The organism is Sphingobium yanoikuyae (assembly GCF_013001025.1).
Taxonomy (GTDB): Bacteria; Pseudomonadota; Alphaproteobacteria; order Sphingomonadales; family Sphingomonadaceae; genus Sphingobium; species Sphingobium yanoikuyae_A.
Genome location: NZ_CP053021.1, coordinates 1,567,501 through 1,624,245, shown reverse-complemented (window position 1 = coordinate 1,624,245; position 56,745 = coordinate 1,567,501). Strand labels below are relative to the sequence as shown.

The window sequence follows — 56,745 nt, the reverse complement described above, 5'->3', positions numbered from 1 at the left end:
GGGCGATGATCTGCGGGCCGGTTTCGAAACCACACCGCTCTCGCAGGGGCCCTTCTACGGCGAGACGACGCGGCGATTTCATGGGCTTCTGCACCGTTCGCCGCGCACTGCCGGTTTCGTTCTCGATCCCCTGATCCATGGCGTTGCCGAGCGAATTCTCCGGCCCTGGTGCGATACGATCCAGCTCAACCTCACCCAGGCGATCGAGATCGAACCGGGCGGTCTCGCCCAGCCGCCACACCGGGACCAGGACATGTGGCCCATCCATGCGCCCGGCGTCGAATATCTTCTCAACGTCATGTGGCCGTTTTCCGCTTACACGGCCGAGAATGGCGCAACGCTGGTATGGCCTGGCAGTCACCGGCGCCAGGACGAAATATTCATCGGCATGGAGGAGGCGGTTCCTGCAGAAATGGAGCCGGGTGATGCCCTGCTGTTCCTCGGATCCACCCTACATGCAGGCGGGGCCAACGTGACTGCGATGCCGCGGCGTGGGATGATCATCAGTTACAGCCTCGGATGGCTCAAGCCTTATGAGTTGCCGTGGCTTGCCTATCCGCCACATGTTGCCCGGACACTGCCGCGCGATGTGATGGGCCTTGCGGGCTACCGCGCCCATCGGCCCAACCTCGGCACTTACGAGGGCCGCTGCCCCTCGCTACTGCTGGATGAAGCGGAGAACGGCCCAGTCGGCGCAATCGACATGCTACGCCCGGATCAGGAGGCGCTGATCGCCAATTATCGGTCGGGGCTCATGCCGGTCGACGATCCGCTCCGGGCCAGGGCTGGGTAAGCGCCATGGATCAGCGACAGCGCATCTGCGAAGCGCTCAAGCAGCAGCACCGCCTGGCTGAGCTCAAGCTCGGGCTCGAAAGGCGGCAATGGCCCGAATGGCTCATGGTGATCGATCTCTATCGCGCGAGGGAGCAGGGAATGAGGGAGGGGTTCAAGGCACTCGCCGCGACATCCGGGCTTTCAACCGCGACGGCCTTCCGCCGCACGGTGGAGATGATCGATGCGGGCATGTTGGACCGTAAGGCCGATCCAGACGACCGGAGGCGAAGCCTTGTTTCGCTATCGGACAGGACCCGGTGCCGGATGGATCACATTATGGATGAGCTGGGAGATATTTTGAAAAACTGACGAGCTTCCCGACACCGCATTCACGGCAGGATCAGTGAGAGCTCCACTGATTATCGTGTGTTCTCCTGGCATTCATTCCCACCGTTCTGCACTGCCGTATACCGACGCACATCGCTTGCTGAGGTCCGCTGCGCATGAACGTGCGAACGTGTGATCCTCGTTCACGGATAGATCGCCAACTGCCAGCCGGACGGGCGTTCGATCCCTGCGCAGGGCGTTGTTGATTGCACCTGGTGTCAATTCCCTCTTGCCACTCAACGGCTTCCATGTGCAAATGGCCTCGCTTCCGTGAAATCCGGAAGTGGGGCGTGGAAACCTCTTTATCTCGCAGACTCGGTCGATTTTTGGGCCGGGTGGCATGCGCGTATGTCCAGCCGGTTACGGTAAAGGCGCATGCGCCTGCCGCGAGACAGGTTTCCAACATCCGGCTTCGGCCGTCGCCCCGAGTGGACATAGGTGCGACGCATGGAGCCAAGACGACAGACGGGAAAACACAGCGGCGCGAGCGCCGCGCTGGCGACGTGCCCTTATTCGACCGGGAATCCGCGCGGCCTCTCGAACCGAAATGTCCGTCATGCCCGGTGAAGGCCACGCCGCTACCGATGCGGGTCAGGAATTCGAAGATCGCGGCGATGATGTGATCGTCCGGCTGTACCGCGAGGAGACCCGGTGGCTGGTCCGCTATTTCCACCGCAACTCGGTACCCCATGCAGAAGCGGACGAGCTCGCTCAGGAAACCTTCTTCCGTTTCCTCCGGAGCGGCACCGCAAAAATGCTTACGACACCGCAGGCCTACCTACGCCGGATCGCCACGAACTTGCTGCGCGACCGGGCCGATCTGTCGTCAACGCGCGTCGATAATCTGAAAAGCCCCTTGTCCGATGCTGAAGATCTCCCGACCCCGTTCGACCCGCTCCGCATCCTCACAGCGCGTGACGACATCGCCTTTTGCGAGCAATTGCTGGAAGCACTGGACCCCTTCGACTGCGAACTATTTCTGCTAAACCGTGTGGAAGGATATAGCTTTCGCGAAATCGGTCGGCTTAAGGGACTGAATGAGTGGGCGGTGAAGAGGAAGATATTCAAGGTGCTGGACCATCTGCTGGACAGGATGGAAAGCCGATGACCGACGAAGAGCCGGGCTCGCTCACTGTCAAGCAACAGGCACGGCGCTGGGCGATGGAGGTTCACACGGATCCCGCGCTGCGCTCTGCCGCAATGCATTGGTGCGCTCAGTCGCCCGAACACAAGGCGGAATTCGACATTGCCTATGCCGCGATCTCGGACGTCGTTGATCCCGCATCCGTGAATGTTCACGAGCGCCACGACAGAAGTCCACAAGAGAACCGCCCACGCGTGCCCTGGGCAAAGTTGGCGATCGCAGCTTCGCTGGCCGCCATCCTGCTGTTGGGAGCGCATTTCGTGCCGGGCCAGAATGTGCGTTCGCCCTCCACTCTGCCCCCAATTGCATCGTCAGGCGCGAAAACCGATGATGCGCCACAGATCTTTACCACCCGGAAAGGCGAGGTGAGAACGATCACGCTTGCCGATGGGTCGGTCGTAACGCTCGATACCGATAGCCGCTTGCTTGTCTGGTTGCATGAAGAGCGCCGGGACGTCACGCTCGATCACGGCCGCGCCATCTTCGCCGTTGCTCATGACGCTTCGCGCCCTTTCACCGTCACCGCTGATGGCGGCACCACCACAGCGCTCGGCACGCGGTTCGGTGTAGAACGGCGTGCACATTGCCAGATGAATGTGGTGTTGTACGAAGGACGGGTCGCAGTCACTCCACCGTGCGAGACACGCAAGCCATCGGCACCGGCAGCGAAGAGCTACCTTCAACCAGGCGAACGGATACGCTACTCTGGCACACCCACGGTATCCGGCAATGCTGTCACCGAACCGGCGCCGGCCAACGACGAGCAATGGACAACCGGCGTGAAGAGCTACGACGATGAGGCCGTTAGTGTGATCCTCGCTGAGGTGAACCTCTATTCCGACGTCAAGTTGGAGGCAGCTTCTCCAGAAATTGCCGCAATGCGGGTAAGTGCAGAACTGCATATCCGCAATCCCGAAAGTGTGGCGAAGCATCTTGCCCGCGCGCTCGGCCTTACCGTTGAAAACCAGGCCTCGAACAGGCTCGTACTGACAAAATAATCGGCGGAATGCTCGCCGCTGAATTTCTCCCGTCAAGCTTTGTATGCGCGTCACGCAACGCGCCATCCAGGCAATGGGGGATGAAATGCGAGTGGTTCGTAACGGCTTTTTCGTCGGTGTTTGCGCTTGCGCGTTAATCGGCGCCACACCTGCACTAGCGCAAGCCGACAAGGTATTGAATTTCAACTTACCGGCTCAGTCCCTTACGGACGCGTTACGAGCAATCGCACGGCAAAGCGGCCTAGAGTTCTCAGCTCCAGCTGATCCCCTGCGCGGTAAAACTTCAAAACCCCTCAAGGGTCACTTCTTACCCGCGGAAGCTGCCAAGCGATTGCTGAAAGGCACCGGTCTGATTGCCGAAGTTGTTGAAGGCGCATTGATCGTGAGGGCTGTCGAAGCGTCAGCCAGCGCGAGAACTGCGGGAAACGGTGACGACATCATTGTCACAGGATCACGCATCCAATCTGGGGAAACATCTTCCTCAACAATCAGGCTTAGCGCGGATTCCATTCAATTGGCTGGCCAAGCGGATCTTGGAGAGGCGCTGCGCGCCCTTCCTCAAAATTTTGGCAGCGGACAGAACCCGGGTGTATTAAGAGGGGTCACGAGCCGAGGCGGGATCAACGCCACCTCGGGCTCGTCGCCGAATCTCCGAGGTCTTGGCGGGGATGCGACACTCACACTGCTTAACGGCCATCGTCTTTCCTATGGGTCTACTGTGCAAGCGGTAGATATAGATGCTATCCCGCTGGCTGCCATAAACCGAATTGACGTTGTTCCCGATGGAGCCTCAGCAATTTACGGGTCCGATGCTGTCGGCGGCGTCATTAATGTAATCCTCAAGCGTGATTATGATGGCGCTTCATTGTCGGCGCGATTAGGCAGCGCAACTTCGGGTGGCGATTTTCAGCAACAGTACAGCCTGGTTGCGGGAAAAAAGTGGCAACGCGGCGGCATTTTGGCAGCGGTCAGTCACGATTACAATTCCGCAATTTATAGCGATCAGCGCGCCTATACCAAATACATGCCAGTCAACAACACGTTATATCCGAAGATAATTCAGACGAATGCAGTGCTTTCAGGCCAGCAATCTATCTCGGATTCCGCAGAGTTCGTAATCGACGCTACCTATAGCCATAGGAAATCTTTCCAGACAATGGGCCTCGTCTCCGGCTATGTCTACGAAAATCGCCCGAGAACGACGTCATACTCGATTTCCCCGTCTGTCAATATCGCGATAGCGCCTGAGTGGCGCTTTAATCTCATGGGGACATACGGACAGAGCGACACCAAGTTTGACCAGATTGGACTTTATAATAGCACCCAGACCAGCCACATCAGAGGATGCTATTGCAATAAACTGGCCAATGTAGAGACGTTTACCTCCGGAAAAATATTTGGACTACTGTCAAACCCCGTCGACCTCGTGTTCGGGGCCGGATATCGATATAATCATCTTACGTCGGTTCGGTATTCAGCCACAAGAGCCGACTCCCGGGGATCAGCCGAGAGTTACTACGGATTTTCCGAACTTTCATTGCCTTTTGTTGAACCTGGTCAAGGGAGCAACCTTATCTACCGCCTGTCGGCGAACGCTGCCGTGAGATACGAACGCTATCCAGGAATTGGTGCAGTTGCCGTGCCAAAATTTGGCTTCTTGTACGGAATTTCGCCATCTATCGACGTGAAAGGGACTTGGGGGAAATCTTTCAAGGTTCCCTCGCTCAACGAGTTGCGCTCGGCTACCTACGCTCAATTGTATCCGGCAGCGACTTTCGGGGGACAGCGCTTCCCGACCGGCTCGACCTTGCTCATCGCCTCTGGAGGTAATCCGGACCTCAAACCTGAGAAGGCAACTTCGTGGTCTGCCTCGCTGGTGTTCCATCCTGAGTTTATCAGCAACCTGGATATCCATGCGACGTATTTCAACGTCAAATATAAGGATCGAGTCGTCCAACCTCTAGCTGGAACGGCGGTTTATCAGGCACTATCGAATGCCGCGTACGCCCAATACGTCACGTACAGCCCCAGCGAGGAGCTTATCAATCAAACGGTGTCGGATGCCGACTTATACTATAATTATGCGGGCGCAGACGGACTTAATAACGTCGTCGCCATTCTAAATAACAGTTACATGAATGCTGCCAGACAGAAAATTGACGGCATAGATCTCACGGTCGATTACAAAATCTCGACCGGTGATGCCTCTTCTCTCCTACTTAACGCCAATGGCGCCTGGTTGTGGTCAAAGCAAAAGTTGTCATCAACCAGCGCATATGTCGACATGGCTGGTATCATCTTCAATCCGCCGCGCTTCAAAGCACGCGCAAGCATCGGCTGGACGGATGGAAGCCTCACCTCGATGTTCTATGTCAATCACGTCAGCAGGCTGGAAGATACCCGTTCGACCACCATAGCGAAGGTCGCGTCGCAGACGACGTTCGACACCTCTATCCGATACAGATTTCCGGAACAGTCCGGCGTCCTCACCCAGGCAAGTCTGCTGTTCAATATCCAAAACCTACTCAATCGACGTCCACCTTATGCCGCACCGACGAGCAATAGCCTCGACTATGTGAGTTACGATTCGACCAATTTCTCGCCGATCGGACGCTTCATTAGCCTGACGGTTTCCAAAGATTGGTGAAAATAGGGCGGCATCGAACCGCCCCTCTTTGCGAGTTTCTCGACATGAAGCTTTTCCGTCTGGCGGGCTATGTTGGCTGCGCGCTGCTGGTGCTCCCGTTTCCTGTTAGTGCCAAATCACAAGATACTGCCTGTCAATTACCACGCACCGCCGTTGAACCTGCGGCAAGAAAGCAGTCAGTTACACCGGATGACCTTCTGCGCCTCAGGGATTTTGGGGGGTTTGGTGTTGCCATCGCCTCTCAGCCTTTCAAGCTTGCGCCAGATGGCAAACTACTGGCACTTCAAATTCGTCAGGCCGATCCTGTTGCCAACAGCTATTGCACGGCGGTCGTTCTCGTTCCCACGGATGCACGCCGAAAACCGTTCGTAATCGATTCCGGTGGCGAGATCGTTGCCACCTATAGCACGGCTTATGGAGCGGCGGAGGTCCCCCAGGGCCTGCCGAAAAGCCCCCTATTCCGATGGTCGCCCGATGGGCAATCGCTGGCCTATACCAAGTCGTTCCCCGATCATTCGGAACTATGGCGGTTCGACCTGCAGGACCGTTCCATCAGGCGGCTCATGACAACCCCGGTCGATATTGAGGCTCTTGCCTGGTCATCTGATGGTTCGGCACTTCTTTATTCCAGTCGCCCCGGACGGATCGAAGCCTTGGAGAAGATCAAGAACGAGGGGCGGACCGGGTATCTGTACGACGAGCGATTTCGCCCCTTATACAGCGACCGTCCACTTATTGCCGCAGACGTTCCGCTCGTGGAGCGCGCCATAGATTCAGCGCATGGCAAAGCGATTCCATTTCCGTCCGATGAAGGACAGCGGCTTGCTTCGACGACAGAATGGCCCGAAAAGGCTGTTGCCTACGCATCTTACCACGACAAAGTTGCGTGGTCGGCACCGTTGGTGAATGCCCATGGTAGTAAACCGACACTGAATGTTCGCATGAATGGACGGGTGATCGGCTGCGACAATGCTGTATGCACGAATGTCCATGGCGTTTGGTGGTCGGGCAACGGTCGGACATTGGTTTTCGAGCGCCGCGCGGGCGTGGCCGATAGTCGTACCGAATTTTATACGTGGAAACCCGGCGAAACATCTCCGCGCGCATTGCTCAGTACGGCCGATGCGATTTTCGGCTGCGAACTGACTGGCAACAATCTGTTCTGCGCGGAAGAGACGGCCACCAAACCTCGGTCCGTCATCGCAATCTCAATTGGCGATGGGACGCGCCACCGAATATTCGATCCCAATCCGGAATTCTCTAGACGCCTTTTAGGAATTATTCAGCGTCTGGAATGGTCGAACGCCTTTGGGATCAGCACCTTCGGAGATCTCGTACTGCCGCCGGGTTATCGACATGATCACCGGCTTCCGCTTGTAATCGTGCAATATGAATCTAGGGGCTTCCTGCGCGGAGGAACCGGGGACGAATATCCTATTCAAGCACTTGCTGCACGCGGTTTCGCCGTATTGAGCTTCAATCGGCCCCCGTGGTTCGCGCTGAGCGGCGCACCGCGTACCGGGACGGAGTTTGACCAGTATAACAACAAGGGGTTCGCCGATCGCAGGAGTAACCTTTCTTCCATCGAAACAATCATCCACAGGCTGGTTGATGCCGGCATAGTTGATCCCGAACGCGTCGCGATCACGGGATTGAGCGACGGCGCGGTTACCGCCACGTTCGCGCTGGCAAATTCTCCGCTGTTTTCCGCAGCCATTCTAAGCACATGTTGCGAAGGGCCATTCGGATTTGAAATCGCAGGCGTGGCTCTCGATGATCACTACATCAAGGGCGGCTATCCCTCCACTCGGCGCGGAGATCGGGAATTCTGGGAACTCGATTCGTTGTCTGATGCGCCTCGTGCGAAAGCGGTCCCCCTCCTCATTCAAGCGTCATCTGCGGAGTACAGGATGGCCTTAGGTACATATCGCGAATTGCGTCACCAGGGTTGGCCAATCGAGATGTACGTTTATCCTGACGAAGGGCACATCAAGATATGGCCCGCGCATCGATTGACCATTTATCAAAGGAATATAGAATGGCTCACTCGGAAAATTGGCCTTCCAGAATGGTGAGCGATCTGCAATCAGTGCCAGTTTCGGCACCACATTTCGGTTTCGTGGATATACAGAACAGTGAATATCCTACTTGAATCGGCGCTTTGTGCCCCAACCTCGCCGACTGCGGCAATGTCGAGTAAGCCATGCTGCGCTAGAAGCCCTTCTTTAAGGTCGTCGTAAATCCGGTCCCAATTGTTGTGCAGAATCTCAGCCAATAGCCCAGTGAATGCACCTTTTCCTCTTCGGTCAAGGATCGACGCCGGAAGATATGCGCGCAAAGCGGCCCGTGCGAGTGCCCTGTCTCTTCCCCCTGACAACCAATACCAGGTAGGAAACGACAAGCATTGTTCGACTATCGGCTGAGATAGAAGCGGACAGATTGTCGGCAAGTCGCCTTCAATGTTGAGATGGTCGGTCAAGGCCGTGGCACGAGCAATATTCCGGACAAGTTGCCACTCGCCAGGCATGACATTTCGACAGCGAACTAGCCAAGGATGCGGTTCCTGGCTGATAGTCGCCTTGACTTTCGGGGTCAGCAAATCGGTCCGCACACTCCACGCTTCGGGAATTGAAGTAGGTTTCAGTCCACGTAGCGCCTGGCCCAATACTGCTGGCATTGAGGCTCCAGTGGTGTGACAAACATCAAGGGCGGTCGAAATCAGGTCTCTTCCAAATCCGTTCCTTCGATATCGATCCGCCAACGGATAGGCAGAGTGCAATTTTCCAAAGACATTGTCTCCACCGCCTCCGCTGAAATGAGCGCTGGCTCCGACCCTGGTCGCATAGCCGGCGGAGATCTCATCAAAGACCTGTGTGAATGCCCGTGCAGATGGCCGCGGGCGCCCGGAAGACAGATTCTTTTGGACCGTGACAGCGTCTGACTGGCATAAAGAGATACTCATCTCGCAGCCCAGATGCTCAGCAAGCATCGCGGCATACCGCCTTTCATCGCCCAGAGGTGATCTCGTGTAAAGGTGCAGGAGTTCCGTCGATCCGAATTTGTTTGCGAGGACAGCTACGGCCGAAGAGTCGAAACCGCCTGATACGGACACCAGCGGGTGGGCGTATCGATCGCACCACGTCTTCAGTGTTTGGATCATGGTGGCTTCGAGCAGTTCGGCGGCCTCCTCGAAAGTACATAGTCGGTTTCGCCCAATAAAATTGCCCGGATTCCATATCTGGTCACGGCAAGAGCGGTCACCATCTATGACGACCATCTCACCGGGAGCAACCTCGAAGATGCCTTTCAGGCATGTTTGATGGCGTCTCAAATTTGGCATTATGAGCGAATTTGCGATCTCGTCCCAATCAATGCGGTGCTGTCTGAGCCCGATGGCATCAAGTGAGCGAACATCGGTGCCGATGGCCACGGTTTCGCTGTTGAAGCTATAATAACAGGGGACCATGCCGGACGGATCACGATAGATGGTAACTGCACCTGTCAAATGGTTCCACGCTATAAAAATGAAGCGACCCCAATATGTTTCCGCCATTGAGCGTACAGTCTGGATCGGATCTTCACTAACGTCACCTCGCTCGCTTAGTGACGGGAAGCAGTCGCCTATCACCAGACATTGATCTTGGCGAAGCCATTGAACAGATAGATCTTCGCTCGCGGAAATCTCCCAAGTGTCAACTACTTGCTCATTTTTCGAGTTCGGATGCTCGCAGGCGCCTCTACGCAGAGCGACTGAAAACGCCGTGTTCATGCGACAGCCAATATTGGGCAGAAAGCCTGCACATTTTCAATGCCTTGCCCAAGGACGACGTCGTCCTGTTGTACCCAGCAGTGTGCTTGAAATGGAAGGCGGCGAACGCCAAAGGTGATCTGGACGGGATAGCCGCTCGCCGCAAGCAGGCTAAACAAAGCCAGCGCGTCCGGCAAGCAGCGATCTTTCCTTCGAAACAGAAGTGTCGCGAAGCCAAATGCTGTAAGAAGAGCTTCTTTATTACCATTTTTTATGCGCAATAGGGGATGGTTGGACAGAGATCGTGCCAAGTCGATCGAGTTCTTGAGCGATTTCCTCCTGGCGAAGCCATGGAACACGGCGAGCAATGATATCGCACGGGCCCAATGGACTATGAATTTAGAGGTCGCGCCCTTGGAGACGTCTGGCACCGTGATCGCCCGTGAAGGAGTGATCAGCTTCCTCGATGGCTGTGCGGCAAAGTTTTTTGGAATGGCCTCGAACAGGCCCGTTTGTAGCAGTAACAAAGCGAGATGTGGCTCGACACCCTCGCCTGAAGCGCAAATGCGCCGAAACGCCGCCTCCAAGTCGGGCGTGATCGAGACATAGCGATCGCGCATCACATCAAGAAAGATGAAGCTTCTGTTGAGCTCGCAATAGCCGACATCAGCCTTGAGGCGAACGATGGTCATCCTCGCACCTAACGAGAATGTCTGTCCCGGTGCAGCAGACCGGGACAGACAGTTGATTTCAGCCCTCAAGGATTCCCGGATTGGGCTGCTGGTCGGGATTGTCGGCACCCGAGCCGCCGAAGCCGTTCGTCACCTCGCTGGCGACACCCAGTTCGACCACACGGTCATCGGTGGTTTCATATTCGCGTTCCATATTTGCCTCCTTCTATTCGCCACACTGTTCGTGGCGACAGAAAGGCTATGCCGGAACCCTAATATATTCAGCCACTTTTGCTTTCATGGTGAAACTAATAAATGAACTATATTATGAAATAATCTTTCGCACGCATTGGCCGTCATTTAATGTAGTGATTTCAGCTTTATAACCGCGATTTTAGCGATTCAGAAAGCATATTCGCAGCCCGAATTCGGCGACGGTGGTAGTTCCAGATAGCCTCCAGTAGCCTGCTTCCGGGCTCAAATCTTGCCAATACATTGGCAGAGACAAGCTCGTCCGCGCAGTCCGACCAGCGCTCTGTTTCGACGAGTCGGATAGTGCGCAGACGCTCACCCGCGTTGGCGACAGCAGCCACGAGCTCATTGGAAGAGGACCTGTTCGCCAGCGTGAGAAACATACGCTCGGCGGTCGCGACGATGCGATCGGGATTACTGTAATCGGTCAGCCATCCCTCGGGCGCCACCGGTTCCCGAAGCGCCTTTGGTCCGATCGCCTTGATGGCCATGCGCATGAGATGACCGTGCCATGTGTAGCAGTCCCGCAGCGCGTCGGCATTCCAGCTGGGCACTCTAAATCCCCGATGCGGGCCCATCTGCAGGAGCCGCTCACCATAAAGACGATGCAAGCCGTCGCGGACCGGCGAGCCGCTGGTCCCGATATCGTCGGCGATAGCCGCAATCGACAGCTCCGTGTCGGACGCATAGCGCCCCGAGAGCACGGCTTCCTTAAGGTCCGCATAGACTTTCTCACCCTGGCGCGTTCCCGGCGACATCATCGTTCAGTCGTCGGGCGTTTGGTCGGCATCGCGTGCGAAGAGCTGGTGCGAGAGCGTGTCGAGGTTGTGCCGGGCAATGGCATCTATGCAGACGGTTTCGAGCTTTGAGAGGTCTCCTTCGAGTAGGCCGCGGGGAAAAACCCGCTGATGTTCCATGAACAGCAGCGGAATAACGAGATGCCCGGTGGAAAGCCCCAGGGCATGCGCGCAGCGGAAGTGATCGTCGAGCCGCGACTTTGGATTGCCGGCCTCGATCTCGCGCAGCCAGCGCGCGCCGATGCCGACGCGGGCCGCGAAGTCTTCCTGCGTAATCTTTTCGGTACGCCGTTGCATTTCTATCCGTCTCCCCGACATCAGCTTGATCGTCGCAAGCACCGAGGGATCGCGTGCAGTGGGTATCGCCTGAAGCGGCATGACAAGAACTCCCTGCCAATGGCTCAAAGCTCCCGTGCACAGCCCAGTTCGGGGAAAATGTTGTTCGTTACGCCAAACGTCAATCCAGTAACGCTTTCATGGTGAAAGCATTATTCAAATAAGCCCTACAGATAGTAGGGATCAGCGCGATCGCCGGACCGGAATGGTCTGGGCCGCTCTTCGGTAGGCGGCCTGTAGCTCCCCGTCCTCGGAACTCAGCAGCAGACTGAGCCCGGCATTATAAAGGCGCCATGTCGCTATGGATCGACCACAGTGGCCACTATCGGCAAGGCGCATGCCAACCTGTTCAACGAGATCGGCAAGGTGTGACGTCGTCCCCACGAAGCGGTTCGAGGAACCACCGAGCGCATTGCACATCGGGGATTCCAGTTCGGCGGCGATATCGGCCGGGTCGCTCGCTTCGAGTAGACTCATGGCGACATAGAGGGTCATGCCATAGGGGATGAATTCCTTCGCCAGGCGTGCAACCCGGCAATGGCAGGCGAGGAACTGGTCGATGCCCTGCCCTGAGAGCTGCAGCTTGTATGTTCTCGAAGTCCTCATGCCGAGGCTCCCTGGCTGATTCGCAATCGAAGCGAACCGTCGTGCGACAGCGCTCCCACAGACAAGACGGTAAAATCGACGTCGCAGGGCACGAAAAGCGGAACTGACGTGCCGATTCCGGCACTGTATTTCCGAACCGGCATCTCAGTACCCTGCCTATTGTGCGGGTTATTTCTTCGCTTCATCCTTCATCCATCCGATCACCACGGGGAAGGCGAGCGCAGCCCAAACCACGCTCCCAGCCAGAACCGCATGACGAAAGCCGGCGCGCGGAATCGCACGCGCCGGAAGAAGGAGGCGTGTGCCAATGTTCCACAATCCTCGTGAATTGGCGATGGCCGCCAGGTTAGCTCCTGTGCTCGAAACCGGGCACCCTACGGCGCAGCGGGAAGGCCTGCTCGCGAAATCAACATGGCCGAAGCGGCCGGGTTTATTTCCAAGCGTGGCTGGTGTCACAGCGCTGGCGCTCATGTCGGCTGCCCCCGCCCATGCCGGTGAGCCGGAGCATGTCGCGGCCCAGCCCCAAGACGCTGCGCGAGCGCAGGCTCACGGTGACCCGCTGGCCAACGCGCAGGCTGAAGCCGAGCAGCAGTTGCACCAGACCTTCACCAACCTGCGCTTCGAGGACTTTGGTCCCGCACCGGTCGAGGGACCGCTCTATCAGGCCACCGCAGGCGGCAAGATCATCTATTTCGCGCCGCAGACCGAGCATCTTCTGTTCGCCACGGTCTACGATCGTAATGGCGTGAACCTGACGGCGCTTGCCCAGGAACGGGGCGCAAGCCGGCGCCTGAAGGCGATCGATCCGGCCAAGGCCCTGGCGATCGGTCCGGTGGACGCGCCGACGGTGATCGAGTTCACCGATCCCGACTGCCCCTACTGCCAGGCGCTCGACCGCTACTGGAACGCCAAGGCAGCCGAAGGCAAGCCGGTCCGGCGGCTCATCTTCTTCGTGAGCGGCATCCACCCGACCGCAGCGGCCAAGGCAGAGCATATCCTGTGCTCGCCCAATCGCGAGGCTGCCTTCAAGGCCGCCTATTCGGGCCAAACCCCGCCGGTTCTGCGCCAATGCGCGGCCGGCCATGACAAGGTCGCCGCCGATGCCGAACTGGTCGCCAGGGTGGGTGTCTCGGGAACGCCGACCCTCATCGCGGACGGCAAGCTCATCTCGGGCTTCCAGCAGGCCGAACTCGAGGCGTTCCTCGACCGGCACGCGAAGCCCGCCCTGGCGAAGGCCGCAACCGATGCGCCGCGCTGAGTTCAGACGCACCGTCGCGCAAAGCGACGATCTCTTTCCGGAGGGCATCCAGCCTGCGCCGATCCCGGCGGGGCGGGTGAACCAGGATGCCGGCGGCGGCGGGCTCATGGAGCCGTCCACCGACGCCCCGGCCGACACCGATCCCAGTCGATGCCGGCAGGCGAATGTCCGGACGGCTCCTTCTTGGAGCAATGCCATGATGCGTACATTCGGTAACAAGGCTCTCGCGGCGGCGAATATCGGCCTCCCTTTGGGCGTGATGGCCCTGATCGCCGGCCCGGCCCATGCCTTCTCGGCGCCGGCCCAGGGCGATCTCGGCTACGACATCTACGATATCGTCGTGAACAAGGGCGTGAAGGGCCCGCTGGGCTTCGTAGGCGGCGTCGCCGCCTTCCTGTTCGGCGTCTCGCGCCTCTTCTCGAACATCATGATCGGCATCCCGACCATCGTCGCGGCCGTCTGCCTGATCAAGGCGGATTCCATCCTCCAGACTTTCGGGATGGTCGTCTGAGACGCCGGGCGCGGAGCGCACCTGGCTGATCCGCCAGGCCCGCCCCGCGCCGGCACCGTGCTGGGGGCCGATGGTCGGCCCCCGGAAACCGACACCTTCGCAAGGTGTCATGAAGCAGGAGGAGAAGGGCACATGGACGAGCGCCTTCCGCAATATCTGCATCGGCCGGTCCAGATCCTGTGGTTCGGATCAGACGAGTTCCTGCTCGCGACCTCGAGCGTGTTCGTGGCCGCGATCGTGGGCGGATTTGTCGGCTGGGCACTCATCGCCGCCCTTCTCCTTTTCATCCCGTGGAAGCGAAGCAAGCCCAGGGGCTACCTGTCCCACCTCGCCTGGCGCTGGGGCCTGGTTTCCTTCCCCCACTATCCGGGTCCGACCCAGACCCGTTTCTTCGAGTAGGCGCGATGGGTATCCTCTCACGCAAGCGGGCGGCCGAAGATCCGCTGCTGGGTAAACCGGCGAGCTTCGGCATCCATCGCTATCTGCAGGGTTCGGCCAACCTCTTCGAGGAGAACCGGCTGCTCAAGGTCGCGGTCGTCGGCATGTTTGGCGTCACGGTCGTGCTGGGAGCGGTCATCTACACGACCAACCAGAACGCGCGCACCGTGGTCGTTCCCTTTGGCGCGTCCGGTGACCTCTACGTCTCGGGCAGCAAACCGTCCGAAGCTTATCTCGTCGCGATGACGCGCAACATCGTCGCGCTATCGGGAACCTGGTCGGCCTATTCGGCCGACCGCCAGTTCCAGGAGCTTCTCGGGCTTGTCCATCCGTCCGCCTATGGCGCGATGCGCGACAGCCTGAACGGCGTGCTCGACGAACTGGCCGATAATCCGACCCTGTCGATCGCCACCTACATCCGGGGTGACCAGCCGGTGCGCTGGACGCCCCACGAGATCCTCGTGCCGGTGGAGAAAGTCCGCGTCATCGGCGGCGTGATCCGCAAATTCCGGGGCGTTCTGCGGATCGGCTACCGGATCGAGAACGGCCGCTTCTGGCTGACCCGTCTTTCCGAGGAGCAGTTCGATGCTGAAACACGCTGACCCCTGCGCGTCGCTGCGCCGCGCCCCGATGCTCTGCCTGCTGCTCCTGGCAGCGCCGGCATCGGCACAGGGTATCCAGGCTCTACCGGACCAGACCAGCCATATCCGCCTCTCCAACCGCGACATCAATCATGTCGTATGCGAGGGCGGCGAGATCGAGGACGTCAAGTTCTCGGCCGAGAAGGGTCTCGCCGTCGAGAAGGGCGGCGCGGACGCCTGGATAAAGTTCCTGACCCGCGAGGTCGACGACGCCGGCCAGGTCACGCGGACCTATGTGACCCAGCCTGCGGAATTCTTCGTCACCTGCAACGGCGCGACCTATCCGCTCTATGCCGAGCCCGCCGAGATCCCGGCGCAGACCGTGCTGCTTGTGCCGGGCGCCCGCCAGCGCGCGCAGGCGAACAGCGATCTGCTTGCCGCGCTCGCCGACGAGGACCGCGCGGTTTCGGTGACGATGGCGCTCCTCGACGATCATGTCCCGGCGACTTTCAGCGAGGTCGCGCCATCGGGCGTGGCGATACGGCTTGCGTCTCTGCCCGCCCTTTCGCTGACCGAGCAGCGCCGGATCGCCATCGAAGGCACCGGGCTCTCCGCCTCGGAATACCGGCTACAGGCCGCCGCGCCCATCGTTCTCGACGAGCGCCAGCTGGTCGATGCCGGTCTCGGCGAGCGTATCTTCGCGATCACCCTCGACCGGGTGCGCCTGGCGGCCGGAGAAACCGCCCGCCTCGTGGTCGTACGCCGGGGAGCGGTTCAATGAACGGGCCGGACGACAGGGCGGCGGGCGCGCCGGATCAGCACTCGGCCTACCAGGCGCACCTGGCCGAACAGGCCGCGCGCGAAGGCGAGGATGCGCTGGCTCGTGCCGGGATTGGCGCGGTCTTTGGTCTTCCTGACTGGAAAGCACAGTGGGACCGGCTGTCCGCGAAGCAGAAGCTGCGCGCGCGGCAGTTCGCGGTCGCCGCCGCCGTCGGTGCGCTCGGTTTCGCGCTCTACATGGCCTCGGGGCGTGAGGAAGAGGTGAAGAGCGCCGATCCCGCCGCTTCGCTTAACATGGGCGCGGGCCTACGCGGCGACAGCCTCGAGGTGAAGCTGCGCGGCGACCTCAAGAAAGTGCTCGACGGCCAGCAACTGCTCGGAGACCGCGTCAGCGCCATCGAGGAAGGCAAGGTGGTTCCCGGCAGCAAGGCGGCTGCGGGTAACCAGGGCAGCGATGGCGATCTGCCGCCTGCACTGCCGGATACCGTTCCGGCCCTGCCCTATCCTCCCGAGACGGGCGACATTTCCGCGGACGCCAACAGATTGCCCGCACCGCCGACGGCTCCCGTATCTGTAGCGCCGCCCGCACCGCCGGTCGAGAAGACGGTCGGCGCGATCGGCTCGGCCACGGGTGCGGTCATTCGCACGGGTGGGCCTCAGGGCACCGCCGATGCCTCGGCGTCGTCTAAAAAAAAGAATCGGACGATCTATTTACCGCCTGGTTTCATGAAGGCGCGGCTCCTGACCGGGATCGACGCGCTGGCGAGCCGGGACGCCACGAGCAATCCCGAGCCGATCATCGCGAGAGTCCAGGCGCCCGCAGTCCTGCCCAATGAGGTCAAGGCGAACCTTGCCGGCTGTTTCGTCATCGGCAACGCCACCGGCAGCCTCGCCAAGGAGCGGGTGGAAATCCAGCTCGTCTCGCTGTCCTGCGTCGATTTCGACGAGCATTCGGTGGTCGATCAGCCCGTCAAAGGCTTCTTCGTCGATACCGACGGCAAGAAGGGCCTGTCGGGCAAGGTGGTGACCCGCGCCGGTGCCACGCTCGCCCGCGCTTTCATCGCCGGCACCATCAGCGGCATTTCGCAATCGGTCGAAAGCACCTTCGGCAGCACGTCGACCTCGGCGCTGGGCTCGGTACGCACGCTCGATGCCGCGGACGCCGCCAAGACCGGCATCGCCGGGGGCCTTTCCAAGTCCTCGGACAAACTCACCGACTTCTACCTCGATCTCGCCCGGCAAGCGGGGCCCATCGTCGAAGTCGGCGCCGCCAAGGACGTTGTCGTGGTGATCCAGGAGGGCGTGACCCTCGAGATCAAGCCCGGCGCCGCCGCCAAATTCTGACACTCGCCAACCGGAGACAGGAACATGACCACGCTACGTCCCGCATTGCTGGCTCTCCCCCTCATCGGTCTGTCCCTGTCGAGCTGCGCTGCGGTCGGTTCGGTGATGTCGCCCTACAGCGAGAAGTTCTCCTGCAAGAACAGCGACCATGGCCAGTGCATCCATCCCGATCAGGCCTATGCCGACGCGCTGGCCGGACGATCTTCCAAGTCCGATCCGGCCGTTACCAACGACCGCAAGCTGCTCCAGACGGGAAAAGCGTCAGGGGCAGCAGAGCCCAAGCGCCGCGATGCAAAGACCCCTGCCCTTGCCGAACCCGCTGCCACCAACATCGGCGCAGTGGTCGAGAGCCCTTCCTCGCCGATGCTGCGGCCATCGCGAACGGTGCGCACGCTGATCCTTCCCTATGCGGACAAGCAGCGGCCGGGTCGCCTCTATATGCCGCGCTACATCTATTCGATCGTCGACAAGGCCATATGGGTCGTCGGCGACTATCTGGTCGAACCCGGCGGCCGGGTTCCCGCGCCGTCGGTGTTGCGCACCACGCGCGAGAGCGATCCTGCAGGAACCGCTGAGCTGGCCACCAGTGCACGCCGCGACGCCCTCGAACCGGAGAGCCGGCCATGAGCGCGCGAAATACACGGGGCGGCCTCAGCTACCAGCGCCTGCGCGCGACGGTGACGCGCGATGCCTATTCCGACTTCCTGCCGATGCTGGCCTGGGTCGAGGAGGAAGAGGCGTTCCTGTGCATCGACGATGGCTGGGGCCAGGCCTGGGAGCTCGTTCCCGCCGCCTACATGTTCGCCCATGTCCAGCAGGCGCTGCTCGGACTGCTCAACATCCATTTCCCCGAAGGGACGGTGCTGCAACTCATCACCTTCGCCGATCCGCTGATAGACCCCGCGCTCGACGCCTATCTCGACCTCAAGGTCCGGCCCGATCCGCTGGTGCAGGCCTCGGCGCGGCGGACCGCAGACTATCTGCGCGCCGGAACCCGCGGGCTCGCCTCCCTGCACGGTATCCCGGTGCGCGACTTTCGCCTGTTCCTCGCGGTGAAGACACGGGTGAAGCTGGGCGCCGACCTTCGTCGGCAGGTCGAGGAGCAACTGGCGAAGATGGGCATCCGCCGTCTGCCGCCATCGGAGCTTGTCAGCTTCTACCGGCGGATATTCAACGGCGTGTTCGCGTCTGCGCCCGGCGTTTTCCTACAGGATGGGGTCGGCGGCATGCCCGCACCCTCGGTGGCCCGCCAGATCATCGAGGCGGGGCCCGACCTCTTTTTCGAGGGGCCGGAAGTTTTCCTCGGCAACCAGGTCGCACGTTGCCTGACGCCCAAGGCGCCGGCGCGGCGCATCACCGCCGAGCGCGCCAACCGGCTGATGGGCGGCATGCGCGGGAGCGCCGAAGACAGCGACCAGATCGGCGGGCCATTCCTCTCCTGTCTCTCGGTGCTGTTCGACCATTCGCAGTTCGAGATTCACAAGCGCGCGCAGATCCTCTCCGCGCAGAAGGCAGCGGGCAGCTTCGCGGTCGAGGTCGGCAAGCAGATCGAGGAGATCGGCTGGATCCTCGACGAGGCCTCGAACAGCCGGTTCGTTGCGGTGATCCCGACGATGTGGGTGCTGGGCCGCGACAGTGCGCACGCGCGCGACATGGCCGCGCGCGCCAAGCGACTGTGGGAGTCCGAACCGCTACCCTTCATGGTCCAGGAGGAGAGCTATCTGCTGCCGGTGCTGCTCGCCGCCAGCCTGCCCTTCGGCCTCTATCCCGAAAAGCGCACGATGAAGCTGCTCGAGCGCGATTTCCGGATGCCGGTCAAGGCGGCGACGCTGATGGCGCCGGTGCAGACCGATTTTCGCGGGGGCGGGCGCCCGGCGCTGCTGTACGTGGGCCGCAAGGGTCAGCTTATCACCCTCGACCTCTTCGATCCCAGGATCAACAACTACAACTTCATCGTCTCGGCCGAGTCCGGCGCGGGCAAGAGCTTCCTGCTCAACAACTTGTGCCAGCAATATTACGCGCAAGGCGCGCTGATCCGGATCATCGATATCGGCGGCAGCTATCGCAAGCTCTGCACGCTGTGCTCGGGCCGCTACATCGACATCGGCGAGGAACGGCTCGTCCTCAACCCCTTCGACATGGGGCTCGCGCTCGACGGCGAGGACAAGCAGTCGGCGATCGCCATGGCGGTCGCGATCGTCGCGGAAATGGCCAACGCCGCCACCCGCAAGCCCGTTACCACCTCGCAGTGGAATCTCCTCAAGTCCGCTGTCCAGTGGACAGTCGATGGCGGGCGCGGCGAGGACGGCATCGATGCGGTGCGCGAGTGGCTCGGCCGCTATCCCGAGAACGCCGTCTCGGACCTCGACCGCGTCGAGCATCTCGTGCCCGTCGCGCGCGAGCTCGCCTTCAACCTGCGCGATTTCGGGTCCGGGGGCGCTTACGGCCATTTCTTCAACGGGCCTTCGACCTTCGATATCCGCAGCGACGAATTCGTCGTGCTCGAGCTCGAACGGCTCAAAGCGCTGCCGGACCTCTTCAATGTCATCGTCATGGTGGTGGTCAATGCCGTCACCCAGGAGCTCTATCTCTCCGACCGCGGCCGTCCCCGCTTCGTGCTGTGCGACGAGGCCGCCCAGTTCATGACGCGTAGCGACGGGCAGGATCTCTCGCGTCTCGCCGAAGCCTTCGGCCAGGGCTATCGCCGGGCGCGCAAATACCAGGGCAGCTTCGGGATCGTCCTTCAGAGCATGAACGATCTGACGCTCTTCGGCGGCACCGGCCAGGTGATCCTCGAGAATGCGGCGACGAAATTCCTGCTGCAGGGCTCGACTTACGACAAGGCAGTCGACAACAAGATCCTCGACTATTCGGGCTTCGTCCTCGACCTCCTCAAATCGGTGCGCAACGCCAAGCCGAACTATTCCGAAGTGTTCATAGATTCGCCGCTTGGCCTGGGGATCGCGCGGCTGGTCGTCGATCCCTTCAGCTACTGGATCAACACCTCGGCGCCAGGCGAGGTCGCCGCCTTCGAGGCTCTGCTGCGTGCCGGGCGCAGCCCGCTGGAAGCGGTGTGCGAACTGGCCGGCGTCGATCCTGTACAAATCCTGGGTGATGCCGGCGGCCGGGAGCGCTGTTGGGATGGCCAATCGGATGGGGCCTCGGCATGACACGCGCGCCCTCCCCGCATCCCGACCAGCTGCTGCTCGACTGGGAGCAGGACCCGGCCGTGCAGGCCGCCATCGAAGCGCGCGTGGCCCAGCGAGCAGAAGCAGCAGCTATCCGCTGGCGATTGCGGCTGGTCGCCATCGAAACCTTCATGATGGGCGCGCTGGTCACGATCGCCGGCCTCGCGCTTCACCAGCCGGTCCTGCCCGCGCTGCGCGCCGGGATCATCGTCGCGGCCGCCTGCTTTGCGAGCGGCATGCTGCTGATCGGTCTTTCCGGCGCCTGCGGCAAGCTGGTGTCGCACCTGCGGCCGTGGAGGGCACGATGAGCGCGAAGGGCGATCCGGCCCACGATCTTCGCGACCTTCTCGCCTGTGCGCGAAGCCTGGAGAACCAGGTGATCGGCATGGAAGCGGTGGCAAACGCTATCGTGACGGTGATCGCAGCGGAACGGCGCTATGCGCGGCTGAGCTACATCAATCTTCTGGGTGTTAGCATCGCGAACGCTTCGCTTCTGGCCTTTGCCCTCTCCGGAACCCTCGATGCTCCGTTCCAAAGCGCCGTCGCGATCGGCGTAACCGCCGGTCTTGGCGCAGCGAGTTCCGGTCTCACCCTCGTCCCCTGGCACGAGATAGGCGAGCGCCTCAAGGCGCAGGTGCGGCAGTGGAGGCAGCGGTGAACGGTATCTTCTCCTCGACACCGGCCCCGGGGCCTATCCGTCTGGTGCTCGGCAGCCAGGGCCTGCTGCTGGTGCAGTCCTGCATCGCTTGGCAGCTGCCCGCCGTGCCCGATCGGTTCCGCCTGCTCGTCGTCATTACCGCGATCATTGCGACTGCAGCGCTGATCAGCGCGGCGATCGGCGAGGATCGCGATGGCGGCCAGCCTGGATGGAGACGTCGTCATGGTCGCTAGGTCTACACATTGCCCCAACCAAGTCGTGTACGCGCTGGCGACGCTGACCCTTCCCTTCGCGACCTCGACAGCGGCCCTTGCGGAGACCAGCACCATCGGTCGGACCTGGCCGATCGCAGAACCCGACGCGCTGCGCGAGATCGAGGGCCAGGCGGCGCGCGTTCCCGAAATGACGAGGGCCTTCGGCCCGCGCGAGCGCTGGTCGGCGATGAAGGCGGCGTCGCTCGGAATTGCCCACGCGGATCGGACCCGCACGGTGGTCCCTTTCTATACGCTCGACCAGGATATCCGCCTGCCAGAGGGCAAGCTGCTCTATGCCAAGGGCTACAGCTTCAACCCGCTCGCCTACGTGTCGCTGCCCCAGCGGCTGATCGTCGTGCATCCGCGCGAGCTTGACTGGGCGCTACGCACCGCAAGACCGGCCGATTTCATCCTGCTTGCAGCAGGAGGCCCCGGTGATGCCGATGTGATCACCCTGGGCGAACGGCACGGCCGCGCGCTGTTCCTACTCGAAGAACGCGTCAAGGCGCGGCTCGGCCTGACCGTCGCGCCGGTGATCGTCGCGCAGGACGGCCAGAAGCTCGTGCTTACCGAAGTCGACAGGCGCAAAACCGACCGGAGCGCAGTGCGATGAAACTATTGTCGCTTCGCAGATTGCTCGCGCTGGGTTGCGGCTTTGCCGCACTGGCGGTCGCGGCTCCCGCCCATGCGTCCAAATGCGAAGCGGGCACGGCGTTCAACCCGATCACCAAGGTGCGCTGGAACTGCATCTTCCCGATCACCATCGGCGGCGTGAAGGTCGGCCCCAGTGAACCGCTCGGCAAGGCGCTCGACGCCCAGTCGGCCTCCAAGCCGCTCTGCGCCTGTCGCAAGGGCGTGACCTTCTGGTTCGGGGTGAAAGTCAGCTTCTGGTCGCCGAACAGGATGGTCGATGTGGTGACCGAACCGGGCTGCATGATGGCGCTCGGCGCGGACATCATGCCGACGGGCGGCAAGCTGCAGGGGAGCCAGAGCAGCCTCGCCGACGGCACCAACACGCGCAAGATGTTCGCGCAGATGCACTACTACATCTCGCCGGTCTGGAAGATGCTCGACATGTTCACCGACCTGCCGTGCATCGAGGACGACGGCTTCGACGTCGCCCTCATCACCGAAGTCCTGCCAACCTGGCAATCGGCAACGCTCGGCGCGATCATCCAGCCCGAGGCGATCCTGTTCGGCAATCCGGCCGCGGGACTTGCCTGCATGGCCGACAGCGCTGCGGCAGCCGCGGGCAAGGTCGTCGATCCGCTGTTCTGGTGCATGGGCTCGTGGGGCGCAACCTATCCGGTTGCGGGCGACATTCATTTCGGGGACAGCGTCGAGGCCTGGGCGGGACTTGCCGCGCGCGGCCTCTTCATGATGGGGAGGCTCGGCGCGCTCACAATCAGTTCGGCCGACGGCTGCTCCTTCATCCCCCAACCGGTGTGGACCAAGAGCCGCTACAAGTTCCAGTTGATGGAGCCGGTCAAGGGCGGCAGCTGCGTCAATGTCGGCCGGCCCGGTGCGCTCTGGACCAGCGCGAAGCACGCGCCAGGCAAGGACAACGCCCAGTTCATGCTCTTTGAAAAGACGATCTGCTGCGCGGGAGTATCGACGCCGTGAGCAGGTCGCCTTCCGACAACCGCGTGAAAACGCCCGGGATCAGCCGGTGGCCTGCCCGTCAGCCCCTCAGCCCGAGCGTTTCCATCGCGGTCAGACCGGCACCGTTTCCCCCCTGCGGTGTCGGTCGGACGGTCGGCGTGGCCTTCAACACAGACGATGGACAGGCGGTGCTCCCCTCCTCGCCGTCTGTCGTCGCGGCCACGCTGACCGTCTTCGAGGGGCAGGCCGTGTTCAGGGCCGAGAGGCCGGTCAGCGACGGCGGCGTCCTGCTGTTTCGTTTGCGTCGCGGCTCGCGCGGCGTGGTTCCAGGCGAGATCCAGCCATGAAGGCGCGCGCCCTGCTCCTTGTCACGGTACTCGGGCTTTGCGCGCCGCTGCACGCGCAGACGCCGGAGGACCGCGCCCGCGCCGCGGCCGCCGCCGCGCGCGCCAAAAGCGCTGAGAGCGATGCGCTGCTCGATAACTACGTGACGCCGGGGTTGGCGGGCCGGAGCATCACCACGGTGGACTCCTCCAAAGCGTTCACTCCCGATCTCGCCTGCCAGAAAACCGCGACTTATCTGGAACTGCTCGCGCAGCCGAATACCACCGGCGATATCGGGACGCTCAGCATTTCGCGGGACAGCGATCTCGACGGCAGCTTCGACGAGGCGCTGACGGTACCCGTCGTGACCTCGGGCATCTGCGCGAACGGGATCATCTCCTGCACCCCGGGGACGTGGGATGCCTGCCGGTTCTTCCGCTGGGATACCGCGACTTCGGGAGCGCTCAAGCTCAGCGAGGTCGATCTGACCGAGCTTGCCGGCTGTTACTGCGTCAACAACAGCTGCGGCAATAACCTGGTGTGGGGCAACATCGCCTCGGTGCTGAAGGACCTCGGCGGCGGCGTCGTCGGCGCGCTCGCCACGTCGGACGCGCGCATCGCCGTTTCGCAAGCGTCGATCGAGGGGCCGGTCATCCGTTACACCGGCGCCCAGACGACCTCGTGCACAGCGCAGTCCGATGTCGGCGCCACCGCGTACAAGAGCAATCCGGGCGCCATCTCGAGCGACGCCTCCGCCGCCGCGCAGGCCAGCAGCGTATTCCAGGCACTCGCCGCCTCCTCGACCGGCACCGGCACGTCCGAAGTCAGCCGTAGCTGCACCATCACCCGGCAGATCACCCAGGAAGAAATCACCATCGAGAAGATCATCGACCGGGTCGCGGGTGGCTATGCGACCTCTGTCACGGGCTCCCAGAACGTCACCTTCCTCATGGGCTCGCCGTCCGACAACAGCCTCTCGGGCGGATCCTGCTCGATCTTCGATTTCCACATGACACTGCGGGTCAAGGACAGCGACCGCCTGCGCCAGGTCCTCCTCACCCGCTTCGGCGCGGATGACTGGGCGCAGATCCGCATCGACGGCGAACTGCTGGGTTCCGGGCCGCAGAGCTGGACCGGGACCGGATTGCCGCCGGGCAAATGCGAGAAGAAGGGCGCTTTCTACCTGAACCCCGCGCTCGATCTGACCTCGCGGATGACACAAGGCGATCATGACATCTGGCTGCGCGTTGCGGTGGCCGAAGGCGGCGAAGCCTATGCCGCGATCGATGCCAGCGTCGATACCGGATGCAAGACGAGCGAGCAGCTCGTCGACACCTGTTCCGGCTATGGGGCAAACGATGCCTGCCGGCTGCAGGATGAAGTGGTCGACGGGGTTACGACGTTTCGCAGCGGCGTCAACACCGGCCTATCCCCGCTGCCGCAGACGCGGGTGTTCGGGACCGGCGCCTGCACCGCGCAGGTCGCTCGCGATTTCTTCCTGCGCGAGCGAACCTACCGGTGCACCGTCGATCTGGGAACATCGGCCGAGCCCGATCTCTCGCGCGGCGCCTATATCATCGACCACTCGACCGAGACCCTGCTAGCCGACCGGGTGGCGAATACCGACGGCAGCTACAGCCTCACCACCCGCAGTTTCTCCATGCCCGATCGCGGCAGCGTCAGCGCCTGCGAGCCGATCTGCAAGACCCGCAAGGCGGAAGGGAACACGGCAGTCGCCCCCGATGGCGTAACCGGATCGAAGCAGACCGATCCGACAGGTTGGGACTATTACTACCGCACCTGCCAGGACAGCAACGTTTGCCCGGCCGGGGACGGCGAGGAGCTCGTCGAGGGCTGCGGCTGTCTCGATGATTTTCCCGAGGCGGCGGTGATGATGCAGACGGTGCGCCTTGGCGGGGCGGACATGGTCTGCACGAGCAGCGTGCGATGAGTGCCGTGCGGTCCCACCTTGCAGCGGCCATGCTGCTTATGACCGGCGTGCTGGTGTTTCCCGCAGGCGCGGCCGCGCAGCAGCTTTGCGCCGTTGATCTCGACGGCAACGGCGATGCGGCCGACGAAGGCGAAACGGCCGCCTGCCATCTGACCGCTTCGGGTGGATGGATGTGCCCGATCGGCCAGACGACGTGCGAGGCGGACACGGCAGGCGCGCTCCACTGCCCGCTCGGCGATCAATACGCATGCGAGGTTCCCGCGAGCGGCGGCGCGGCCGCCTGCTCGGCCAACACCTGCATCGACACCAGCGCCAATCCTGTCGTCGAGGACGCGGCGCTCGACGATCCCGGGGTCGAGGCCGACGGCGGCGTCGATGCGGGCGGCAATTGCCTGGGTACGATCGAGATCTTTTCGGGCCGCGCCGCGCGCTGTCGCCCCGCAGGTCTCAGCACCACGTTCCAGAACTGCTGCAAGGACAAGGGGAAGATCGTCAAGGACGGCATGGGCGGTTCGATCTCGTCGATCTCGACCAAGATCGCCGTCGCCAAGGGCGTCTTCACGGGGCTTAAAGCGGCTTACACCGCCTTCAAGGCGGGGGCGACCGCGAGCCAGGCGGCAAGCGCGGGCGCCAATGCGATCATCGTCGGCCTCGATCCCACCTCGATCGCGATCAGCCTTGCCGTCAATTTCATGATCGAGGTGCTGCTGCAGGGCTGCGACCAGGAGGACATGGAAGTAGGCATGCTGCGCGGCTCGGGAATGTGCCACGAGGTGGGCAGCTATTGCTCCTCGAAGATCCTCGGCATCTGCGTGCAGAAGGCGAAAGGCCACTGCTGCTTCAACACCAAGCTTGGCCGCATCATCCAGGAACAGGGACGGCCCCAGCTCAAGAGCTTCGCCGAGAAGGGCTGGGGCACGGCGAAGAAGCCTTACTGCCGCGGGTTCACCGCGGAAGAATTCCAGGCGCTCGATTTCAGCAGGATGGATCTCTCGGAATATTACGAGGAGATCGAAGCGCGCGCCCAGAGCGAAATCCAGATCGACATGAAGGACAAGATCGATGCCTATTTGCAGACGATCAGCAACTAGGCGCGCCCTCCTCGTGGCTTGCCCTGTCTACTTGGTCGGGTCCACCTGTTTGGCGACCGTCGCAGAGGCTAACGAGCCGCCGGTTGCGACTGAACAGGCACAGCACAAAAACGCCCGCACACGGATCGAGGACCATGGCGCGGACGCGATGGAGCGCGTAAAGCGCGCAGCCGGCAAGGCGAAGGACCGCACCATCCCCTCGCCCGTTCTGCCGACGAAGCCGGACACCGCCACGCAGCGGCGCGCTTTCGAAGGGCTTCGCCGCCGCAAGACGGATCCCGCCATGGTCAAACGCGCGGAAGGAGACGTCGCGGCCGCGCGCGAAGCGCTCGCCGCCGAGCGGGAAACGGCCGGTCGCCGGGTCGCGCAGGCGCTGGGACTCGAGCAGCCCGAAGCCGCGGCTCTGGCCGGCGTGGTCTCCGCTGGTGGTGAGACGCGCTGGGTGCCGGTGCTGTTCGTGTCGTCCACCATGCCGGTCGCGACGCTGCGGACTTATGCGGGCCAACTTGAGCGTGCCGGCGGCGTCATGGCGTTTCGGGGAATGCCAGGCGGGATGCGGAAGGTCGCGCCGATGGCGAAATTGTCGGCGGCGATCCTGCGCATCGATCCGGGCTGCGAAGGGCCCGGCTGCGCGATGCGTAACGTGCAGCTGATCGTCGATCCGCTGGTCTTCCGCCAGCATGGCGTCACCCGGGTGCCGGCACTGGCGATGGTCCCCGGCGATCCCACCCAGCCCTATTGCGAGCGCGACGAAGCGGCCCCGCGCGCGCCGCATCTCGTGTTCGGCGACGCGGCGCTTGACGGGCTGCTCGAGGAATATGGCCGCCTCGGCGGCGGAGAGGAGGTGCGGGATGCTCTCGCTCGCCTGGCGCGCCGGTAAGCGGCTCTGGCGCGAGGCCATGGATCTGCCGCTGCGCGCCGCCGTGGCGCTCGGCGCCAGTGGCCTTGGCCAGCCGGCGCGGCCCGAGCAGCTGTTCAAAGCCTACGGTATCGTCCTCCCGATCGGTCTCTTCGCCTGGTGGGCGATGCCGCACATGACGCTGGTGATGACCACGTCGATCGATGCCTGGGTGGTGCATCGCGCGCCCGGCCCGATCGGGCGCGGCGATCTCGTATCGTTCATGTTGTCAGACCCGGTGGCGGGTCCCAGACCGGTAAATGTCACCAAATATGCGCTTTGCATGCCGGGCGAGCCGATCGTCATGATCGAGAAGACCGTTCGCCTGGGCCAGCCCGGCAATGGCTGGTACTATTGCCACGGTCGCCTGATGGGCGTCAGCAAGCCGGTCGGCCGCGGCGGCAAGGCGCTGACGCACTGGCGCCCGGGCGTCACGCACATTCCCGATGGCATGATCTTCGTCGGCTCGAAACATCCCGATGGATATGACAGCCGCTATTACGGGCCGGTCGCGATCGATCGTCTGACGCGGATGGAGAAGCTGCTGTGAGGCGGCGGCTTGCCCTCGCCGCGGCCCTTTTTCTGCCCACCCAGGCAGCGCTGGCGCAGGCGGCCGGGCGTACCGGCCCGCAAAGTGGCAGCCGCGGCTACTGGTGGTATCAGGCGCCGCCCAAGGTCGAGAAGGCCAAGGAGGAGAAGCCCGATCCGGACGCGCTGGTAAAACCGGTGATCCCGCCAATGGCGGAACTGGCGACCTGGACGCCGCCGAAGATCCGCACGCTGATAGAACAGCAGCGCGACTATGCCGCGACCGTGCTTACCGTCGAGGCCGTATCGGATTTCTGGCGGCTGCAGGATTTCGCACGGCGCAAGGCCCGCGCTTTCGCAGGGGTCACCCAGCTCGCCATGCTCACACATCCCGAGCTCAATGCGAGGGCGGCGAACCCGATGGTCGGCGAGGCGCGCGATGTGCTCGGCGCGCAGAAGGACCAACTGCGCCGGCAGTATCTGCGCGCCAAGGCGGGAGAATTCGCGCTCGTCATGTTCGCGCGCGCGTCCTGCGGCTACTGCCGCGTGCAGTGGCCGATCGTCCAGCGTTTCCAGGACGAGATGGGCTGGCAGGTCAGCCTCATGGATCTCGACCGCAAGCCTGAGCTCGGGCAGCGTTTCGGGGTGGAGGTGACACCGACGACCATGGTCATCCGCCGGAACAGCGCCCAGCGCATGGTCATCGCCGCCGGCGTCGAGACTTACCCCAACATCGCGCAGATGGCCTACCAGGCGGTCCGGCTGCTCAGCGGCGATATCCGCCCCGAGCAGTGGCTGACCGCTGCGGGCGAGGAAGACGGCTTCTTCGATGCGCTCGCCAACGGTCCGGTCTCCTCGACCGATCCGCGCGTGATCGGCGGCGATCTCGTCGATGCACGGGAGCCGCGGCCATGAACTGCTTGGGGAGAGTTCGCCTCGGATACGCCCTGCTGATCACCGCAGGGCTTTGCGCGGCGAAGCCGGCTTCAGCGCAGCAGGCGGCGAACAGAGACATCGCCAGGCGGGCCGCCATTCACCCGGTATCGACGGCCGCCGACATGCGCCGGTGGCTATCGCGCGTGCCGGTGACGCGCGATTTTCCGCCCGACTTCGAGACCATGCTGCGTAGTCAGGCATCGCTCTATGTGATCGAGATGAGCACGGCGCCCGGATGCCTGCCCTGCGGCGATCTCTGGACGAAGCTTCTCGCATTCCGCGGCCGCTATGGCTGGCAGGTTCGTACCATCGGCGCCGAGGAGGCGATGCTGCGCTCGGGGCGCCTGGGGCTCCCCTGGGTCGGCAACCCGGTCGCGTGGGTTCGCGCGGCCACGGATTCGAACCGCATGGTCCCGATCGCGATCGGTACGGACCACGGACCCAACATCGCGCGCAATGCCTGGCTCGCGACCCGGATGCTGACCGGGGCGCGGACCACCGTCGGTGTGCGCGCCATGTCCAAATTCACCGGGATCGTCGGCGTGAGGGTGCCGGCCTCCTCCAACCCGAAGGGACGCTGATCATGGCGGGGCCGCGTCACCTTTCCACTTCACCGGGATGCCCGCCATGGAATGTAATCCACACCGTCTGAACCGTCGCGCTGCGGCCTTCCTGCTCTTCCTGGTGGTCGCATCGTGCGGCCACGCGGTTCCCGCCCATGCGCAGAGCTGGGCAGAAAGCTGGTTCGACAATGTCACCTACACCTCGCCGGGAAGCTTCGAGGACCAGACCCGCGGCTATGTGACCGCGGGCGGGATGTCGGGCCGGGTCGATGTCCATGACGACTATCTCATGAGCCTGACGCTCCCCAAGGTGAAGGCGGGCTGCGGCGGCATCGACATGTTCCTTGGCGGCATGTCGTTCCTCGATCCGGAATATCTCGTCGAAAAGCTGGAGACGATCCTCCAGGCGGCGCCGGCGGTCGCCTTCCAGTATCTCCTGGAAACCCTCGACGAGAAGATGGGGAATATCATCTCGAAGATGGAGGCAGCGACCAATTACCTGAACTCGATCCAGGTGAACGACTGCCGCCTCGCCAACCGCATGGTGCAGATCGCCAAGGGCGACGACAACATGTCGGGGATCCTCGAGGAGATGACCGGCTACAAGTCGATCCGCGAGGGCTATGCCAACAGCTGGCAGCAGAGCCGCGAGAAGCTCCAGGCGAACAAGGGCAATCCGACCGAAGACCTGAAGGACGCGCTCGAGAATTGCCCGGCGGAAGTGACCGAGATCTTCAAGACCGGCTCGCTCCTCGCGCATGCCGCCGCCCGGGTCGGCGCTTCGGACTGGGCGGGCGTCATGCGGGCCCGGGTCGGCGACGTCTACATGCGCTGGGATGCGAACGACAAGGCGCCGATCTTCTCGGCCATTCCCGCCTGCCCGCATCAGGACACCGAAAGCGCCGACGATTTCCTGACCGGGCGTGTACCGACCCGTGCGCTCAACGTTCCCGCCACCGCCGCGGATTGCTCGGTGAACGGCGCCGGTCGCGGCGCGCTGGTACTGGCGCGCGAGAAGATGGAATCGGTCGCCGCCAAGATCCGCACCCGCTCGGCGCTGACGAGCGAGGAGAAGCAGTTTGTCGCCAACGTGCGGACCCTGCCGGTCTATCGCCTGCTCGAATGGGGTGTTCGCCAGGGCCTTACCGACAGCGTCATCGCCGACACCGACGAACTGGTGGCGCTCACCCTCGCCTACCAGATGCTCAATGACCTGACCCGCTCGATCGACTTCGCCCTCCAGAACGCCGAGCGCGGCGTCACTACGGCGGGCGCGGCGGACTCGGCGAATACGAACGTGTGCCAGACGCGCATCCTCACCAAGGGCATCGAGCAGCTTCGCGAACTGCGTGACGAGGTGCTGCGCCAGCGCGCGCAGATGCGCCAGTCCTACATGGCCGCGATGAACCAGGCGAACCTCTCCGCCAGCTATGCCGGTGTCGTGCGCCAGCGTGACCGCGACGCCCGCGATGCCGCGGGCGCCAACGCCAATCGTAACCGGTGAGGCCCGCCATGCGCTCCTTTCTTCGCCTGCTGATCATCCTTGCCGGCTCGCTTGTCGCGACGCCCGCGCTGGCGATCGATTCCAGTTACTACACCTGGGACGGCTTTTCCGAGACGGTCGATGCCTTTCACCTGATCGCGATGATCTTCGGCGATCCGCGCTACGAGACGCTGGTGGTGATCATCGCGGTGACGGGCATCGCCTTCGGCGCGGTGATCGCCAGCATCCGGGGCTCGGGCATGGGGCTCGTCGCCTTCGGCTTCCAGATGCTGGTCGGCATCGGCCTGTTCGCCGGGATGATAGCCACGACCGGCACGGTCCATGTCTACGACCGGGTGCGCAACGCCTACCAGCCGGTCGGCGATGTCCCCAATCTCATCGTACTGGTCGCCGGCGTCACCAACCTGATGGAGCGGGCGCTTGCCGAGACGATCGACGACAACACCACCGATCCCAACGCCAAGCTCGAGTTCGGAGCGGGTGGTCACGCGTTCGACCTTTTCCTGAACGCGGTCTCTCCGCGAAGCCCGATGGTCGACACCTTCCTCGATGCGACGGTGAAGGACTATGTACGCCAGTGCTATCCGGTGGCGCGCGTCTCCCCGGCCTACGGCGTCGACGACGATCAGCTTTTCCGGACCTCCACCGATCTTCCCGCATCCTTCGCGGCAATGGCGGGCCCTGCGACCTTCTCGACGGTGTTCACGGCGAGCGACAAGGCGGGAACGACGGTGAGCTGCGAGGCGGCGTGGAGCCACATCTCCGAGCGCCTGTCGGATTCCACGCTGTTCGATGCCTACAGCGAACAGGTCTGCGCGCGCACCGGCTTCGATGTGACCCAGACGGCCCAGCGCGATCGCTGCCGCCAGCAGATCGACGGCCTGGGCGAGATGATGCTGGGCCAGTCGATGAGCCGGCAGAAGTTCCTCACCAACATCCTGCTCGGCCAGACCGTGGGCGACGCGCTGTTCGAGGATTCGCCAGCGGCCACCGCGCGGGTGATGGCCAACCGCGCGATCGAGTCCAACGGGCTTGCCACGCTCTCGACCGCCAACGAGTGGATGCCGACCATCCGCGCCTCGGTCTTCGCGATCATGCTGATGATGATGCCGATCGCGCTGCTGTTCATCCTGACGCCGATCAACCTCAGGGTCGCAAGCTTCGCGCTCGGCCTCTTCGTCTTCGTCGCGCTGTGGGGCGTGATCGATGCCGGCATCTACCAGCTCACCCTGGGACGGGCGATGGATGTTCTGGCCGAACTGCGCGCGACCAATGTCGCCGCCGACAGCTGGATTCTCGCGCCCTCGGCGGCGATGAAGGCGCTCGCCATCTTCGGCTCGTTCCGCACTGCTGCCGCTGGCCTGGCGGGCGCGTTCGTGTTCACGGTGTTCCGCTTCTCGGGCAACATGTTCACCGCCTTCACCTCAGGCATGCTCGGGGTTCAGGGCCAGGGCAGCATGGCAGCGGCGACGGTCGGGACCAGCGAGGGCTACGCCTCCGCACTTGAAGCGCAGGCGTCGGCGAGCGGGACGGCTGCACGGCGGTCGGCATCCTCCGGGTTCGGCGACTTCGGCGAGCGCAGCAGTTTCGGTCTCGACCGGGCATTCGCCTCCTCCGGCACCGTGCTCGGCGAACAGGGTGGCGGTGCAAGCGGGACAGCCGCGTTCGGGCTTGGCCGGACCGACGCCGCGCGCGAACTGGGTGGTCTCTCCCCTGCTCTCGCCGGGCGGGACCTCAGCGATCCGGCGACGGCCCGCGCCGTTCGCGCCAATGCCGCGACATCGGCCATCCATAACTTCGCCCAGGGCGATGCCTTGCGAAAGCTGGGCACGACGTATTTCGGGGAAGGCCAGTCGGGCGAACGGGCCTTTGCCGCCTTCGCGCAGAACATGGTGCAGTGGAAGGCGTTCGGCGACCAGCGCGCTTACGACATGATGCAGTCGGGCGCGCAGCGGCACTTTGAGCGCAGCGGCTATGACGCGAAGGACGCGGCGCTCAAGGCATCGACCGTGATCGCCCAGGCCGGGGCCGATCCGACCTTCGCCAAGCTGACCGCCAACGCCTTCGACCAGGAGCAGATGCTGCGCAACGACCTGACCGCGGCTGAGAAGCAGGTCGGCGCAATGGAGGGACGACGCGATTATGCGGGGAACCGGGTCGCCGCCATCGAGCGCGGCAATGTCGCGACCGAGCAGGCGCATCGCACCGGCGGCAACCAGGGCCAGCGCCAGGCAGCAGCCATGCTCGGGCTGTCCGTCACCGAGACCAGTCGGCGCATTGGCTTCATCAATGCCCTCTCGGGAGAAGCGCGTTCGACGGCGATCAGCCAGCTTTCCCGCGCGACCGGGCGGAGCGAAGCGCAGGTGCTGCGCGGACTGGAGAGCTACAATGCCGCCGTCCAGGTCGGGACCGCCGATGGTGCGAGCGCCGAGGCGGCGCGCGAGGGCACGAGTGTCTATGGGCGCACGCGCGAAGCCGCGGGCTACGACTTCGCCGAGCGATCGGGCAAGCTCGACGCCCAGCGCGAGATCGGGCCAGAGGGCGTGCGCGATAACGCGCAGATCGGCGAACAGCGGCGGCAGGCGGACAATGCGGGCTTTGCCGAAGGGGCGGCGGCGGCCGGTGTATCGGTGCGAGAAGCCGCGCGTCTCGATTCCTTCATCCGCGCGCTTGCCGGTACCGCCGGCAACCAGGTCGACATGGCCGAGGGCGGCGCGGAAGGCATCGCCGATCGCGCGCGCAACGAACGCCTGACCGGGATCGTCGAGCGGGAGCGTCTTACCCGCACCCAGGCGCTGCTGCGGGCGCATGGGGTCGAGATGTCGAAGCGCCAGATTGCCATGGACCAGAACGGGGATCTCAGCCTCAATCTGACGCCCGAACTCGCGGGGCAGATGTGGCGCGGTGGCCTTATCAACGAGAGCCAGCTTGGCGCCATCGCCGGCGGCGGGCATGCCAGGTTCAGCTTCGCGCACAACGACCTGCTCGTCTCCAGCAGCACCGGGTTCAGCCGGTCCGCGCGCAATGACACCAGCACCCGCTTCGAGGCCGGCAAACAGGCGGGCCCCGACACGATCGAGCATTTCCTCGGCAGTGGCCCGGAGGGTCAGGCTGCCATGGCCAACTGGCTGCGTGGCGGGTTCGAGATGGACCGGCGCGGCAACTGGCGGCTGAAGCCGCAGGTAGCCGATACGCTGGAACGCGACGTCACCGCGATCATCGCGCAGACGGGATGGCAACGGTCGTTGTCGCGGTCGGCTGAGCATTCCACAGCCGACAGCCAGAGTATCTCTGGCGATCTAACAGCTTCAACTTCGCGCGGAATTGGCTCGGGCAGCAAAGGCGGCGAGGAAAAAGGTGACGCCAAAGGTAGCGCTACAGGCTCGTTGACGGGCAAGTTGAGCGCCGACATTTCGGATCGAGGAATTGCGGCGGTCTCGGCCCGCTCTTCGATCGACATCGTGAACTATGATGTTCGGGAGGCAATCGCGTCCGCCGAGAAATCAGCCGCTCGCTCTAGTCGTCCAGAGGACGTTTTTACCCGTGAACTGGGCGAACGTGTGCTTGGCAATAACGGCCTGCGTAACCGGTATTTGAATCAGGCAGATGCTGGTCGCGGTACCGTCGATGTAACCGGTCCGATCACATCCATGGAGCAGTCGTCGATCCTCAGTTCGGGACGACTGATGTTCGATCGCGATAACGGGATGGCTGACGGGGATTCAAACTTCAAAGAGCGACGGGATCCATGATGTTAATCCTGGATCACTCCGATGTGTCGAAGATGAATTTCCCCCGATCGTGGATCGGACGGATCGGTGTAAGGGTCAAGGATCGGCCGTTGCGACGGCGGTCCCGGCGTAATCACCCATTCCCCGCACGCGACCTTGGCCTTCAGGAAGCCATATCCCAGGACCGCAACCACCGTGACCGGATTGAACACGAAGATCAGCAGGACCATCGTATTGGCCAAGGGAATGTTCCATTGGTCATACGGGAGGGTGATCATCAGTTCGAGGCCGATCCAGTAAAGCACAGCCAAGGCCAGATAGAGCTTGGCGTACCAAGGGCGCCAGAACCAGTCGGCGGCGCGCGGCGATGGTGGTGGTGCCTCTTCTGCCGGTTCTACGTGATTAACATCCTGCATGTGCAGAGCCTTTCCGAAGAGGAGAATAGCACAGGTTTTCACGACAGCGAAACCTGGCGCGGTGAGTTGAGGGAAAGGGTGAGGCGAACCATCACCGCCCTCACCTCACTTCCTCTCCCTCCTCCCCGCCGACACTCATCGATCGCTTTCCAGGCGAAAGTGCCGCTGCCGTCCGGGAGGTCACTGTGACGAAGGGCAAGCGGCGCGATCCAGACCCTTGCCCCGCTCTTTCGCCGCGGGCCGAGGCCGCTATCATGCGTCTGGCAGAGCTTCTTGGCCGCCAGATCGCGCGGGAACTGCATGAAGAGAAGAACCGACAGAGGGAACAGAAGGATGATCCGGGGAGACAGCCATAGTGATGGCAAGCCGCCATCAGGAGGCGGAGTTAGTCGGGTCTTCGGCAATTTCCTCGGAAGATGCGGATCGGATTTGGAGGCAGTGAAGCGGCGTTGAGCGCTGATTTCACCCGCTTCAGCGACGAATGGATCTGCGGTGTACTGACTCCCGACGCTATAAACAGTATGGGCGCGCTTCGCATATGATCCTCGCAGATGAGTGCCGTTTGGCATGGATGCCTCCCGGCGCGGCATATTGCCGGCGCGGATATGGTACGGATATTTTGAGTAGCTGAAGTGAAGGCAGTTCACGGCAACCTCGATGGCCCTCTCGCGCTCGACGAGGATATCGCTCTCTACGGCAGGGTTTCCGGGGGCGCGACAGTTCGCAGCGGAAAGCGATTCATCCTCCATGGCACGATCGCCGGCGATCTGCGGGTGGAGAAGGATGCCCGCGCCGTCGTGCGCGGAACCGTCGCCGGGCGCATCTATAACGACGGCGGACGGGTGGAACTGTTCGGCATGGCTGACGCCATCGCGAGCAGTTCACGCGATGGCGTCACCATCATCGATCCTGCTGCACACGTCCTGGGCGGCGGGAAACCTCGTTCGGCCGCCCCTCGGCGATCGGGAACGCGGCACTTGCCGCTATAACGGCAGCGCTTCTGAGGCAGGTTTCCGACTGATCCATTCCCATCGACGTTGGATTGGCGTGTCCGCGGCACGCTCTGCTGGTGAAGTAGCACGTCTGGCCTGCTGTTCCTCTCTTGACGAGCCGAGGCAGATGCAGCGACCATGCGGAGACAGGCCCTCGCTCCGGCGGCGTTTCTGCACCGATCGCTGTCAACGGTCCGGATATGATGGGGGCCCTGTATCATCAGGGGTTGGTCTGTATGAACGACGTCGCCGCACGGGTTACCAGCATCGTGATCGAACATATGGGCGTCTACGCCGATCAGGTCACGCCAGAAGCGAGGTTCATCGAGGATCTGGGCGGCGACAGTCTCGACGTGGTGGAACTGGTGATGGCATTCGAAGATGAATTCGGGGTGACGATTGTCGACGCCGATATCGACGCTATAATCACGGTGCAGGATGCGATCACTTACATCGAGACGGCCCAACAGGCGCGTCCGGGCAGCGCATAAGTCGAGGGCATTTCAGGTAACCGCATCATCACGCAAGTCCGGAACCAGTGGTGCTCTCATTTATCGCACAGTCTGATGCAAAATCTGCTGTTGCACCAGCTTCTGAACAAGCGCAGCCAATCCTTCGTCCTTTTGGGCATCCTCACCCGGACTTTCAAAGGCTGGCCCTGGCGGCCAGCTTCTTTTTCGTATGGTGTCTCACGACGTCGCGTTGAGAACCGGATTTCTGCGGTGGTGGTTAATGCCGTGTCGATAGCCCGTAGAAACGAGGCGAGAGCCCCCGTTTCTCCGTCCCGCGTCGATCTTGCAACATTGTAACGCGATTTGACGGCCTACGTGAGATATTCACCGGCAGCGACCCGAAGGACGCCGCCGGTGAGGTGGCGCTCATGACTGGAACCTTCCGGGCACTGCGTGGAAGGCTCAATTTTTGTCGCTTGATGACCGGGCACGCGGAGTAGAAGGCGGGATTTGGTAGCCCGCCTAGTTGGGCTCAGCCTCAGCGCCATTCTCTTCGTCGGCGAGGCGATGGAGATCCTGCTCGATGGTTTGCAGAATCGGGACGATAATTTCCTCGACGTCCTGATCGCGCAAAGCCTCACGAGCCAGTTGGAGCTTGACGATTGCCGCTTCGATATTGGGCGCCGGGAGGGATAGGAGGGTTTGGACCGCTGTCTCGTAGGGGACGGCGAAACTGGCGTCGGTTCGCTCCCATTTGCGTACCCTCGCACAGGCTTTGTCATAGTCTTCGGGAGTGAGATTAGGATCTGGACAGGGCGTGCTCGCCCGCCACTCGGTGAAGGCGTGGCGGGTCTTGCGAAATTGCTCTATTGCCGCGAGCCACGTCGGGACCATGTCGTCTCGCGATGTCATCCTCAAAATTCCCTGAACCAGTTGCAGGCCCGGCGCACTGTAATCGATTTGACTGGCCGCATACAAATCGGCCCTCTGAGGCAAACTTAACTCGTCGCCAGGCGACAACGGCGGGGCGGGGGGATCGGCGTCGCAAAACTGCGGAGTCAGCGGTGGATTTTACCGGAAATTAACCGGATTGCTGTTGCCTGAGGGCGCGGAAGGGCCTGGGTGCGGGTGCCGGTTCCGACCTCTGGAGCAGTATTCCATGATTGAAATGCGTCGCGGCAGACGCCACGATATTGCGCATTCCCTGACTGCCGACCACCGCCGCCTGGGTGAGTTGACGCTGGAGATCGTCAACATCTCCGATCAGGGCTTCATGTGCGCGAATGAAGTGGAGATCCAGCGCGGTGAAAGAATTGAGATCCGCCTGCCCGTCATCGGGCGTATCGAAGCCCATCTCGTCTGGGTTCATGGCGATCGCAGCGGCTTCCAGTTCGAACGCATCGTTCGGCCTGACGATTTTCGGGCGCTGCTGGCGGCCCTGAACGGGCGATCGGGGAAGCGAAGCTGATGGCAGGCCGGCTTGCGATTACGAATGCCGCGGCGTCCCCGCTATGCCTTTCCGACATGGCCCGTCTTTATCACCTGGAGACGCCGCGCTAGATCGACCCGATGGACTACCGCGTCAAACTCATGCCTCGTATCCATGTCCTCGATGCCACGGGACAGCCGGTTCCCGATGCCCATGTCATTGAAATCGCCTTTCCCGGCGCATCCATCCAGACGCCGCGCGGCTGTGTTGAAAGGATCACCGGCCAGGGCAGCGCCAGGATCATCGTCGGCGATATCCTTAGTGAGGGTGTGCCTCTGTGCTGAACGGTAATTCCAGTTGGTTTCGTCCTTCAGCCGTCACGCTTGCAGGCATGGTTGTCGAGAGCGCAGACAAGCGTTGTGAACTACCCTGGCGCGCCGTCCAGGGGATTAGCGCGGGACGCGTTCAGTTGGACAATGAGATATGGCACCTGGCTTTGGCGGTAGACATCGACAGGGAATGGAGCGCACGCCTTGTCATCGTCACTGAAGCGGATCGGATCTGGGCGAGGTTCACGCAGTTGCTGCCGCAGGTCTTTCCCTGCGTTCCGAGCGTGACGACGTGGGGACCGCAAGCGCTAACGACGCCGGAGCCGATTTCGCTGTATGATCGACCATCCCGGGATTCGCATTGGCTGGGTGCCGAAACGCGCTTTCAGTAGCGCGTCTGCTTGTTTCTCCAGCCAATTAGGCGCTTCAGCCTTGTCAACGACAAGACGATCAGATCTTGAGGTCAGCTTAATCACGACAAAGTCGACGGCATCGGAAAGAGCGCCTTGATGTCGCAATTGGGTGGGCGCGGGGTGTCGGCTGCCTGCTGGGGACATTGGGGATAAGCGGGCCGATGGCCTCAAGTGATCGCCCTTAATTTCTTACCCACTGGAGGGTTCTGATTGTGCAGCGTCGCGTCGGGTGGCGACTGATGCGCGGTTCCTAATCCCGGCCCTGTCACCCCGCCGATCACAGGTTATCGACGGCTTCATTCACCGGTTATCGACATATTTGCCTACTCCTGGCGCTTCACTTTTTCCGCGGTAAGAGGGCGCAGTCAGAGACCATGCCCTCTTGTCGATCCGGCTGAACGCACCTAGCGCCGTTTGATCCGGCCATCAGAAATGGCTCCGGAGACGATCAGCGGTGGCGGCCGCTGCACGAAATGCATAACCTTACCGCTGCGGCGCGGCATCGGCGCAGTCGGCAATGAGTGTCGGAGTGACGAATGGCAGGACAGACATGGGACCGGGTTCCGATCGACGCGCAAAGCATTGAGGCTCCCCTTTCGAGTTCCGCGGTTTTTCTGGTGCTCTGCATCGCCGATGGCCCCTCTCCTCTCAGCACCGTCCGATCGGTCCTCGACGGTCTCGATGACCTCATCAAGACAGTAGGTTTCCGTGACCTTGGAGCGAAGCTGTCGTGCATCGTCGGGATCGGCGCGAACCTGTGGGACCGTCTTGATCCGTCGAAAAGGCCTGCCGAACTGAAGCCGTTCGCGGCCATCACGGGCCCCACGCACAATGCGCCGTCTACGCCCGGAGACATGCTGTTTCACATCCGCGCCGAACGCGCCGATTTCTGTTTCGAACTCGAGAAGCTGTTGCTGACCACGCTCGGCGATGCTGTCCGCGTCGTCGACGAGGTTTCAGGCTTTCGCTATTTCGATGCGCGTGACCTTCTCGGCTTCGTGGACGGTACCGCGAACCCGGCGGGCCGCGACATCCCGACCTCGGCGCTTGTCGGCGATGAGGATGGCGACTTTGCCGGCGGCAGCTACGTCGTGGTGCAGAAATACCTTCACGACCTCGCGGCCTGGAATGCCGTCGATACGGCAAAGCAGGAAGCAATCATAGGTCGCACCAAGGTCGATAATATCGAGATCGACGACGATGCAGCCCCGCGAAAATCCCACAAGTCGCTGGCAACGATCGTCGATGCCGATGGGACCGAGCATGATATACTGCGCGATAACATGCCCTTCGGCAGCCCCGGCCGCGGCGAGTACGGAACCTATTTTATCGGATATTCCCGCCATCTGTGGGTCGTTGAGAGCATGCTGCAGCGCATGTTCGTCGGCGAGCCTGCCGGCGCCTACGACCGCCTGCTCGATTTCTCCACCGCCCACACCGGCACCACGTTCTTCGCACCATCGCGAGCCACGATGGCTAAGCTGGCCCAGGAGCCAAGCTGAAGTCCTACGCCGTATCTATTCCCGTGCCTGCCGGGTTCTGATTTGACGCATTATTATTCTGGGCGGACGGAGTTTTTAACCAATCGGCTCTATCATAGGCCGGAAATGGCGATGATGGGCCCTCAACATTGTGGCCCGCACCAGAGTTGAACTGGCGCCTCGCCTCCACGGCGGGCACTATGTGTAGCGCGTCGATTACGGAGTCCGGCGCATTGCCTCAATAGAATTGTTCCCCAAGGCATAGTCGTTGCCTCATCAAGAATGCTCCCGAAGATATTGATTGTGGAGCAGACAAATGAGGAGGGTCAGCATGATGACGCGCGACGACATGATTGCAGCAACTGGCGAGCGGTATCGAAAAGGCGATCGCGCGAATCGAGGGAAGATCCTCGATGTATTCACGGCCATTACAGGCTTTCACCGCAAGCATGCGGCCCGGATCCTGCGCGCTACAGGGCGGCGTGAGCGGGGCGCGCCAAGACCGGAGATGCGTCTCTACAACGACGAGATGGACGGCGCGCTGGTGACGCTGTGGGAGGCCTCTGACCGGGTCTGTGGAAAGCGGTTACACGCAATGCTGCCGCTGCTTGTCGAGGCCATGGAGCGCCACGGACATATGACCCTGCTACCAGCCATTCGGGCTGGGATCCTTACCATGAGTGCGGCGACAATCGATCGCCGTCTGGCGCCGTTCCGCGAAGGGGCCAAGCGGCGGCGACGGGCACCACCGTCGGCGGCCGTGAAGGCAGCGGTCCCGGTCCGCACCTTTGCAGACTGGGGTGACCCGTCACCGGGGTTCTTTGAGGCCGATCTAGTGGCCCATTCGGGTCCGTCCGCAGATGGAAGATTTGTCCAGACCCTGACTCTCACGGACATTGCCAGCGGGTGGACCGAAACGATGCCGATTCCGTTTCGCGAGCAAGAGTATCTGGTGCAGGCACTGACCAAGCTGCAGCGATCACTTCCGATGCCGATCCTTGGGCTGGATACTGACAACGACACGGTCTTTATGAACGAAACTATTCAGGCTTGGTGTGCAGTTCATAATATAACCTTTACCCGTTCTCGCCCGTATCACAAAAATGACCAAGCGTGGGTAGAGCAGAAGAACGGATCCGTGGTCAGAAAGCTGGTTGGATATCGTCGATATGAAGGGCTCGAAGCCCTCCAAATTCTTGAAAATCTCTACGCCGCTTCGCGCCTGTTTGTAAACTTGCTTCAACCATCCTTCAAACTGATCTCAAAGGAACGTCATGGCGCCAAGGTTATCAAACGCTACGATAAGCCGGTCACGCCCTGTCAGCGTCTCCTTGCAGATGCCCGAGTCAGCAATGCTATCAAGACACAGTTGTCGACCATGCAGGCGAGCCTGGATCCCATCGACCTGCTCGCACGCATGCGTCATTGTCAGCAGCAACTGCTCAATCTTTCACAGGATGAGCAGGTTGAGGGGGCAATCCAGCCGGACGCGCGGCTTGGGGACTTTCTGGCGAGCCTCAAGGATGCTTGGCATTCCGGCACCCTGGAGGAACCGGCGCGTCCACAGCGTACTTGGAGGACCCGCGTCGATCCCTTCGCGGCGACGGCAACCGAGGTGACCGCCCTGTTCGAAAGCGCCATGGGGCAAACGTCTCGTGATTTGTTTGAACAGCTTTGCGCGGACCACCCCGGCCTGTACCTCCCAGGCCAGTTGAGGACTTTCGAACGACAGCGCAAACGGTGGCGAGCAGCGAAAGCCGACGCACTGATCCTCGGGGCTGCCGCAGTGGCGGCTGAATAGTGGCGCGAACGGCGCTCCATCCATTGCCTGTTCGCGCGCCGCTTCGCTACGCTCCGCAACCCGCGAACAGGCAATGGATGGAAAGATCTGGCCCAATCGGCTATGGGAACCATTCTGATGAGGCAACGGCAAACGCCTCGGGAACATCTTTGCTTGAGGCAACACGACCGGCCACCGTAGTTGTCGCCGCGCACGCTATGTCCGACATGCAAAGAAAATAAGTGGTGAGGTCAGGTGTGACGCATGGAGAGACTTACCCCTAGCGGCTGGGTGGCCGAAAGCCTGTATTTTCTGCCGCGCAGGCTTGCCTGGTTCGCCATCGTCGTCATCATCTCGGGTATAGCCTGGGCTGACTTCAGTTTTCCCTATGTCGGGATGGGGCCGTTCTACCTCCTCCTCATCTGCGGGGCAGCCTGGTCTCTGGGCGGTACAGCCAGCTTCATCATCGCTATCGTTGTGGCGGTTCTCACAACCATGCCGGCGGTCTTGCAGGAGGCGGAACTGACCTCGGGCATATTGGCGGTGAAGCTTTGCATGCGCCTGGTCTGCTTCGGGACCGTCGCGATCGTGATCAACAGTTTCCGGCGCTCCTTCCAACGGGAACGCTATCGCGCCCGTCGGGATACGATGACGGGGGCGCTCAACCATCAGGTCTTTTATTGCCGCGCCGGCAAGAGGATCGAGGCGGCCGGTCGCAGCAACGCCCCCCTCCTGCTCGTCATTCTGGACCTGGACGATTTCAAGGCGATCAACAGCACACACGGACACGGCGCCGGCGACGCCGTACTGCGCACCTTCGCCGACAGCCTGTCCGCGATCGTGCGCCGCGAGGATCTGGTAGGACGGCTGGGCGGCGATGAGTTCGGTCTCCTTCTGGACGTGCCGTCCGTAGCCGAAGGACAAGGCTTCGCGCGCAGCATTCACTTGCGGTTGTCGAGCCTGCTCGCGCAGGGGCAGTATCCGCTGACCTGCAGCATGGGCGCCCTCCTCATCCCACCTGCAGCATCTCGCAATCTCGCCGAATTGATGCATGCGGCCGACCTCGCGATGTATCAGGCCAAGCACGCGGGCAAGAATAGCGTGCGGATCGTCCGCGCCGATAAACCAATCGACAATTCCGCTTCAGGAATCCGAGTATCTCGGCGTCATCGCACGGTCTGAGGCTGGAGACGGCACCAGCGTCGTGCCCCGTGCGGCATTCAAACGGCGTCACCCTTGCCGCAACAGATCAAACGATCAGAATACGGCTGCGACCATCGTCAGGATGTTGTCAACGAACCGGCGTGGCATGGACCGGGCGGCAATGTCGTCGTGATCGATCTCGTTCGAACTCGCCATCCATTTGCGTTGATGCTCGCCGACCTGTCCTGCCAGTTCCAGCGAAGCAAACAGGACGTTGTTCTCGAAATTGAGATCGAGACTGCGCCGATCCATGTTAGCGGAGCCAACCAGCCCAAGCGAACCGTCAACCACAAGCGTCTTGGCATGCAGCAGGCCGCCTCGAAACTCGAAGATGCGCACGCCCGCCGCCGCAAGCGTGGGGTAATAGGCACGGCCGATCGCGCCGACAATCCGGCTGTCATTGCGCCGGGGAAAGACGATGCGGATCTCGACACCCCGGCGGGCCGCAGCGACAATCGCAGCTAGTAATGGCGGGTCAGGCGCGAAGTATGGGGTCGTGATCGTCACGCTTTCCTGCGCTGATGCGAGGACCGCCACGAAGATATCGGTCATCGTTCCACGAGGCGACAAGGGCCCCGTGCCCACCGCGAGGGCCGGAAAGCCCCCCTCTCGCGGCTGCGGCGCCCCCATGCTCAACGCCTCGCGAAGATCCTCGCCCGTTTCTGTTGTCCAGGCAGCGGCAAAGATCAGTTCGGCCTGACGCGCTACCGGCCCTTCATAGCGGATCAGGATATCGACCCAGGGGGCGAACTTGCGCTTGGGAAGAAAGGCCGGGTCGGCGCAGTTCTGGCTGCCGCACCATGTGATCCAGCCATCGACCACCACGATCTTCCGGTGATTGCGCAGATCGACACGGTGCCCGACCAGGAAGCCGAGGCCCAGCGGGGCTTTCAGCGAGACGCAAAGTTTTGCACCGGCTTCGCGCATCCGCATCCAGTCGTGTGATCTGACCATCGCGCGCGAGCCGACGGCATCGGCAACGATGCGGCATTTCACGCCGCGGCGGGCGGCCCGGCAGATCGCCTCGACCACCTTTGTGCCGTTGTGATCATTCAGCCAGATGTAGAAGGACAGATGCACTGTCTGGCGGGCGGCATCGATATCAGCAACGATCGTCTCGATTGCGCCGTCCGAGTCCGTCGCGACCGAAGCGGTGTTTCCTGTGGCTAGCAGCCAATGGCTTGCCGCCTCGCAGGTCCGAAAGGCGTTGGCGGCGGCGGTTGGGTCATTCGGCGCGCCGGCGTGATCCGGAGCAAAAGGCAGCAGTTCCTTGTAGGCTCGCCGCGCGCGCTCGCGAAAAGCGGTAGAGATCCACGGTTCGCCGAAGAAGAGGTACAGGATCGTTCCGATTCCCGGTAGGCCGATCAACAGAAGCAGCCAGGCCGTTCGTGCCAGCGGTTCGCGTCCCTCGAGCAGGATTGCTCGAACAATGACCGCGACATGGATTGCCGCTAGCAGGATGGCAAATGCGATCATGGCGCTACGCTAGGATGCCTCCGGCTTCAGCCACGATGCCTGCCGCGCGCTTTGCCCCTCCCTCATTCCGTCGCGCCCTTCAACTCAATTTCGTTCTCCAGTGGCGTTTGCGAACTGGTCGCGGATGGTCTGGTCCTATTCGCGCTCGCCGAGGCCGCTTTTCTCTTCGAGGGCTTGGCAATTGGAGCTGCGGCGACTCCCTTTCCAGAGGGTGCCTTCCTACGCTTTTTCCATTCTGCTTCGCTTTCTCCGCCTCCTGGGCGCGACACGTCGAGAACGACGACATCGGTGAATTCCCGAAGATGTCGAGGCAGGGCTTCGACGAGTTGCTGGCCAAGTTCTGTCGCGTCAGCCGGGTCCGGCAGCCCCGGTCTCGAGGTTGTCTTCGTCCAATCAGCGCCGAACCAGAAGACGAGCAATATCCCGACACCGGTCGCGCCTTCGCTCGTGGTGTAGCCCTGCAGTTGGCCCTCGCCGGCAGTCCATAGGTCCTTGTGGTAGTGGCGTTTCGCCTCGATGGGCAGGTTACTTCCGTTGTGGGTCGCAAAGTAGAGATCGACCCGCGTGGAATCCTTGCGTTGAACCTCGGGCAGCGTCACCGCGATCTGGTATTTCTCTAGTGCGCCCCGCAGTTTCGTCAGTGTGGTATTACGTGCCACGTTCTCGATTTTCGGGTTCGCCGGCTTTCCATCACTGTCGGTATTCCAGTAGTCGAGCCAAGGGCTCTCCGATTGCTCCCGCAGGTTGCGTCCCAACCGAGATAACTCGTCGACGACGATAGCACGAAGGTCTTGCGCATTGATTGGCGGGCCACCAGCGAGCAGAGCGACTACGTCGCTCAACCTAGGTGGCGTGTATGTCTTGTCTGCCTGCAGCTTGGACTGTGCAGACTTCGCGTGGAGAAGTACAGGGAACCAATAGCTGAGCGTGGGCGTCCGGAGGCACTCGGCAATGAGTTTTCCGGCTAATGGGTCGGCGTTCTGCTGCAGATCGCGAATGGCACGCTCGACGCTGTCGCTGCCGCGCTTGGGCCGCATCGCTCTTCGCCGTGCAAGATCTGTAGCCTCCGGCATGGATGTCGGCCCCAAAGCGCGAACCATCGCCGCCGCACGAGATGCCCGTTCCGCGTCGCTTTCAGACGGGAGCGCATCAAGGGGGTTCTGTGCCCATGTAGCCTCCAGCAGGTCCTTCAGATCGGCCTCACTATGACCTTCAAGTGACGATCGTGCCGCTTCGCCTTTGAGACCGAAGTGAAGGAGGCTCCACAGCGCCCGCACGCGTGAAGGGAGGTCGTTGCGCCGAAGTGCGGCGTCGGTAAGGTGCTCCAGAGATGGGCGGGGTATACGAAGCATGGCCTCGCTGATGATCATTCTCAGTGGATCGACTGCCATGCCTGGTCGGAGCGAGAGGATTTCCTCGATGGCTAGACCGATGGCAACACTCGAATGCCCTTGGCCTACCACCCAAATAGCCGTCGCGTTTGTTACTCCAGCATCGAGTGCACCTTCCCACATTTCTCGAACGGCCGCGCTGCCGATCGACGGGTTTCTGTCGAGTTCGCCGACGGCCCAGCGCTCGATGCGCATGCGGGTGTCCGAATCCTGGATGTTGTCAGATTGCCGGAGGATCAGAAGCGCATGCGTAGGGGAGACGGTAATCATTCCTCGGGCTTTCCCATCCGTCGCATGACTGCTGCAAGTATTGGCAGCTCCTCGTGCAGCCTGTGCCCCTTCGCCTCGCGGGCACCAAGTTCGCGCGGGGAGACAGGAACCTCTGTACGGAGGATCGCGTCGAAGCCCGCGAGGGCAGCTGCGGCGATATCCGGATTAGTCTCGCTTACCAGAGCGACCAGACCGTCTACTTCAGAATCGTGTCGGCCGACCTGCAGGAAGATGCGCGAGAGGTCATCGAGAATTGGAACCGCTGTTCCTGAACTTACACCCTCAAAGTTCCTGTTTACCTCGTTCACGAACTCCTGCTGCGCATCGGAGCGTCGGCGCTCGCGCTTAAGCAGTGATCGCTGCTGCCGGCGACGGTCCTCGTCCAGCGGATTGGTTGTGAGCATTTCAATGAGGGTATGGTCGCCCGATGCCGCCACGCGGTCATATGCGCGGAAATAGTCGGCAGGAACTTCGAGCCCTTTGGCGAGTGTAACCGCGATCCGAGCCAGTCGCGTCCCATCCGGCGCGCCGACGTCCTGTGAGCGCTCGAACAGACCGATCACGAGATCAGCCGAAGGCGCGCTGCCTGTGAGAGCGGCCCATGTCCAGCCCGGGACCCAGTCTCGTTCTGCCGGATTAGAACTGTCGATCACTGCGTCGAAGAGGCGACGCTGCCGGTCGGCCGACACCGCGATCCACCGGTTGATGGCGGCCGCAGACTTCTCCTCGAGCTGTTCCCAGCTGTCGTCTCTGACATTGAGAGTCCAGCGCCAGACACGTTCGGCGTCGGTGCCATCATCGGCATTTATGACGGCGGCCAGAGCTGCATCCAGAATTCGCGTCACTTCGAGGCTCTGCCGCCTGGCATTTTCTTCTGGGAGCCATATCCGCACGGGTTCGTCGAATAGCCCGGCTGTTGGTTCTGTAATCAGGCGCTTACGAAGCGGTTGCAGCCGCATTATCCTGCTATCGCATTCACTAACAGCGAAATCACGGAGAAGCTCTTTGATCTGCGCCACTGAAATCGAAACCTCTTGATCCGAGATCAGCCTGGCGCGGATCGTCTCACGAATGACCGAAGGTAGTTCGTGAGACATCGCATCGAGAATTTCCAGCCTGCTCGCGGCTCGATCCGCGCTCTGTTTGAGCCAGATGTCGAGAGCGCGGGTCCGTTGCCACTCCGGGCGTTCCGCATCGAGAGTCATTTCACGAAGTTTACTGCTGACGTCCGCGAGCCGGGGACCATGCTCGAGGACACTGAGAACCAGGGCAAGCTTATGTGTTTCGGCAGCCGTATCCAGAACGGTGAGGAACGAGGCGGCCATGTCTGGTTGCGCCAGTCCACCCAATGCTGTGGATTCGGTCAGCGTGACGGCTCCCAGGAAGTATGGATCATTTCTGTCGATCCCCTGCAACAGCGCTTCGCGTGTCGCTTGGTCGAATATCGATGCATCGCCGTAGGCGAGTGCTCCGATCGGATCATTATCGACGACTTCTCTTGCGAGAGTTGCATGTCCACCGACCGCGAGGTGCGCGGCTAGCCATGCATGGACGCCGCGCAATTCGGATAGCACGGCGCCGTTCGGCCCGGAAAGAAGATTGATGGCACGACTTAGCGGAATAGCGGCTCGATCCCGGTCCCCGCACACGGCATCGGCCAAAGCCCGACTGGCGAGGAATTCGGCCACGGTTCGATGCATGTGCTCGAATCTTTCACCCTCGCCACCTGTGAACATCGGGGTGTCGAGCGTGTCGTCTATGAGATCAGAGCCCAGGTCCGTGCTGTTCGCGGGTACTAACTCGCCATCGGCACCTGACGGCGTTGGCGCGTTCGACCTCCATATGCCACGCGCACCTGTGGCAAGCATCAGCAGCGAAAGGCGATCCGCTGCTTTCAGGATCTCTTGGGATGACGCTCGTGCGCCACGCTGAAACAACGCATTTTGCTCGAAAGAATATTGTCCGGTGGCCTGCTCGAAGAGGTTGTACCGCGATGTAGGCCATTGACCTTCACCCGCGACGACTGCCCGCAGCAGCTTGATGGAGAGCGGGCTTTCAAGCAGACCGCCTGCACCGACCTGTCGCGCCTTTGCCACGAAGGCCTCCGGATCGGTTTCGCCGAGGGATGCCAGCACTTGAAGGGCCTCCTCCTCTAACAGCGGGAGGAGTTGTGCAACCAGCAGTGTCGCAGATCCACTCGCCAGTTGCAGTGCGCTGACGTCCGCGTCTTTCCGCCAGTCTTCGGCGCGACAGCTGAGCCGCCATCGTGATGGCTTCAGTTCGCGTAGCAACTTGGCGACATGGTAAATCTTGTCACGCTCTCCTCCGTCGGCTCGATACTCGTCGAGACCATCCAAATAGAGCGGTGCGCCCTCGGCCCCGGCGAAGCCATGGACCGCCGCACGGACGGGAACGACGCCCACGCCATCATGGGCGGCCTCTGCTTCGAAGACGGTTGACTTGCCGATACCCGGTTCGCCAAGCAGCACGTAACCGACGTGGTCCCGCACTTGACTGATCCTCGTGATCTCGTCGCTTTTGGTGTTTTCGCCCAGTATCCTAATGCGTCGATCTATCATCAACCCAGCTTAACCGCTGGGCTGTGAACAGTGAAGCAGTTGATGCCTGGATCTCTGCGCAAACAACATATTGCAAGCAGGCACCCTACATGAAAGCGCCACTGGCGATGGCAATTATCTCGAGCCAAACAGCCGCTGCGATGCTGACCGGTCATTTTCCGGCTCGGAGCACAAGCATCAGTAGCGCTCTTCCAGAATGGATGGAGATCGGATGGATTTGCTGACATGCTCATTCGTTGTCATCGGCGTTCCGTTGGTCCGGCAATCGGCGTGGTGCGATCATTGCTCCGGCTAGGGCGACACCGCCGCCGATCAGCGTTGCAAACAATCGGTCGGTTTCCGCGCCTTTTATCTCTCCGCCCGCCAGCGCGATCATCAGCATGACGCTGGTGGTGATGGCTGCGCTCAGAACGGTGTAGCGCGCCTTCTGTAACCCGAACGCGCAGCCAGCGGATAGCACGGTCACTCCCGCTAGCGGAAGCGGTCCCGAAGGCAGCAGATGCAGAACTACCGTCGCAAGAAGAATGCCGGCGATTGTACCGCCAACGCGCTCGATGCCACGAAAACCGGTATCACGTAGCCCCGGCTTGAGAACGACCATGGCGGTCAGGGCAGCCCAGTAGCCATGCTGAATACCCGCCATATCCGCGGCGACCTTTGCGATGGTGATACACAGCGCCGCTCGCAGTGCGTGGAGCAGCATTTCCTGTCGGGTCGCCCGATCGCTGCGCGCTGCCGGAATTTCTTTTCCCTCGCCGATCACTCCGATCATCAATCCGACCGCTGCGATCTGGATCGCAGACCCACCCGCCACCAGCAATGCCCGGCGCAGACCATCGAGCACGTTTCCGGGGAAGTGCAGCGCCAGCAGAAAGGCGATGATGATCTGGAGCCAGACCCACCACAAATCGATGTCGCGGCTGATCAACGCACCGCAAAGGCCTCCCATCAGGGCTGTCGCCGCCAGTGCCACATATGGATCGTTGCCAAGGATCGTGCCGATAAAGGCGACAAGTGTCATGCCGATTCCAGCCAGCGTCATCGCGGCCCATCGATTATGAAACACTCGCTTGGTCGCCCCGAAGCCGACCGAGAACGCCGCCCCCGCTGCGATGGAGGCCGGCATCGCAGTGCTGGCGCTGACACCGCCCACAAGCAACAGGGCGAACCCTGGCATCGCCAACAAAGCACCATGCGTGTTGAATCGAAATATATCCCTGAAGTGAGGCATCAATCGGTGGCGTCCTCCTGCAGGACACTCCTATCGTGATGATCTCGCGCTTGCCACATGGCATGCGGACGAGAGCGGCGTGCGACATGCCACGAAGCTGTCAGCAGGCTTCTCCCCTCGAGCATTCCTTCCTGCACTCAGAATTTCAGGATCTTGCTGTGCCTTTCATCGCGGTGAGGCGCGCGCGCCGTCCATGCTGAGACGTTTCCTCTTATGAACGCTTCCTCAACCGGTATCGGGGGGCAACCCTTCATAGCCTGTCACCGACCCTACGGACCGGATCAACGCGCGTACCGTTCCCACAACCTCGTCAGGCGGCACCGCCGCCCCTACAACCCGCGCCTGCTCCGGGGTTCTGCCCTGGCTGTGTTAGCGAGAGAGCGGGCCAATCAACCGCATCAGATCGGGCGAGGGCTCGGGCTACCCGTTCCCCAAGGCGTCCAACAAGGCATGCTCGAGATCGAGGCCGACTTGCCGGCGGATCAAGTGGTCGTGGTAGCCTGCCTTCAAAAGGATCGCCTTGAGCCCAAACTCGGTAGCATAGGCGGCATGGCGAACGAGCACATCAAGCCCATATTTCGGCAGGGTCTCCTCCGCTGTCTCCAGGAAATACAGGGCGTGACGGTAATGAGACACCGACAGAATCCGGTCGAAGTCCTGGGGACGGTGATAGAGGTTGAGGTTGAGGTTGAGGTTGAGGTTGAGGTTGAGGTTGTGGGATGGGTGATTGCGCGCTTCGGGACGAAGCGAATGGGGCAGGGCATCGTCCCCGATGCACCCGAGCAATTTCCCAAAGGCCTGAGCGAGGTGCATCTCTTCTTTAGCCGAATTGCGTGTGCACTTCGCCAGCCCCGTGACCGTGCCCAGTCCATGGCGCCGGTACCAGGCGAAGGCAGAATGCTGCGGTTCGGGCAGCCTCATGGCAGCAGCCGTAATCCTGTCAAAACGCGCCTGCGCGTTTGGCTCCCGCGGTCCATCCATTGCGCGGTCGTAGAGAACGATGCCCGTGTCATAGCGATCCGTCAGGAAGTGGTTGTCTTCAACGCGGAACCGTTTGGGCTCATCGATGGTGAAGATGGACAACGTGATCGTCGCCAGGTGATCCACTTCCGCTTTAATGATATGTCGGGTCTCATCCAGATGGCGTGCCCTTCTATTATTGAACTCGGGATCGACGAATGCCCAGAGTTCGAATTTGGAGAGTTCACGTTGGTGCTTGTCGATCTTTTGCGGATCGGCGTTGTCGCCCACGAGCATGAGCCAATAGAGGGAGCCGTACCCGAACGCACGTTCCTGCCCATCATCGAGACAGGCACATAATATCCGCGTCGTACGCTCGATGGCTATCCGGCCGTGGGGATATAGATGCGTAACGCGCGGCGGAACGCGCTGTCGCAGCTTTTCGAATTCATCGACGGTGATGTGATCACCCGTACGGCCCAATAGGGAAGGTGCATCGTCTCCACGGCTTTCGTGCATGGGAACCTCCATCCCGCATCCATGGCGGATGAGGCGGAAGTACCGAGGCGGATGCGGTGACGATCCCGAACTCCTGCGCGCTGGGCGCGGGAGCCGCCGGGACTGCTAACACGCAAATGACATGCGCCGCCGTCTTTCACTCGAAGGTTTGGACATACACGGCGGCATCCCGGAAAACAGAGTTCTCCGAGTTTCCTTCGACATTTGCGGGATTAGCAGTCCCGGCCCTGCCCTTTTTCGCAGCGCCGGTGATTTATAGCAGCCACCATTCGTGAAGCAAAGGCGGCTGGAGTGGCAGCACTCCTCGCCAGCGACAACGATTGATCCGGACTGGCGCGCGTCGTCGTCCGGTTCACGATCGTCAGCAGGCTGAGTGGCGGCAGGATGCGGGCTTCAGGCTGGCCCTGCCCTCGCATCTCACTGTCTTCTCGTGGCTCGGTTGCGTCACCATGCCAACGTAAAATCATCCGCGCGCGACGGGACGCCAATCGCTCGCCCCCCATCAAATCCATCAAGCGCTTGGGTGCTCTTTCATGGCGTGAGCGGCAGCGCGTTCAGTGTCCGGTGATCGCTTCGGTTCTCTTGCCGCGTCCGCGCCGTGCCTTCGGCCACTCGCCATCCGCAAGATCGGAATAGTTGGTGAGCGTCACCGACGGGCGATCAGGAAACTCTGCGACGAGCTTCAGATTACCGCCCATCGCGGCCACATAGCTTTTGAGCGTGGACAACAGGAGATCGGTCCGTCGTTCAAGGCGTGAAACATTCTCCTGCTCCATACCCAGCATCTCTGCCATCCGCTCCTGGGTCAGCTTTCTTGCCTGTCGCAGATCGCGCAGGGTCATCTCTTCCGCGATCAGTTCAGCAGCGCGCGCGTCAATGGCCTCGCGCTGCGCGGGCGTGAAGGTAGCGCGAAAGTCATCAAGGGTCTTCGTCATGCTCGGCCTCCTTTCCGATCGGCCAGGATAGTCAAATGGTCATCGAAGCGATCATCAGCCGTAGCGATCAGCGTTTTGTAGAAACGCTTTTCGTTGACGCCCGACTTGTCGCCCGCGACGAGGAGGATGGCTGTTCGCTCCGGATCGAATGCGAATGCGAGCCACCAGACGCCATCAGCCGCCTTGAATCGAAGCTCCTTCATGTTAGCGTGCTTCGAGCCGTTGAGCGTATCGCAATGCGGGCGCTTCAGACTGGGGCCGAATTCCGCGAGCAAGGCAGCAAGTGCCGCGATTTCGGCTCGCACCTCATCGGCAAACTCAGCCGCTTCAGCGAAGAACCTGTCTTCAAACTCGACGCTCCACATCACACCTTCGGTACACCTTCGCGCATAATGCTGTCAAGTGCATATGTATTTGATAGCATATCCAGCATGAGATGGTCAGGAGAGGCGTTTGGTGTCCGCGCTTGATCATGTTAATTTCTTCGCGAGGAGAACGAAATGACCCGCGTTGCCCTGTATGCCCGCTATTCCGACGACAAGCAGAGTGCTGCCTCGATCGACGACCAGTTCCTGATATGTCGAGAGCAGGCGAAACGTGAAGGCTGGCACGTTATAGGCAGCTACAAGGATGCGGCGATCTCGGGTGCCAGCGTTATCCTGCGGCCCGGCATTCAGGCCTTGGTTCAAGATGCGCAGATGGGCCGGTTCGATGTTCTGCTCGCCGAAGCACTGGACCGCGTGTCCCGCGATCAGGCCGACGTTGCAACGCTCTACAAGCACCTGCAATTCGCTGGCGTGAAGATCGTCACCTTGGCTGAGGGCGAAGTGTCCGAGCTACATGTCGGCCTTAAGGGCACCATGAATGCCCTGTTCCTCAAGGACCTTGCGAAGAAGACCCATCGTGGCCTGCGCGGACGCGTCGAGAAAGGCAAATCTGGTGGTGGCCTGTGCTACGGCTATGACGTTGTTCGCCGCTTCTCCAGCGAAGGCGAGGCGGTCCATGGCGAACGCAGCATCAATGCCGTCGAAGCCGAGGTGGTGCGTCAGGTCTTTCGGCAGTTCGCCAACGGACTTAGCCCTCAGGCGATTGCGCGACGCTTGAATGAAGCGGGCATACCCGCTCCGACCGGCACACTTTGGACGTCGACCACGATCCGGGGCCACGCAAAGCGTGGAACCGGTCTGCTGAACAATGAGCTCTATATCGGAAAGCTGGTCTGGAACCGGCTTCGCTATCTCAAGAATCCGCAGACCGGCAAGCGCGTGTCACGGATCAATCCGCAATCGGAATGGATCGTCACCGATGTCCCCGATCTACGGATCGTCGATGAGGAACTGTGGCAGGCAGCCAAGGCAAGACAGGAAGATATAGCGGTCCAGTATGCCGGCGTGATCGAAGCGACGCGCGCGGCACACAATAAGCTGAACCGCACCCGTCGCCCCAGGAGCCTGCTCTCAGGCCTCGTTTACTGCGGATGCTGCGGCGGGTCTTATACCCTTCGCGGGCAGGGGCGGTTTGCGTGTTCGAACCATATCGACACGAGAAGCTGTTCGAATGGTCATAGCATTTCTCGTGAAAAACTGGAGGCGCGGGTTCTCGACGGTCTCCGCGATCGGATGATGAGTCCCGAAGTTGCCGCCAAGGCCATTCGGACCTGCGTAGAGGAAACCAATCGCCTGAACCGCGAGCGCCGGGCAACCGACACGGCAGATCGCGCTGAACTCGACAAGGTCCTGAAAGCGATCAAGGGCGTTCTGGAGATAGTGGAAGAAGGCAAGGGAACACGCACCCTCGTCGACCGCCTTCTCGATCTGGAAGCGCAGGAGGACGCCATTCGCGCGCGTCTCGCTGCCGCGCCGGCTGATGTTCCGGATATCCATCCCAACATCGCCGAGATCTATCGCAGCAAGGTCGAGCGGCTCGCAGACGCGCTGGTCTATCCTGAAGAGCGTGAGGAAGCAGCCGACGCCCTGCGCGGGCTCATCGAACGCGTCGTCCTGACACCGGGCGCCAGGCGCGGCGAAGTCAACGCCATGCTGCATGGCGAGTTCGGTACCATCCTGGATTGGCTTGAGCGGCAGCAATCCGCCAAAAACGACACCACCCCCGGCGCTGGTGCACCAGGGGTGTCCGGTGTGTCGGTATCGGTGGTTGCGGGAGTAGGATTTGAACCTACGACCTTCAGGTTATGAGCCTGACGAGCTACCGGGCTGCTCCATCCCGCGACACTGGGCGTTTTTGTGTGGCCCTGACATGCAAAAAGGGCGGCTTTGCGGGCCGCCCTGTTTTGTAACATTGTGATGGGTTTTTGATCCGTTGCTATGCGCGTGCTTCAATGCCTGGCGACGCCCTACTCTTCCAGTGCTTGAGCAATAGTACCATCGGCGCAGACTGGTTTCACGGCCGAGTTCGGGATGGGATCGGGTGGGTCACAGACGCTATGGTCACCAAGCAATGAAGCAGGCGCATAACTGCGGGTTTTTAATCGATACCGTGCACTATTCACTTTCACTTGGGAAAGTGAACAACAAGAGCTTTTGAGTTTGTATGTTCGTATATCTGGGCTGGCTTAACACCACGCCATCAGCGTCTTAGCTGTTTCCAGCATTGTCGTTGATGGTGGGACTCTTAAGCGCGAACAGAGCAATTAGGACTGGTTAGCTCCATGCGTTACCGCACTTCCACATCCAGCCTATCAACGTCGTGGTCTACGACGGCTCGATGAAATCTTATCTTGAGGGAGGCTTCCCGCTTAGATGCTTTCAGCGGTTATCCCGTCCATACATAGCTACCCTGCTGCGCCACTGGCGTGACGACAGGTACACCAGAGGTATGTTCAACCCGGTCCTCTCGTACTAGGGTCAACTCCTCTCAAATTTCGACGCCCACGGCAGATAGGGACCAAACTGTCTCGCGACGTTCTGAACCCAGCTCACGTACCACTTTAATTGGCGAACAGCCAAACCCTTGGGACCTGCTCCAGCCCCAGGATGTGATGAGCCGACATCGAGGTGCCAAACGATTCCGTCGATATGAGCTCTTGGGAATCATCAGCCTGTTATCCCCGGCGTACCTTTTATCCGTTGAGCGATGGCCCTTCCACGAGGGACCACCGGATCACTATGACCGACTTTCGTCTCTGCTCGACTTGTCAGTCTCGCAGTCAGGCGGGCTTATGCCATTGCACTCTAACAGACGGTTTCCAACCGTCCTGAGCCCACCATCGCGCGCCTCCGTTACTCTTTAGGAGGCGACCGCCCCAGTCAAACTACCCGCCACAGAGGGTCCCTGCACCGGATAACGGTGCGAGGTTAGACATCAGAAAACAACAGGGTGGTATTTCACCTATGGCTCCACATCAACTGGCGTCAATGCTTCAAAGCCTCCCACCTATGCTACACAGTTCTTTCCTAATGCCACTCTGAAGCTGCAGTAAAGGTGCACGGGGTCTTTCCGTCTAACCGCGGGTACTCCGCATCTTCACGGAGAATTCAATTTCGCTGAGCATATCCTGGAGACAGTGGGGAAGTCGTTACGCCATTCGTGCAGGTCGGAACTTACCCGACAAGGAATTTCGCTACCTTAGGACCGTTATAGTTACGGCCGCCGTTTACCTGGGCTTCAATTCAGAGCTTGCACTCCTCCTCTTAACCTTCAGGCACCGGGCAGGCGTCAGGCCCTATACGTCGTCTTGAAGCCGACTTAGCAGAGCCCTGTGTTTTTGCTAAACAGTCGCTACCCCCTGGCCTGTGCCCCCCATCAAAAGTTGCCTTAAGATGGGGCCTCCTTCTTCCGAAGGTACGGAGGCAATTTGCCGAGTTCCTTCAGGATACTTCTCTCAAACGCCTTGGTATACTCTACCATTCCACCTGTGTCGGTTTAGGGTACGGTCTATACGGTGGGGCTATTTCCTGGGACCCCTTCACTGCCCGGAGCAATCCAATAAGCCCGAACAATTTACGGCATCCGTCACACACCACCAGGCCCACGAATATTAACGTGGTTCCCATCGACTACCCCCTTCGGGCTCGTCTTAGGGGCCGGCTTACCCTGCTCAGATTAGCTTTAAGCAGGAACCCTTGGAATTTCGGCGAGAGGGCATCTCACCCTCTTAATCGCTACTCATGTCTGCATTCGCACTTCCGATACCTCCACGGTCGGTTACCCTTCCGCTTCAACGGCCTACGGAACGCTCCGCTACCGCTCAGTCAAAGACTGAACCCTAAGCTTCGGTGCATCACTTTAGCCCCGTTACATCTTCGCCGCAGGATCTCTTATTTAGACCAGTGAGCTGTTACGCTTTCTTTAAAGGATGGCTGCTTCTAAGCCAACCTCCTGGTTGTTTTGGAAATCCCACATGCTTTCCCACTTAGTGATGACTTGGGG

53 protein-coding genes, 1 tRNA gene and 2 rRNA genes (2 of these 56 cut by a window edge) are annotated in these 56,745 nt (G+C 61.6%); 36 read left to right on the top strand and 20 right to left on the bottom strand.

Annotated elements, in window-relative coordinates:
* The 6 genes from HH800_RS08210 to HH800_RS08185 all read left to right on the top strand — a co-directional run.
* A protein-coding gene (locus HH800_RS08210) for a phytanoyl-CoA dioxygenase family protein (RefSeq protein ID WP_159365859.1) crosses the window boundary here: on the top strand, positions 1–793 show its 3' portion. Its footprint begins 119 nt before the window's first position; 793 of the gene's 912 nt are visible here — the last part of the coding sequence; its start codon lies beyond the left edge, outside the window; the stop codon is at positions 791–793.
* 5 nt (positions 794–798) lie between these two features.
* Positions 799–1,143, top strand: a complete 345-nt coding sequence (locus HH800_RS08205; RefSeq protein ID WP_159365858.1) for a MarR family transcriptional regulator — start codon at positions 799–801, stop codon at positions 1,141–1,143.
* A 565-nt stretch (positions 1,144–1,708) separates the two neighbouring features.
* Entirely contained in the window at positions 1,709–2,269 is a 561-nt protein-coding gene (locus HH800_RS08200; RefSeq protein WP_234893136.1) for an RNA polymerase sigma factor, read from the top strand.
* The gene (locus HH800_RS08195; protein ID WP_159365857.1) at positions 2,266–3,303 is read left to right on the top strand and encodes a FecR family protein; all 1,038 of its coding nucleotides are present in this window, start codon (positions 2,266–2,268) and stop codon (positions 3,301–3,303) included. Before HH800_RS08200 ends, HH800_RS08195 begins: the two co-directional genes overlap by 4 nt.
* 43 nt (positions 3,304–3,346) lie before the next feature.
* On the top strand, positions 3,347–5,950 hold the full coding sequence (locus tag HH800_RS08190; protein ID WP_235682053.1) for a TonB-dependent receptor plug domain-containing protein: 2,604 nt from the start codon (positions 3,347–3,349) through the stop codon (positions 5,948–5,950).
* 44 nt (positions 5,951–5,994) lie between these two features.
* Positions 5,995–8,025, top strand: coding sequence for an Atxe2 family lasso peptide isopeptidase (locus tag HH800_RS08185; protein ID WP_159365855.1), 2,031 nt, complete (start codon positions 5,995–5,997; stop codon positions 8,023–8,025).
* Positions 8,026–8,036: 11 nt separating this feature from the next.
* Here HH800_RS08185 and HH800_RS08180 read toward each other — a convergent pair whose 3' ends face one another.
* From HH800_RS08180 to HH800_RS08150, 7 genes are all read right to left on the bottom strand, one after another.
* Positions 8,037–9,719 (bottom strand): asparagine synthase-related protein, encoded by a 1,683-nt coding sequence (locus tag HH800_RS08180; RefSeq protein ID WP_159365854.1) that lies wholly within the window; start codon positions 9,717–9,719, stop codon positions 8,037–8,039.
* A complete protein-coding gene (locus tag HH800_RS08175) occupies positions 9,716–10,390 on the bottom strand; it encodes a lasso peptide biosynthesis B2 protein (protein ID WP_169860747.1) in 675 nt (224 codons plus the stop codon). Before HH800_RS08175 ends, HH800_RS08180 begins: the two co-directional genes overlap by 4 nt.
* 58 nt (positions 10,391–10,448) lie before the next feature.
* Positions 10,449–10,583, bottom strand: coding sequence for a benenodin family lasso peptide (locus HH800_RS08170; protein WP_146037182.1), 135 nt, complete (start codon positions 10,581–10,583; stop codon positions 10,449–10,451).
* Between the two features lie 166 nt (positions 10,584–10,749).
* A complete protein-coding gene (locus HH800_RS08165) occupies positions 10,750–11,382 on the bottom strand; it encodes a GntR family transcriptional regulator (RefSeq protein ID WP_234893135.1) in 633 nt (210 codons plus the stop codon).
* Between the two features lie 3 nt (positions 11,383–11,385).
* Positions 11,386–11,796 carry a helix-turn-helix domain-containing protein gene (locus HH800_RS08160; protein ID WP_159365852.1) on the bottom strand — a complete coding sequence of 137 codons (411 nt, stop codon included), beginning with the start codon at positions 11,794–11,796 and terminating at the stop codon, positions 11,386–11,388.
* A gap of 141 nt (positions 11,797–11,937) precedes the next feature.
* Positions 11,938–12,360 carry a hypothetical protein gene (locus HH800_RS08155; RefSeq protein WP_159365851.1) on the bottom strand — a complete coding sequence of 141 codons (423 nt, stop codon included), beginning with the start codon at positions 12,358–12,360 and terminating at the stop codon, positions 11,938–11,940.
* Positions 12,361–12,528: 168 nt separating this feature from the next.
* Positions 12,529–12,831: a hypothetical protein gene (locus HH800_RS08150; protein WP_169859719.1), complete on the bottom strand. Its 303-nt coding sequence runs from the start codon at positions 12,829–12,831 to the stop codon at positions 12,529–12,531.
* Between HH800_RS08150 and HH800_RS08145 the strand changes: the two genes are divergently transcribed.
* The 22 genes from HH800_RS08145 (at position 12,830) to HH800_RS08040 (ending at position 34,521) form a co-directional block, all read left to right on the top strand.
* On the top strand, positions 12,830–13,618 hold the full coding sequence (locus HH800_RS08145) for a DsbC family protein (protein WP_223178404.1): 789 nt from the start codon (positions 12,830–12,832) through the stop codon (positions 13,616–13,618). The genes HH800_RS08150 and HH800_RS08145 overlap by 2 nt on opposite strands.
* A 196-nt stretch (positions 13,619–13,814) precedes the next feature.
* A complete protein-coding gene (locus HH800_RS08140; protein ID WP_029547519.1) occupies positions 13,815–14,129 on the top strand; it encodes a hypothetical protein in 315 nt (104 codons plus the stop codon).
* A 132-nt stretch (positions 14,130–14,261) separates the two neighbouring features.
* The gene (locus HH800_RS08135) at positions 14,262–14,528 is read left to right on the top strand and encodes a type IV conjugative transfer system protein TraL (RefSeq protein WP_008827576.1); all 267 of its coding nucleotides are present in this window, start codon (positions 14,262–14,264) and stop codon (positions 14,526–14,528) included.
* Positions 14,529–14,533: 5 nt separating this feature from the next.
* Positions 14,534–15,169, top strand: coding sequence for a TraE/TraK family type IV conjugative transfer system protein (locus HH800_RS08130; protein WP_159365848.1), 636 nt, complete (start codon positions 14,534–14,536; stop codon positions 15,167–15,169).
* Positions 15,153–15,929: a type-F conjugative transfer system secretin TraK gene (locus HH800_RS08125; RefSeq protein WP_159365847.1), complete on the top strand. Its 777-nt coding sequence runs from the start codon at positions 15,153–15,155 to the stop codon at positions 15,927–15,929. The genes HH800_RS08130 and HH800_RS08125 overlap by 17 nt, the downstream gene beginning before the upstream one ends.
* On the top strand, positions 15,926–17,272 hold the full coding sequence (locus tag HH800_RS08120) for a TraB/VirB10 family protein (protein ID WP_159365846.1): 1,347 nt from the start codon (positions 15,926–15,928) through the stop codon (positions 17,270–17,272). Before HH800_RS08125 ends, HH800_RS08120 begins: the two co-directional genes overlap by 4 nt.
* A 24-nt stretch (positions 17,273–17,296) precedes the next feature.
* Positions 17,297–17,899 carry a type IV conjugative transfer system lipoprotein TraV gene (gene traV, locus HH800_RS08115; protein WP_159365845.1) on the top strand — a complete coding sequence of 201 codons (603 nt, stop codon included), beginning with the start codon at positions 17,297–17,299 and terminating at the stop codon, positions 17,897–17,899.
* Entirely contained in the window at positions 17,896–20,442 is a 2,547-nt protein-coding gene (locus HH800_RS08110) for a TraC family protein (protein WP_159365844.1), read from the top strand. Before traV ends, HH800_RS08110 begins: the two co-directional genes overlap by 4 nt.
* On the top strand, positions 20,439–20,768 hold the full coding sequence (locus tag HH800_RS08105) for a hypothetical protein (protein ID WP_159365843.1): 330 nt from the start codon (positions 20,439–20,441) through the stop codon (positions 20,766–20,768). Before HH800_RS08110 ends, HH800_RS08105 begins: the two co-directional genes overlap by 4 nt.
* Positions 20,765–21,118 carry a hypothetical protein gene (locus HH800_RS08100; protein WP_159365842.1) on the top strand — a complete coding sequence of 118 codons (354 nt, stop codon included), beginning with the start codon at positions 20,765–20,767 and terminating at the stop codon, positions 21,116–21,118. Before HH800_RS08105 ends, HH800_RS08100 begins: the two co-directional genes overlap by 4 nt.
* Positions 21,115–21,351 (top strand): hypothetical protein, encoded by a 237-nt coding sequence (locus tag HH800_RS08095; RefSeq protein ID WP_159365841.1) that lies wholly within the window; start codon positions 21,115–21,117, stop codon positions 21,349–21,351. The genes HH800_RS08100 and HH800_RS08095 overlap by 4 nt, the downstream gene beginning before the upstream one ends.
* A 25-nt stretch (positions 21,352–21,376) precedes the next feature.
* Positions 21,377–21,985 carry a conjugal transfer protein TraW gene (locus tag HH800_RS08090; protein ID WP_159367926.1) on the top strand — a complete coding sequence of 203 codons (609 nt, stop codon included), beginning with the start codon at positions 21,377–21,379 and terminating at the stop codon, positions 21,983–21,985.
* The gene (locus tag HH800_RS08085; protein ID WP_159365840.1) at positions 21,982–22,995 is read left to right on the top strand and encodes a TraU family protein; all 1,014 of its coding nucleotides are present in this window, start codon (positions 21,982–21,984) and stop codon (positions 22,993–22,995) included. Before HH800_RS08090 ends, HH800_RS08085 begins: the two co-directional genes overlap by 4 nt.
* Positions 22,996–23,132: 137 nt before the next feature.
* Complete coding sequence (locus tag HH800_RS29005; RefSeq protein ID WP_234893134.1) at positions 23,133–23,321, top strand: hypothetical protein; 189 nt, start codon at positions 23,133–23,135, stop codon at positions 23,319–23,321.
* Complete coding sequence (locus tag HH800_RS08075) at positions 23,318–25,249, top strand: hypothetical protein (RefSeq protein ID WP_169860745.1); 1,932 nt, start codon at positions 23,318–23,320, stop codon at positions 25,247–25,249. The genes HH800_RS29005 and HH800_RS08075 overlap by 4 nt, the downstream gene beginning before the upstream one ends.
* A 29-nt stretch (positions 25,250–25,278) precedes the next feature.
* Positions 25,279–26,340, top strand: a complete 1,062-nt coding sequence (gene traN / locus HH800_RS08070; RefSeq protein ID WP_419248221.1) for a conjugal transfer protein TraN — start codon at positions 25,279–25,281, stop codon at positions 26,338–26,340.
* 49 nt (positions 26,341–26,389) lie between these two features.
* Positions 26,390–27,220, top strand: coding sequence for a type-F conjugative transfer system pilin assembly protein TrbC (locus HH800_RS08065; RefSeq protein WP_246428390.1), 831 nt, complete (start codon positions 26,390–26,392; stop codon positions 27,218–27,220).
* Positions 27,192–27,788 carry a S26 family signal peptidase gene (locus tag HH800_RS08060; protein ID WP_159365837.1) on the top strand — a complete coding sequence of 199 codons (597 nt, stop codon included), beginning with the start codon at positions 27,192–27,194 and terminating at the stop codon, positions 27,786–27,788. The genes HH800_RS08065 and HH800_RS08060 overlap by 29 nt, the downstream gene beginning before the upstream one ends.
* Positions 27,785–28,681, top strand: coding sequence for a conjugal transfer protein TraF (locus tag HH800_RS08055; RefSeq protein WP_159365836.1), 897 nt, complete (start codon positions 27,785–27,787; stop codon positions 28,679–28,681). The genes HH800_RS08060 and HH800_RS08055 overlap by 4 nt, the downstream gene beginning before the upstream one ends.
* Complete coding sequence (locus tag HH800_RS08050; protein WP_159365835.1) at positions 28,678–29,283, top strand: hypothetical protein; 606 nt, start codon at positions 28,678–28,680, stop codon at positions 29,281–29,283. The genes HH800_RS08055 and HH800_RS08050 overlap by 4 nt, the downstream gene beginning before the upstream one ends.
* Positions 29,284–29,329: 46 nt before the next feature.
* Complete coding sequence (locus HH800_RS08045; protein WP_159365834.1) at positions 29,330–30,769, top strand: conjugal transfer protein TraH; 1,440 nt, start codon at positions 29,330–29,332, stop codon at positions 30,767–30,769.
* An 8-nt stretch (positions 30,770–30,777) separates the two neighbouring features.
* Positions 30,778–34,521: a conjugal transfer protein TraG N-terminal domain-containing protein gene (locus HH800_RS08040; protein WP_169860744.1), complete on the top strand. Its 3,744-nt coding sequence runs from the start codon at positions 30,778–30,780 to the stop codon at positions 34,519–34,521.
* Between the two features lie 2 nt (positions 34,522–34,523).
* On the opposite strand, the gene HH800_RS08035 is transcribed toward HH800_RS08040, so the two are convergent.
* Entirely contained in the window at positions 34,524–34,916 is a 393-nt protein-coding gene (locus HH800_RS08035; protein WP_159365832.1) for a hypothetical protein, read from the bottom strand.
* Between the two features lie 38 nt (positions 34,917–34,954).
* Complete coding sequence (locus tag HH800_RS08030; protein ID WP_159365831.1) at positions 34,955–35,485, bottom strand: hypothetical protein; 531 nt, start codon at positions 35,483–35,485, stop codon at positions 34,955–34,957.
* 63 nt (positions 35,486–35,548) lie between these two features.
* On the opposite strand from HH800_RS08030, the gene HH800_RS08025 reads away from it, so the two are divergent.
* The gene (locus tag HH800_RS08025) at positions 35,549–35,905 is read left to right on the top strand and encodes a hypothetical protein (RefSeq protein ID WP_159365830.1); all 357 of its coding nucleotides are present in this window, start codon (positions 35,549–35,551) and stop codon (positions 35,903–35,905) included.
* 239 nt (positions 35,906–36,144) lie between these two features.
* Entirely contained in the window at positions 36,145–36,399 is a 255-nt protein-coding gene (locus HH800_RS08020) for an acyl carrier protein (RefSeq protein ID WP_159365829.1), read from the top strand.
* A 483-nt stretch (positions 36,400–36,882) separates the two neighbouring features.
* On the opposite strand, the gene HH800_RS08015 is transcribed toward HH800_RS08020, so the two are convergent.
* Complete coding sequence (locus HH800_RS08015; RefSeq protein ID WP_169860743.1) at positions 36,883–37,338, bottom strand: hypothetical protein; 456 nt, start codon at positions 37,336–37,338, stop codon at positions 36,883–36,885.
* A 181-nt stretch (positions 37,339–37,519) separates the two neighbouring features.
* Here HH800_RS08015 and HH800_RS08010 point away from each other — a divergent pair, with 181 nt between their 5' ends.
* The 5 genes from HH800_RS08010 to HH800_RS07990 all read left to right on the top strand — a co-directional run bounded on the left by HH800_RS08010 (position 37,520) and on the right by HH800_RS07990 (position 42,974).
* On the top strand, positions 37,520–37,828 hold the full coding sequence (locus tag HH800_RS08010) for a PilZ domain-containing protein (protein ID WP_159365827.1): 309 nt from the start codon (positions 37,520–37,522) through the stop codon (positions 37,826–37,828).
* 101 nt (positions 37,829–37,929) lie between these two features.
* Positions 37,930–38,133, top strand: a complete 204-nt coding sequence (locus HH800_RS08005) for a hypothetical protein (RefSeq protein ID WP_159365826.1) — start codon at positions 37,930–37,932, stop codon at positions 38,131–38,133.
* Between the two features lie 934 nt (positions 38,134–39,067).
* A complete protein-coding gene (locus tag HH800_RS08000) occupies positions 39,068–40,033 on the top strand; it encodes a Dyp-type peroxidase (RefSeq protein ID WP_159365825.1) in 966 nt (321 codons plus the stop codon).
* Between the two features lie 295 nt (positions 40,034–40,328).
* On the top strand, positions 40,329–41,813 hold the full coding sequence (locus tag HH800_RS07995; RefSeq protein WP_037520338.1) for an ISNCY family transposase: 1,485 nt from the start codon (positions 40,329–40,331) through the stop codon (positions 41,811–41,813).
* 243 nt (positions 41,814–42,056) lie between these two features.
* A complete protein-coding gene (locus tag HH800_RS07990; protein WP_159365822.1) occupies positions 42,057–42,974 on the top strand; it encodes a GGDEF domain-containing protein in 918 nt (305 codons plus the stop codon).
* A 75-nt stretch (positions 42,975–43,049) separates the two neighbouring features.
* Here the strand turns inward: HH800_RS07990 and cls are convergent, their stop codons facing one another.
* The 7 genes from cls to HH800_RS07955 form a co-directional block, all read right to left on the bottom strand.
* On the bottom strand, positions 43,050–44,471 hold the full coding sequence (gene cls, locus HH800_RS07985) for a cardiolipin synthase (protein ID WP_159365821.1): 1,422 nt from the start codon (positions 44,469–44,471) through the stop codon (positions 43,050–43,052).
* A gap of 62 nt (positions 44,472–44,533) precedes the next feature.
* Positions 44,534–46,132, bottom strand: a complete 1,599-nt coding sequence (locus HH800_RS07980) for a hypothetical protein (protein ID WP_159365820.1) — start codon at positions 46,130–46,132, stop codon at positions 44,534–44,536.
* Positions 46,129–48,711 carry a hypothetical protein gene (locus HH800_RS07975; RefSeq protein ID WP_169860742.1) on the bottom strand — a complete coding sequence of 861 codons (2,583 nt, stop codon included), beginning with the start codon at positions 48,709–48,711 and terminating at the stop codon, positions 46,129–46,131. The genes HH800_RS07980 and HH800_RS07975 overlap by 4 nt, the downstream gene beginning before the upstream one ends.
* A gap of 229 nt (positions 48,712–48,940) precedes the next feature.
* Positions 48,941–49,888, bottom strand: coding sequence for an FUSC family protein (locus tag HH800_RS07970; protein WP_169860741.1), 948 nt, complete (start codon positions 49,886–49,888; stop codon positions 48,941–48,943).
* 474 nt (positions 49,889–50,362) lie between these two features.
* Complete coding sequence (locus HH800_RS07965) at positions 50,363–51,421, bottom strand: HEPN domain-containing protein (protein WP_159365817.1); 1,059 nt, start codon at positions 51,419–51,421, stop codon at positions 50,363–50,365.
* Positions 51,422–51,975: 554 nt separating this feature from the next.
* Positions 51,976–52,356 (bottom strand): helix-turn-helix domain-containing protein, encoded by a 381-nt coding sequence (locus HH800_RS07960; RefSeq protein ID WP_159365816.1) that lies wholly within the window; start codon positions 52,354–52,356, stop codon positions 51,976–51,978.
* Positions 52,353–52,721: a type II toxin-antitoxin system RelE/ParE family toxin gene (locus HH800_RS07955; RefSeq protein ID WP_159365815.1), complete on the bottom strand. Its 369-nt coding sequence runs from the start codon at positions 52,719–52,721 to the stop codon at positions 52,353–52,355. Before HH800_RS07955 ends, HH800_RS07960 begins: the two co-directional genes overlap by 4 nt.
* A 135-nt stretch (positions 52,722–52,856) precedes the next feature.
* Between HH800_RS07955 and HH800_RS07950 the strand changes: the two genes are divergently transcribed.
* Positions 52,857–54,551 (top strand): recombinase family protein, encoded by a 1,695-nt coding sequence (locus tag HH800_RS07950; RefSeq protein WP_159367923.1) that lies wholly within the window; start codon positions 52,857–52,859, stop codon positions 54,549–54,551.
* Here the strand turns inward: HH800_RS07950 and HH800_RS07945 are convergent.
* The 3 genes from HH800_RS07945 to HH800_RS07935 form a co-directional block, all read right to left on the bottom strand.
* Positions 54,508–54,584, bottom strand: a tRNA-Met gene (locus HH800_RS07945). The genes HH800_RS07950 and HH800_RS07945 overlap by 44 nt on opposite strands.
* A 112-nt stretch (positions 54,585–54,696) precedes the next feature.
* Positions 54,697–54,811, bottom strand: a 5S ribosomal RNA gene (gene rrf, locus HH800_RS07940).
* Positions 54,812–54,987: 176 nt separating this feature from the next.
* Positions 54,988–56,745: ribosomal RNA gene (locus tag HH800_RS07935) — 23S ribosomal RNA — on the bottom strand; it runs 1,034 nt beyond the window's last position.

Excerpts from the sequence above, each read along its gene's own strand:
- HH800_RS08165 (WP_234893135.1), bottom strand. The coding sequence starts at position 11,382 with ATGATGTCGCCGGGAACGCGCCAGGGTGAGAAAGTCTATGCGGACCTT.
- HH800_RS08190 (WP_235682053.1), top strand. The coding sequence starts at position 3,347 with ATGCGCGTCACGCAACGCGCCATCCAGGCAATGGGGGATGAAATGCGA.
- HH800_RS07980 (WP_159365820.1), bottom strand. The coding sequence starts at position 46,132 with ATGATTACCGTCTCCCCTACGCATGCGCTTCTGATCCTCCGGCAATCT.
- cls (WP_159365821.1), bottom strand. The coding sequence starts at position 44,471 with ATGATCGCATTTGCCATCCTGCTAGCGGCAATCCATGTCGCGGTCATT.
- HH800_RS08120 (WP_159365846.1), top strand. The coding sequence starts at position 15,926 with ATGAACGGGCCGGACGACAGGGCGGCGGGCGCGCCGGATCAGCACTCG.
- traN (WP_419248221.1), top strand. The coding sequence starts at position 25,279 with ATGCTGCTTATGACCGGCGTGCTGGTGTTTCCCGCAGGCGCGGCCGCG.
- HH800_RS08130 (WP_159365848.1), top strand. The coding sequence starts at position 14,534 with ATGGGTATCCTCTCACGCAAGCGGGCGGCCGAAGATCCGCTGCTGGGT.
- HH800_RS08170 (WP_146037182.1), bottom strand. The coding sequence starts at position 10,583 with ATGGAACGCGAATATGAAACCACCGATGACCGTGTGGTCGAACTGGGT.
- HH800_RS08185 (WP_159365855.1), top strand. The coding sequence starts at position 5,995 with ATGAAGCTTTTCCGTCTGGCGGGCTATGTTGGCTGCGCGCTGCTGGTG.
- traV (WP_159365845.1), top strand. The coding sequence starts at position 17,297 with ATGACCACGCTACGTCCCGCATTGCTGGCTCTCCCCCTCATCGGTCTG.
- HH800_RS07975 (WP_169860742.1), bottom strand. The coding sequence starts at position 48,711 with ATGATAGATCGACGCATTAGGATACTGGGCGAAAACACCAAAAGCGAC.
- HH800_RS08180 (WP_159365854.1), bottom strand. The coding sequence starts at position 9,719 with ATGAACACGGCGTTTTCAGTCGCTCTGCGTAGAGGCGCCTGCGAGCAT.
- HH800_RS08075 (WP_169860745.1), top strand. The coding sequence starts at position 23,318 with ATGAAGGCGCGCGCCCTGCTCCTTGTCACGGTACTCGGGCTTTGCGCG.
- HH800_RS08010 (WP_159365827.1), top strand. The coding sequence starts at position 37,520 with ATGATTGAAATGCGTCGCGGCAGACGCCACGATATTGCGCATTCCCTG.
- HH800_RS08195 (WP_159365857.1), top strand. The coding sequence starts at position 2,266 with ATGACCGACGAAGAGCCGGGCTCGCTCACTGTCAAGCAACAGGCACGG.
- HH800_RS07950 (WP_159367923.1), top strand. The coding sequence starts at position 52,857 with ATGACCCGCGTTGCCCTGTATGCCCGCTATTCCGACGACAAGCAGAGT.
- HH800_RS08205 (WP_159365858.1), top strand. The coding sequence starts at position 799 with ATGGATCAGCGACAGCGCATCTGCGAAGCGCTCAAGCAGCAGCACCGC.
- HH800_RS08005 (WP_159365826.1), top strand. The coding sequence starts at position 37,930 with ATGGACTACCGCGTCAAACTCATGCCTCGTATCCATGTCCTCGATGCC.
- HH800_RS08060 (WP_159365837.1), top strand. The coding sequence starts at position 27,192 with ATGCTCTCGCTCGCCTGGCGCGCCGGTAAGCGGCTCTGGCGCGAGGCC.
- HH800_RS07965 (WP_159365817.1), bottom strand. The coding sequence starts at position 51,421 with ATGCACGAAAGCCGTGGAGACGATGCACCTTCCCTATTGGGCCGTACG.
- HH800_RS07970 (WP_169860741.1), bottom strand. The coding sequence starts at position 49,888 with ATGCCAGGGTTCGCCCTGTTGCTTGTGGGCGGTGTCAGCGCCAGCACT.
- HH800_RS08035 (WP_159365832.1), bottom strand. The coding sequence starts at position 34,916 with ATGCAGGATGTTAATCACGTAGAACCGGCAGAAGAGGCACCACCACCA.
- HH800_RS08050 (WP_159365835.1), top strand. The coding sequence starts at position 28,678 with ATGAACTGCTTGGGGAGAGTTCGCCTCGGATACGCCCTGCTGATCACC.
- HH800_RS08140 (WP_029547519.1), top strand. The coding sequence starts at position 13,815 with ATGATGCGTACATTCGGTAACAAGGCTCTCGCGGCGGCGAATATCGGC.
- HH800_RS08160 (WP_159365852.1), bottom strand. The coding sequence starts at position 11,796 with ATGCCGCTTCAGGCGATACCCACTGCACGCGATCCCTCGGTGCTTGCG.
- HH800_RS07990 (WP_159365822.1), top strand. The coding sequence starts at position 42,057 with ATGGAGAGACTTACCCCTAGCGGCTGGGTGGCCGAAAGCCTGTATTTT.
- HH800_RS08020 (WP_159365829.1), top strand. The coding sequence starts at position 36,145 with ATGAACGACGTCGCCGCACGGGTTACCAGCATCGTGATCGAACATATG.
- HH800_RS08150 (WP_169859719.1), bottom strand. The coding sequence starts at position 12,831 with ATGAGCGCCAGCGCTGTGACACCAGCCACGCTTGGAAATAAACCCGGC.
- HH800_RS08155 (WP_159365851.1), bottom strand. The coding sequence starts at position 12,360 with ATGAGGACTTCGAGAACATACAAGCTGCAGCTCTCAGGGCAGGGCATC.
- HH800_RS08030 (WP_159365831.1), bottom strand. The coding sequence starts at position 35,485 with ATGCCAAACGGCACTCATCTGCGAGGATCATATGCGAAGCGCGCCCAT.
- HH800_RS08000 (WP_159365825.1), top strand. The coding sequence starts at position 39,068 with ATGGCAGGACAGACATGGGACCGGGTTCCGATCGACGCGCAAAGCATT.
- HH800_RS08110 (WP_159365844.1), top strand. The coding sequence starts at position 17,896 with ATGAGCGCGCGAAATACACGGGGCGGCCTCAGCTACCAGCGCCTGCGC.
- HH800_RS08100 (WP_159365842.1), top strand. The coding sequence starts at position 20,765 with ATGAGCGCGAAGGGCGATCCGGCCCACGATCTTCGCGACCTTCTCGCC.
- HH800_RS08125 (WP_159365847.1), top strand. The coding sequence starts at position 15,153 with ATGCTGAAACACGCTGACCCCTGCGCGTCGCTGCGCCGCGCCCCGATG.
- HH800_RS08175 (WP_169860747.1), bottom strand. The coding sequence starts at position 10,390 with ATGACCATCGTTCGCCTCAAGGCTGATGTCGGCTATTGCGAGCTCAAC.
- HH800_RS08200 (WP_234893136.1), top strand. The coding sequence starts at position 1,709 with ATGTCCGTCATGCCCGGTGAAGGCCACGCCGCTACCGATGCGGGTCAG.
- HH800_RS08040 (WP_169860744.1), top strand. The coding sequence starts at position 30,778 with ATGCGCTCCTTTCTTCGCCTGCTGATCATCCTTGCCGGCTCGCTTGTC.
- HH800_RS07995 (WP_037520338.1), top strand. The coding sequence starts at position 40,329 with ATGAGGAGGGTCAGCATGATGACGCGCGACGACATGATTGCAGCAACT.
- HH800_RS08085 (WP_159365840.1), top strand. The coding sequence starts at position 21,982 with ATGAAACTATTGTCGCTTCGCAGATTGCTCGCGCTGGGTTGCGGCTTT.
- HH800_RS07960 (WP_159365816.1), bottom strand. The coding sequence starts at position 52,356 with ATGACGAAGACCCTTGATGACTTTCGCGCTACCTTCACGCCCGCGCAG.
- HH800_RS08145 (WP_223178404.1), top strand. The coding sequence starts at position 12,830 with ATGTCGGCTGCCCCCGCCCATGCCGGTGAGCCGGAGCATGTCGCGGCC.
- HH800_RS08045 (WP_159365834.1), top strand. The coding sequence starts at position 29,330 with ATGGAATGTAATCCACACCGTCTGAACCGTCGCGCTGCGGCCTTCCTG.
- HH800_RS08135 (WP_008827576.1), top strand. The coding sequence starts at position 14,262 with ATGGACGAGCGCCTTCCGCAATATCTGCATCGGCCGGTCCAGATCCTG.
- HH800_RS07955 (WP_159365815.1), bottom strand. The coding sequence starts at position 52,721 with ATGTGGAGCGTCGAGTTTGAAGACAGGTTCTTCGCTGAAGCGGCTGAG.
- HH800_RS08105 (WP_159365843.1), top strand. The coding sequence starts at position 20,439 with ATGACACGCGCGCCCTCCCCGCATCCCGACCAGCTGCTGCTCGACTGG.